This window comes from Micromonospora sp. CPM1, assembly GCF_023896895.1.
GTDB classification, from domain to species: Bacteria; Actinomycetota; Actinomycetes; order Mycobacteriales; family Micromonosporaceae; genus Micromonospora; species Micromonospora tulbaghiae.
In genome coordinates, this window is record NZ_JAMHIU010000001.1 from 1 (window position 1) to 57,548 (window position 57,548).

Annotated in this window: 49 protein-coding genes (1 of these 49 running past the window's edge); 26 read left to right on the forward strand and 23 right to left on the reverse strand. The window is 73.2% G+C overall.

The window, feature by feature from the left end; translation table 11 throughout:
* Positions 1-123 precede the first annotated feature (123 nt).
* Positions 124-918 (reverse strand): hypothetical protein, encoded by a 795-nt coding sequence (locus M8C11_RS00005; protein ID WP_013287367.1) that lies wholly within the window; start codon positions 916-918, stop codon positions 124-126.
* Between the two features lie 161 nt (positions 919-1,079).
* Here M8C11_RS00005 and M8C11_RS00010 point away from each other — a divergent pair, with 161 nt between their 5' ends.
* Positions 1,080-1,892: a DUF3097 domain-containing protein gene (locus M8C11_RS00010; protein ID WP_252447640.1), complete on the forward strand. Its 813-nt coding sequence runs from the start codon at positions 1,080-1,082 to the stop codon at positions 1,890-1,892.
* A 175-nt stretch (positions 1,893-2,067) separates the two neighbouring features.
* On the opposite strand, the gene M8C11_RS00015 is transcribed toward M8C11_RS00010, so the two are convergent.
* Complete coding sequence (locus M8C11_RS00015; RefSeq protein ID WP_252447641.1) at positions 2,068-3,378, reverse strand: serine hydrolase; 1,311 nt, start codon at positions 3,376-3,378, stop codon at positions 2,068-2,070.
* A gap of 98 nt (positions 3,379-3,476) precedes the next feature.
* Here M8C11_RS00015 and M8C11_RS00020 point away from each other — a divergent pair, with 98 nt between their 5' ends.
* The 4 genes from M8C11_RS00020 to M8C11_RS00035 all read left to right on the forward strand — a co-directional run bounded on the left by M8C11_RS00020 (position 3,477) and on the right by M8C11_RS00035 (position 8,295).
* Positions 3,477-3,950, forward strand: a complete 474-nt coding sequence (locus tag M8C11_RS00020) for an NfeD family protein (RefSeq protein ID WP_120568994.1) — start codon at positions 3,477-3,479, stop codon at positions 3,948-3,950.
* A gap of 5 nt (positions 3,951-3,955) precedes the next feature.
* Positions 3,956-5,062: an SPFH domain-containing protein gene (locus M8C11_RS00025; protein WP_135241106.1), complete on the forward strand. Its 1,107-nt coding sequence runs from the start codon at positions 3,956-3,958 to the stop codon at positions 5,060-5,062.
* A 128-nt stretch (positions 5,063-5,190) separates the two neighbouring features.
* The gene (locus M8C11_RS00030; RefSeq protein WP_043329731.1) at positions 5,191-5,994 is read left to right on the forward strand and encodes a hypothetical protein; all 804 of its coding nucleotides are present in this window, start codon (positions 5,191-5,193) and stop codon (positions 5,992-5,994) included.
* Positions 5,995-6,084: 90 nt separating this feature from the next.
* A complete protein-coding gene (locus M8C11_RS00035) occupies positions 6,085-8,295 on the forward strand; it encodes a transglycosylase domain-containing protein (protein WP_252447642.1) in 2,211 nt (736 codons plus the stop codon).
* 12 nt (positions 8,296-8,307) lie between these two features.
* Here M8C11_RS00035 and M8C11_RS00040 read toward each other — a convergent pair whose 3' ends face one another.
* The gene (locus M8C11_RS00040) at positions 8,308-8,940 is read right to left on the reverse strand and encodes a thymidylate kinase (protein ID WP_252447643.1); all 633 of its coding nucleotides are present in this window, start codon (positions 8,938-8,940) and stop codon (positions 8,308-8,310) included.
* A gap of 115 nt (positions 8,941-9,055) precedes the next feature.
* Here M8C11_RS00040 and M8C11_RS00045 point away from each other — a divergent pair, with 115 nt between their 5' ends.
* Complete coding sequence (locus tag M8C11_RS00045; protein ID WP_252447644.1) at positions 9,056-9,616, forward strand: dihydrofolate reductase family protein; 561 nt, start codon at positions 9,056-9,058, stop codon at positions 9,614-9,616.
* A gap of 4 nt (positions 9,617-9,620) precedes the next feature.
* On the opposite strand, the gene M8C11_RS00050 is transcribed toward M8C11_RS00045, so the two are convergent.
* The gene (locus tag M8C11_RS00050; protein ID WP_252447645.1) at positions 9,621-11,453 is read right to left on the reverse strand and encodes a thiamine pyrophosphate-requiring protein; all 1,833 of its coding nucleotides are present in this window, start codon (positions 11,451-11,453) and stop codon (positions 9,621-9,623) included.
* Positions 11,454-11,555: 102 nt separating this feature from the next.
* Here M8C11_RS00050 and M8C11_RS00055 point away from each other — a divergent pair, with 102 nt between their 5' ends.
* The 3 genes from M8C11_RS00055 to M8C11_RS00065 all read left to right on the forward strand — a co-directional run bounded on the left by M8C11_RS00055 (position 11,556) and on the right by M8C11_RS00065 (position 15,828).
* Positions 11,556-12,368 (forward strand): RNA methyltransferase, encoded by an 813-nt coding sequence (locus M8C11_RS00055; protein ID WP_256484906.1) that lies wholly within the window; start codon positions 11,556-11,558, stop codon positions 12,366-12,368.
* 57 nt (positions 12,369-12,425) lie between these two features.
* Complete coding sequence (gene argG / locus M8C11_RS00060) at positions 12,426-13,877, forward strand: argininosuccinate synthase (RefSeq protein ID WP_252447647.1); 1,452 nt, start codon at positions 12,426-12,428, stop codon at positions 13,875-13,877.
* A gap of 127 nt (positions 13,878-14,004) precedes the next feature.
* Positions 14,005-15,828: a PucR family transcriptional regulator gene (locus M8C11_RS00065; protein WP_252447648.1), complete on the forward strand. Its 1,824-nt coding sequence runs from the start codon at positions 14,005-14,007 to the stop codon at positions 15,826-15,828.
* A 125-nt stretch (positions 15,829-15,953) separates the two neighbouring features.
* Here the strand turns inward: M8C11_RS00065 and M8C11_RS00070 are convergent, their stop codons facing one another.
* On the reverse strand, positions 15,954-17,303 hold the full coding sequence (locus M8C11_RS00070) for a hypothetical protein (protein WP_252447649.1): 1,350 nt from the start codon (positions 17,301-17,303) through the stop codon (positions 15,954-15,956).
* Positions 17,304-17,390: 87 nt separating this feature from the next.
* On the opposite strand from M8C11_RS00070, the gene murD reads away from it, so the two are divergent.
* Complete coding sequence (gene murD, locus M8C11_RS00075; protein WP_252447650.1) at positions 17,391-18,737, forward strand: UDP-N-acetylmuramoyl-L-alanine--D-glutamate ligase; 1,347 nt, start codon at positions 17,391-17,393, stop codon at positions 18,735-18,737.
* Between the two features lie 36 nt (positions 18,738-18,773).
* On the opposite strand, the gene M8C11_RS00080 is transcribed toward murD, so the two are convergent.
* The 3 genes from M8C11_RS00080 to M8C11_RS00090 all read right to left on the reverse strand — a co-directional run bounded on the left by M8C11_RS00080 (position 18,774) and on the right by M8C11_RS00090 (position 20,890).
* A complete protein-coding gene (locus M8C11_RS00080; RefSeq protein ID WP_252447651.1) occupies positions 18,774-19,319 on the reverse strand; it encodes a DUF6114 domain-containing protein in 546 nt (181 codons plus the stop codon).
* A 1-nt stretch (position 19,320) separates the two neighbouring features.
* On the reverse strand, positions 19,321-19,950 hold the full coding sequence (locus tag M8C11_RS00085) for a DUF6230 family protein (protein WP_120569005.1): 630 nt from the start codon (positions 19,948-19,950) through the stop codon (positions 19,321-19,323).
* A gap of 184 nt (positions 19,951-20,134) precedes the next feature.
* Positions 20,135-20,890 carry a TetR/AcrR family transcriptional regulator gene (locus tag M8C11_RS00090; protein ID WP_120569006.1) on the reverse strand — a complete coding sequence of 252 codons (756 nt, stop codon included), beginning with the start codon at positions 20,888-20,890 and terminating at the stop codon, positions 20,135-20,137.
* Positions 20,891-21,236: 346 nt separating this feature from the next.
* Here M8C11_RS00090 and M8C11_RS00095 point away from each other — a divergent pair, with 346 nt between their 5' ends.
* On the forward strand, positions 21,237-21,923 hold the full coding sequence (locus tag M8C11_RS00095; RefSeq protein ID WP_252447652.1) for a Tat pathway signal sequence domain protein: 687 nt from the start codon (positions 21,237-21,239) through the stop codon (positions 21,921-21,923).
* A gap of 57 nt (positions 21,924-21,980) precedes the next feature.
* On the opposite strand, the gene M8C11_RS00100 is transcribed toward M8C11_RS00095, so the two are convergent.
* Positions 21,981-22,943, reverse strand: coding sequence for a hypothetical protein (locus M8C11_RS00100; protein WP_308212712.1), 963 nt, complete (start codon positions 22,941-22,943; stop codon positions 21,981-21,983).
* A 117-nt stretch (positions 22,944-23,060) separates the two neighbouring features.
* On the opposite strand from M8C11_RS00100, the gene M8C11_RS00105 reads away from it, so the two are divergent.
* Positions 23,061-24,356 carry an aspartate aminotransferase family protein gene (locus M8C11_RS00105; RefSeq protein ID WP_252447654.1) on the forward strand — a complete coding sequence of 432 codons (1,296 nt, stop codon included), beginning with the start codon at positions 23,061-23,063 and terminating at the stop codon, positions 24,354-24,356.
* Between the two features lie 3 nt (positions 24,357-24,359).
* Here M8C11_RS00105 and M8C11_RS00110 read toward each other — a convergent pair whose 3' ends face one another.
* Complete coding sequence (locus M8C11_RS00110; RefSeq protein WP_252447655.1) at positions 24,360-25,829, reverse strand: acyltransferase; 1,470 nt, start codon at positions 25,827-25,829, stop codon at positions 24,360-24,362.
* A 163-nt stretch (positions 25,830-25,992) separates the two neighbouring features.
* Here M8C11_RS00110 and ngcE (M8C11_RS00115) point away from each other — a divergent pair, with 163 nt between their 5' ends.
* The 4 genes from ngcE (M8C11_RS00115) (at position 25,993) to M8C11_RS00130 (ending at position 29,933) form a co-directional block, all read left to right on the forward strand.
* A complete protein-coding gene (ngcE, locus tag M8C11_RS00115) occupies positions 25,993-27,408 on the forward strand; it encodes an N-acetylglucosamine/diacetylchitobiose ABC transporter substrate-binding protein (protein ID WP_121685051.1) in 1,416 nt (471 codons plus the stop codon).
* Entirely contained in the window at positions 27,408-28,316 is a 909-nt protein-coding gene (locus M8C11_RS00120; protein ID WP_252447656.1) for a carbohydrate ABC transporter permease, read from the forward strand. The genes ngcE (M8C11_RS00115) and M8C11_RS00120 overlap by 1 nt, the downstream gene beginning before the upstream one ends.
* Positions 28,313-29,218: a carbohydrate ABC transporter permease gene (locus M8C11_RS00125; RefSeq protein WP_252447657.1), complete on the forward strand. Its 906-nt coding sequence runs from the start codon at positions 28,313-28,315 to the stop codon at positions 29,216-29,218. Before M8C11_RS00120 ends, M8C11_RS00125 begins: the two co-directional genes overlap by 4 nt.
* 85 nt (positions 29,219-29,303) lie before the next feature.
* Complete coding sequence (locus M8C11_RS00130) at positions 29,304-29,933, forward strand: hypothetical protein (protein ID WP_252447658.1); 630 nt, start codon at positions 29,304-29,306, stop codon at positions 29,931-29,933.
* A 152-nt stretch (positions 29,934-30,085) separates the two neighbouring features.
* Here the strand turns inward: M8C11_RS00130 and M8C11_RS00135 are convergent, their stop codons facing one another.
* On the reverse strand, positions 30,086-31,075 hold the full coding sequence (locus M8C11_RS00135; protein WP_252447659.1) for an N-acetylglucosamine kinase: 990 nt from the start codon (positions 31,073-31,075) through the stop codon (positions 30,086-30,088).
* Positions 31,076-31,232: 157 nt separating this feature from the next.
* Between M8C11_RS00135 and M8C11_RS00140 the strand changes: the two genes are divergently transcribed.
* The 8 genes from M8C11_RS00140 to M8C11_RS00175 all read left to right on the forward strand — a co-directional run bounded on the left by M8C11_RS00140 (position 31,233) and on the right by M8C11_RS00175 (position 39,599).
* Positions 31,233-32,180, forward strand: coding sequence for a MurR/RpiR family transcriptional regulator (locus M8C11_RS00140; RefSeq protein WP_120569014.1), 948 nt, complete (start codon positions 31,233-31,235; stop codon positions 32,178-32,180).
* Positions 32,177-32,926, forward strand: a complete 750-nt coding sequence (locus M8C11_RS00145) for an SIS domain-containing protein (RefSeq protein ID WP_120569015.1) — start codon at positions 32,177-32,179, stop codon at positions 32,924-32,926. Before M8C11_RS00140 ends, M8C11_RS00145 begins: the two co-directional genes overlap by 4 nt.
* Positions 32,927-32,949: 23 nt before the next feature.
* On the forward strand, positions 32,950-34,362 hold the full coding sequence (gene ngcE / locus M8C11_RS00150) for an N-acetylglucosamine/diacetylchitobiose ABC transporter substrate-binding protein (RefSeq protein WP_120569016.1): 1,413 nt from the start codon (positions 32,950-32,952) through the stop codon (positions 34,360-34,362).
* Between the two features lie 22 nt (positions 34,363-34,384).
* On the forward strand, positions 34,385-35,326 hold the full coding sequence (locus M8C11_RS00155; RefSeq protein WP_120569017.1) for a carbohydrate ABC transporter permease: 942 nt from the start codon (positions 34,385-34,387) through the stop codon (positions 35,324-35,326).
* A 13-nt stretch (positions 35,327-35,339) separates the two neighbouring features.
* Positions 35,340-36,296 carry a carbohydrate ABC transporter permease gene (locus M8C11_RS00160; RefSeq protein WP_013475962.1) on the forward strand — a complete coding sequence of 319 codons (957 nt, stop codon included), beginning with the start codon at positions 35,340-35,342 and terminating at the stop codon, positions 36,294-36,296.
* A 61-nt stretch (positions 36,297-36,357) separates the two neighbouring features.
* Positions 36,358-38,061, forward strand: coding sequence for a bifunctional 3'-5' exonuclease/DNA polymerase (locus M8C11_RS00165; RefSeq protein ID WP_252448154.1), 1,704 nt, complete (start codon positions 36,358-36,360; stop codon positions 38,059-38,061).
* 140 nt (positions 38,062-38,201) lie between these two features.
* On the forward strand, positions 38,202-38,795 hold the full coding sequence (locus M8C11_RS00170) for an NTP transferase domain-containing protein (RefSeq protein WP_120569019.1): 594 nt from the start codon (positions 38,202-38,204) through the stop codon (positions 38,793-38,795).
* 87 nt (positions 38,796-38,882) lie between these two features.
* A complete protein-coding gene (locus M8C11_RS00175; protein WP_252447660.1) occupies positions 38,883-39,599 on the forward strand; it encodes a VOC family protein in 717 nt (238 codons plus the stop codon).
* Positions 39,600-39,635: 36 nt separating this feature from the next.
* Here M8C11_RS00175 and M8C11_RS00180 read toward each other — a convergent pair whose 3' ends face one another.
* Genes M8C11_RS00180 through M8C11_RS00215 form a run of 8 tightly spaced genes read right to left on the reverse strand, consistent with a single transcriptional unit; the run spans position 39,636 to position 48,681 of the window.
* Positions 39,636-41,279, reverse strand: a complete 1,644-nt coding sequence (locus M8C11_RS00180) for a DUF4127 family protein (protein ID WP_252447661.1) — start codon at positions 41,277-41,279, stop codon at positions 39,636-39,638.
* The gene (locus M8C11_RS00185) at positions 41,276-41,989 is read right to left on the reverse strand and encodes an N-acetylmannosamine-6-phosphate 2-epimerase (RefSeq protein ID WP_252447662.1); all 714 of its coding nucleotides are present in this window, start codon (positions 41,987-41,989) and stop codon (positions 41,276-41,278) included. Before M8C11_RS00185 ends, M8C11_RS00180 begins: the two co-directional genes overlap by 4 nt.
* The gene (locus tag M8C11_RS00190; RefSeq protein WP_252447663.1) at positions 41,986-42,906 is read right to left on the reverse strand and encodes an ROK family protein; all 921 of its coding nucleotides are present in this window, start codon (positions 42,904-42,906) and stop codon (positions 41,986-41,988) included. Before M8C11_RS00190 ends, M8C11_RS00185 begins: the two co-directional genes overlap by 4 nt.
* Positions 42,903-43,745 (reverse strand): carbohydrate ABC transporter permease, encoded by an 843-nt coding sequence (locus M8C11_RS00195; RefSeq protein ID WP_120569024.1) that lies wholly within the window; start codon positions 43,743-43,745, stop codon positions 42,903-42,905. The genes M8C11_RS00190 and M8C11_RS00195 overlap by 4 nt, the downstream gene beginning before the upstream one ends.
* Positions 43,735-44,682 carry a carbohydrate ABC transporter permease gene (locus M8C11_RS00200; RefSeq protein ID WP_121686104.1) on the reverse strand — a complete coding sequence of 316 codons (948 nt, stop codon included), beginning with the start codon at positions 44,680-44,682 and terminating at the stop codon, positions 43,735-43,737. Before M8C11_RS00200 ends, M8C11_RS00195 begins: the two co-directional genes overlap by 11 nt.
* An 11-nt stretch (positions 44,683-44,693) precedes the next feature.
* The gene (locus M8C11_RS00205; protein WP_252447664.1) at positions 44,694-45,977 is read right to left on the reverse strand and encodes an extracellular solute-binding protein; all 1,284 of its coding nucleotides are present in this window, start codon (positions 45,975-45,977) and stop codon (positions 44,694-44,696) included.
* 21 nt (positions 45,978-45,998) lie between these two features.
* The gene (locus M8C11_RS00210; RefSeq protein ID WP_121686106.1) at positions 45,999-47,594 is read right to left on the reverse strand and encodes an FAD-dependent oxidoreductase; all 1,596 of its coding nucleotides are present in this window, start codon (positions 47,592-47,594) and stop codon (positions 45,999-46,001) included.
* 40 nt (positions 47,595-47,634) lie between these two features.
* Positions 47,635-48,681 (reverse strand): LacI family DNA-binding transcriptional regulator, encoded by a 1,047-nt coding sequence (locus tag M8C11_RS00215; RefSeq protein WP_308212706.1) that lies wholly within the window; start codon positions 48,679-48,681, stop codon positions 47,635-47,637.
* Positions 48,682-49,065: 384 nt separating this feature from the next.
* On the opposite strand from M8C11_RS00215, the gene M8C11_RS00220 reads away from it, so the two are divergent.
* A complete protein-coding gene (locus M8C11_RS00220) occupies positions 49,066-49,551 on the forward strand; it encodes a hypothetical protein (RefSeq protein WP_252447666.1) in 486 nt (161 codons plus the stop codon).
* 1 nt (position 49,552) lies between these two features.
* Here the strand turns inward: M8C11_RS00220 and M8C11_RS00225 are convergent, their stop codons facing one another.
* The 4 genes from M8C11_RS00225 to M8C11_RS00240 all read right to left on the reverse strand — a co-directional run bounded on the left by M8C11_RS00225 (position 49,553) and on the right by M8C11_RS00240 (position 56,391).
* Positions 49,553-50,362: a metal-dependent hydrolase gene (locus M8C11_RS00225; RefSeq protein WP_252447667.1), complete on the reverse strand. Its 810-nt coding sequence runs from the start codon at positions 50,360-50,362 to the stop codon at positions 49,553-49,555.
* Between the two features lie 119 nt (positions 50,363-50,481).
* A complete protein-coding gene (locus M8C11_RS30455) occupies positions 50,482-52,911 on the reverse strand; it encodes a protein kinase (protein ID WP_308212707.1) in 2,430 nt (809 codons plus the stop codon).
* A gap of 80 nt (positions 52,912-52,991) precedes the next feature.
* Positions 52,992-54,317, reverse strand: coding sequence for a glycosyltransferase family 4 protein (locus tag M8C11_RS00235; protein ID WP_252447669.1), 1,326 nt, complete (start codon positions 54,315-54,317; stop codon positions 52,992-52,994).
* Between the two features lie 130 nt (positions 54,318-54,447).
* Positions 54,448-56,391 (reverse strand): amylo-alpha-1,6-glucosidase, encoded by a 1,944-nt coding sequence (locus tag M8C11_RS00240; RefSeq protein ID WP_252447670.1) that lies wholly within the window; start codon positions 56,389-56,391, stop codon positions 54,448-54,450.
* Between the two features lie 42 nt (positions 56,392-56,433).
* Here M8C11_RS00240 and M8C11_RS00245 point away from each other — a divergent pair, with 42 nt between their 5' ends.
* Positions 56,434-57,548: the beginning of a glucosidase gene (locus M8C11_RS00245; protein WP_252447672.1), read on the forward strand. 1,606 nt of this gene lie beyond the right edge of the window; only the first 1,115 of its 2,721 coding nucleotides appear in the window; the start codon lies at positions 56,434-56,436; its stop codon lies off the right edge, out of view.

Consider the following 57,548-nt stretch of genomic DNA (forward strand, 5'->3'; position numbering starts at 1 on the left):
CCGGGCATTACGGTGGGCCATGAGACCTCCGGTTCCGTGTGGGCGTCAGCACCTCACACCTCGCCGGAGGTCTCGCCTCGTCTCAAGCCGCCACGCCGTCAACAACCCTCATGGGCATTACAGCTAGAGCCGCAGCGGCGCGTTGCAGGCGGCCACCAGGGCCTGCCGGCACGCGGTGGTCAGCGGCCGCAGCGCCGCGTCCCGCTGCTGCGCCTCGTAGGTGTTGACCGCGCCACCCGGCGCGCTCTCGCCGGCCAGCGCGAGCACCCGGTCCAGCACCGCCGCGCGGGCGAACAGGCGGCGGGCCCGCGGGTCGAAGCCGGGCGGCAGGTCGGTCGCGCCGTCCGGGCGGCGCAGCGCGGCGAGCGCCCCGGCGAGTTCGGGCCGCCACTGCGCCACGTCCAGCCGGGTCAGCGTCGCGGTGGTCTCGGCCAGCACGGCGGCCAGTTCGGCCTCCGCCTCCGCCGCACCCGGCGTGGCGAGCGACGCCTTCGGCGCGTCGGCCGGCAGCGGGTGGACCCGCCAGAGCACCGTCTCCCAGGTCATCCCCGAGCCGGAGGTGTGCGTACGGACCTCGGGCACCAGCCCCATCCCGCTCGCCACCACCGCTTCGCCCGCCACCAGCGCCGCCCCGGCGAACGCGCCCGGACCGGGCAGGCCCCGCGGGTCGCCGGGCGCGGGCAGCACCAGGCGGATGTCGTCGGGTGAGTGCTTGGCGAGGCTGGGCAGCGCCTCCCGCAGCGACACGTCGGTCCAGGTGCCGGGGGCGTCGGCGACGAGGTGCTCCTCGTCGCCGGCGACGGCGTCGGCCACCTCGTCGAACGGCACCAGGCCGGCTCGCCAGGCACGCACCCAGGCGACGAACCGGCTCGACCGGCGCGCAGCCAGTGTGGCCGCGCCCGTTGCGGGGGAGGACATGCGGAAAGGGTACGTGCTCCGCGCCGCTGCTGTCTCGGCTGCCGCTCCGGCGGCGCGACCTGGCCCCAACTACCCCCTTCGCACCGTTTCGTGCCGACGGATGGTGGCCCGGTCGGCGCGTCGCCGAGCGACACGCCGGGACGCTGGCTAGCGTCTGCGGCATGGCGGGGCGATACGACGGGGACGTGCTGGCCGGCGACTGGCGACGACGGAAGGTGACCCCCGAGGTCGACGCCGAACCCGACCTGGTGGTCGAGGACGCCGACTCCGGATTCTGCGGCGCCGTGGTCGGCTTCGACTCCGGCGCGGTGGTGCTGGAGGACCGCCACGGGCGGCGGCGCAACTTCCCGCTGCTGCCCGCCGCGTTCCTGCTCGACGGCAAGCCGGTCACGCTGCGGCGGCCCGCCCGCGCCCCGGTGCCCGCCGCACGACGGCGTACCGCGTCCGGCTCGATCGCTGTGGACGGCGTACGGGCGCAGGTCGCCAAGGCCAGCCGGATCTGGGTCGAGGGCGTGCACGACGCCGCGCTGGTCGAGCGGATCTGGGGCGACGACCTGCGCGTCGAGGGTGTGGTGGTGGAACCGCTCGACGGCATCGACGCGCTCGCCGACGAGGTGCGCGCGTTCGCGCCCGGCCCGTCCCGCCGCCTCGGCGTGCTCGTCGACCACCTCGTGCCCGGCTCGAAGGAGAGCCGCATCGTGGCCCGGGTCAACTCGCCGTACGTGCTTGTCACCGGGCACCCCTACGTCGACGTGTGGCAGGCGGTACGCCCGGCGGCGCTCGGCATCCCGGCATGGCCCGTGGTGCCTCCGGGGCAGCCCTGGAAGGAGGGCGTCTGCGCGGCGCTCGGGGTGGCCGAGCCGGCGGACATGTGGCGGCACATCCTGTCCCGGGTGGACAGCTTCGCCGACGTGGAGACGCCGCTGATCAACGCGATGGAGCGCCTGATCGACTTCGTCACCGAGCCCGGGTGAGTGGTTGCTCTCCGGACCCGCCGTGCACCAACCCCGCCCGCCCCGACCCCCGGTCCCCGGTCCCGGGCGTCCTCGCCTGGTTGATCAAGGAGTTTGTGGGCGTATCGGAGATCGACGTCCGACACAAACTCCTTGATCAACGGGGTGGGGCGGGCGCGGGTCGGCGAGAGGGCTGTCAGGGGAGTTCGTCGGGGGTGCGGGTCAGGACGAAGGTGGCTATGTCCAGGGCTACGGGGGTGCCGGAAGCGTCTCGGATGACGGTGAGGATCTCGCCGTCCTGGGAGCCGGAGCGGCCCCGCCACCGGTCCGGTCCCTCGGGAGTGAACCGGAGCAGCGGCCTGCCCACCTGACCGCCGACCAGGTCCCCGGCGGCGTCGACGCGGAACTCGTACTCGCCGCCCATCCACCACCAGCGGCCGGTCAGCGCGGCCACGTCGGCGGCGGGCGGGTCGGCCGGGCGCCACGGGGCGGGCGCGGCCGGTTCGGCGTCCAGCACCAGCGTGAGCGCCTCCCGGCCGAGCGCGCCGATGTGGTGGCCGCGCAGCCCGTACGAGTTGGCGAAGTTGACCACCGCGGTGCGGGTGGGCCGGTGCACGGCCAGGCCGGCGACGTACCCGGGCATGGAGCCGCCGTGCCCGACGTACACCCGGTCGCCGACCCGGTAGAGCTCCACGCCGAGGCCGTGCCCGCCGGTCCACGAGTCCAGGTCGTTGATCACCATGGGGGCGCACATCTCGGTGAGTGTCGCGGGGGCGAGCACCGCCGGGTCCGGGTCGGCCAGGAACGCGGCCCAGCGGCCCAGGTCCTCGACCGTCGACCAGAGCTGCCCGGCCGGGGCCATCGCCCCGGTGTCGGTACGCGGCTCCTCCCGCAGCGTCTCGTGCCAGGGGTGGACGACGTAGCCGGTGGCGTACGGCTCGGTGGGGTGGTACGTGGTGCGGCGCATGCCCAGCGGCGCCAGCAGCCGCTCGGTCAGCAACTGCGCCCACGGCGTGCCGGTGATCCGTTCCAGCACGCCGCCGAGCAGCCCGTAAGCCAGGTTCGAGTAGTGGTAGACGAAGTGCGGCGGGTGGGCGATCTTGTCCGGCGTCAGCCCGGCCAGCAGCGTGTCCAGGTCCGTGCCCCCGGCGCGCTCCCACCACTCGCCGTCCGGCTCGCGTTGCAGGCCGCTGACGTGGCCGAGCAGCCGGCGCACGGTGACCGAGCCGACCGGGGTGCCGGGCAGGTGCGCGTCGAGCGGGTCGTCCAGCGCGAGCCGGTCGGCGTCGCGCTGCTGCATCACCAGCACCGCGGTCATGGTCTTGGTGATCGAGCCGACCCGGTACTGCAGGTCGCCGTCCGGGCGGGGCGTCTCACCGGCGACCGCCAGGTGCGCCAGCCGGCCGTCGCGGACCACGCCGAGCGCGAGCGAGGGGCCTCGTCCTTCGGCCTGGGCCCGGGCGACCAGCAGGTCCACCTGACGCGCGGTCTCGGGCAGCAGGGACATGTCGTCCTCCTCGTCGGCCGGGGGTGCGGTACGCCGTGCCGAGCCTAGCGATCATGACAGTTCGATGACACGTGCGTTGACGTGTCAGGATTGTTCTCGTGGACGCCGTCTTCTGGATCGTTCTGGGTGTGGTATTAGCGGTCGCCGAGATCTTCACGACGACGCTCTTCCTGATCATGTTCGGGGTCGGGGCGTTCGCCGCTGCCGGCGCCGCGGCGCTCGGTGCGCCGGTGGCGCTCCAGGCGGTGATCTTCGCGGTGGTGTCGGCGCTGTCGGTGGCGGTGGTCCGTCCGGTGGTCCGGCGGCACGCCCGGCCGGCGCTGGAGACCGGGGAGCAGCCGTTCGGGGTCGAGGCGCTGGAGGGGGCCACCGCTGTGGTCCTGGAGCCGGTCGACGCCGACCGGGGCATGGTCAAGATCGATGGTGAGCTGTGGACGGCCCGCTCGTACGACGCGACGCGCACGTACGCCGAGGGTGAGCGGGTGCAGGTGATCAAGGTCCGGGGCGCTACCGCCCTGGTATGGCAGGACGACATTTCCACCCCGGGCGAGCTGCCCGAAGCGAAAAGGTGAACGGTATGGAGTTTCTTGCGATCCTGATGATCGCGGTGGCGTTGATCGGTGTGGTGACGCTGTTCAAGGCGGTACGGATCGTGCCGCAGCAGCGTCAGGACGTGGTGGAGCGGCTCGGCCGGTACAAGCGCACGCTGAACCCGGGCCTCAACCTGCTGGTGCCGTTCGTCGACGCGGTGCGTACCAAGGTCGACATGCGCGAGCAGGTGGTCAGCTTCCCGCCCCAGCCGGTGATCACCTCCGACAACCTGGTCGTCTCGATCGACACGGTTCTCTACTTCAAGGTGGTCGACTCGGTTCGCGCCACCTACGAGATCTCCAACTTCCTCCAGGCCATCGAGCAGCTCACCGTCACCACGCTGCGTAACGTGATCGGCTCGCTGGACCTGGAGCGCGCGCTGACCAGCCGCGAGGAGATCAACCGGCACCTGTCCGGCGTGCTGGACGAGACCACCGGCCGCTGGGGCATCAAGGTGACCCGGGTCGAGATCAAGGCGATCGAGCCGCCGCCGAGCATCCGCGACTCGATGGAGAAGCAGATGCGCGCCGAGCGGGACCGCCGCGCCGCGATCCTCAACGCCGAGGGGCACAAGCAGTCGCAGATCCTCACCGCCGAGGGTGAGAAGCAGGCCGCGGTGCTGCGCGCCGACGGTGACCGGCAGGCCCGGATCCTCCAGGCGGAGGGTCAGGCCAAGGCGATCCGTACCGTCTTCGACGCGATCCACACCGCCAACCCGAGCCAGAAGGTGCTGGCCTACCAGTACCTCCAGGCGCTGCCGCAGATCGCCAACGGCACTGCGAACAAGGTCTGGATCGTGCCGACCGAGCTGACCAAGGCCCTGGAGGGCATGGGTGGCGCGCTGGGCGGTCTGGCCAACATGGTCGGCGACCAGCCGTCGCCGGAGGCCGCCAAGAGCGCCGGCGAGGTCGAGCGGGAGGCCGCCGAGGCCGCCGAGGCCGCGGCCATCGCCGCCCAGGAGATCCACAACGAGGTACGCGTGGCCGAGGCGCAGGCCACCGGCGGCAACACCCCGCAGGGCCTGCCCGCGCCGGAGCCGGTGTCGCCGGCGAGCCTGGTGAACGACCCGGCGGACCAGCGCGAGCGGGGCTGACCGGCAAATCCGAGAATCCCTCATACGGCGCTCCGGCGGCTGCCACCATCGGTTTCAGGACGGGTGGTGAGCAGGGCCGGAGCGCCGTCGCGTGTCCCGGGCCGCCCGCGGCGCGAACGAGGTGAGGCATGAAGGACCCGGCCAACCGGCTGTTCTCCCGTACCCCGGTCCCCGGCGCGCACGACCCCGCCGGGCCGATCGGCTCCCGGCGTACCGGAGGGGGTTTCGGGGTCCTGCCGTTCGTCTCCGAGCCCGGCCCGGGGGCGCCGGCCACCGACGCGACCTGGGCCTGGTCGATCCGCCGGTTCGCCCGCGCGGCGGTCTGGCTGCTGCCGGCGTACGCGGTCCTCTACGGCCTGGTGGCGATGGCCAGCGACGGCGGGGTGGGCAACGACCCGTATCCGGCCGACGGCCGGCCGCTCTACCTGGTCGGCTGGGTCGCCTCGGTGTGGCTCGGCCTGCTCGCCCTGCTCGCGCTCACCGGGCTGCTCGCCGCCACCCGCTGCCGCCGCGTCGCCCTGGCCGGGCTGCTCGCGAGCATCGGCGGGATGGTGCTGATGCTGCCGTTCGCCGGGCTGGCCGAGCAGACACCGGTGTTCGGCGTGACCGCGCGCGGCATCGTGCTGTTCGGCGCCACCCTCTACAGCGTGGGCTGGTTCCTGACCGGCTGGTCGGTCGCCCGGTCCGGGATGTTCTCCTACGGCGACGGGACGATGCTGATGATCGCCGCCCCGCTGCTCGGGCTCGGCGGCGCGCTGATCGGCTCGCTCCAGACGTTCGGTGCGATATTCGTGCTGGTCGCCGGCATCGGCATCGGCTACCGCAGCGGCCGCCTGGTGCCCGAGACGATCGCCCGGGACGCCGCGGCGGCCAGCGTCGCCGCCGCGCCGGTGCCGCCCGCGTCACCGAAGGGCCCACTCGGGGCGGGCTGACCGTTTCTCGGCTGGGCGGTCGCCGTGAAGTAACTGACAGTTGCCTGGCGAGGTGGCCGGTAGGCGGCTTTCGTGGCAATCCTTGCGTCCATGCCGTCTCCCAGGTCGCCGCTGTCGCGGCTGTTCACCGTGCTGCTGGCCGGCCTGCTCGCCGGGCTCGTCCTCGCGGTCGCCGCGCTTCCCGGCGGCCTGCTCGGCGGGTTCGCCGCCCGGGCGGCGCTCGGCGCGTACGCGGACCTGCCCGACGCGCTGCGCACCCCGGTGCAGCCGCAGCGCTCCTACCTCTACGCCAACGACGGCAAGACGCTGATCACCACGTTCTACGACGTGAACCGCACCGACGTGTCGCTGGACGAGATCGCCCCGGTGATGCGGCAGGCGATCATCGCGGCCGAGGACCGGCGGTTCTACTCGCACGGCGGCGCGGACCTGCGCGGCATCGCCCGCGCGCTGGTGGCGAACGTCAAGGGCGGCGGCACCGAGCAGGGCGGCTCCACGCTGACCATGCAGTACGTCCGCAACGTGCTCAAGACCGACCCGAACCGCACCCCGGAGGAGCGGCAGGCCGCCACCGAGCAGACAGTCGGGCGCAAGCTCCAGGAGATCCGGTACGCCAACGCGCTGGAGCAGTCGCTGTCCAAGGACGAGATCCTCAACCGCTACCTCAACATCGCGTACTTCGGCTCCGGAGCGTACGGCGTCGCCGCCGCGAGCCAGCGCTACTTCGGCAAGGCGCCGGCCGACCTGACGCTGGGCGAGGCGTCGCTGCTCGCCGGCCTGGTCCAGTCGCCCGACGCGTACAGCCCGATCGACGGCGACAAGGACCAGGCGCTGACCCGCCGGGGGTACGTGCTCGACGCCATGGCCGAGACCGGCGCGATCACCGCGCAGCAGGCCGCCGCCGCGAAGGCCGAGCCGCTGAAGCTGCGCCCGACCGCCCAGCCCAACGGCTGCACCGCCACCGCCCAGGGCCACGACGACTGGGGCTTCTTCTGCGACTACCTGCGCCGCTGGTGGGTCACCCAGCCGGCCTTCGGCAGCACCCCCGAGGAGCGGGAGCAGGCGCTGCGCCGGGGCGGCTACCGCGTCGTCACCACGCTGGACCCGAAGATCCAGGAGACCGCGCAGGAGCAGGCCACCAAGGTCTACGGGTACGGCAACAAGCGGGCGCTGCCGATCGCGGCGGTCGAGCCCGGCACCGGCCGGGTCCTCGCGATGGCGGTGAACCGGCACTACAGCCTCGACGACAACCCGGACGGGCAGGCCAACCACCCGAACACGGTCAACCCGCTGATCTCCGGCGGCGCCAGCGTCGACGGCTACCAGGCCGGCTCGACGTTCAAGATGTTCACCATGCTGGCCGCGCTGGAGGCCGGCAAGCCGCTGTCCACCGGCTTCGACGCCCCGAGCCGGCTGCCCACCCGGTACGCCTCGGACGACGAGGGCAACTGCGACGGCACGTGGTGCCCGGCGAACGCCAACCCGCAGTGGATGGACGGATACCGGATGATGTGGGACGGCTTCGGCCGGTCCGTCAACACGTACTTCGTCTGGCTGGCCGAGCAGGTCGGCGAGGACAAGGTGGTGGAGATGGCCCAGCGCCTCGGCATCACCTTCCGCGCCGACTCCGACGCCGCGTTCGCCCGCGACAACGCCGCCAACTGGGGCGCGTTCACGCTCGGCGTGGCCGCCACGACCCCGCTGGACCTGGCGAACGCGTACGCCACGGTGGCCGCCGAGGGCACGTACTGCACGCCGCTGCCGGTGGTCTCGGTGACCGCGCCCGACGGCGACCCCGTCGATGTGGCGCAGCCGTCCTGCAAGCGGGTGCTCGAACCGGACGTGGCGCGCGCCGCCACCGACGCGGCCCGGTGCCCGGTCGGCCAGCAGTCCGCGTTCGGGCAGTGCAACGGCGGCACCGCCACCGCCGTCGACTCGATCGTCGGCCGCCCGGTGGCCGGCAAGACCGGCAGCTCGGAGCGCAACGCCACCGAGACGTTCGTCGGGTACACCCCGCAGGTCGCGGTGGCCGGCATCGCCGCCAACCCGGACGACGTCACCGACCTGGTCGGCTCCGCCGTGCAGGCGAAGGTGATCGACGCGGTGGCCCGGACCATCAGGACCGCGCTCACCGGCAAGCCGGTGGCCGGCTTCACCGCGCCGAGCCGGGCGCTGGTCGGCGACCCGCAGCGCCCGCAGCCGCCCCGCCGGACCGAGCCGGACCGACGCGAGCAGCGCGAGGACCGCGAGGACCGCGAGCTGCCCTCCGACGTGCTCCGCTGGCTGCGCGAGCGGGGCTGAGCCGGGCCCGCCTCACGCGTCCGGTGGAGGCGGGGTGGTCGCCCGGGTCGTCAGCGCGGTGTCGAGCGCGGCGTCCAGGGCGGCGGCCACCTCCGCCGGGGCGCGGTCGCCGTCGAGCACCGTGAACGTGCCGAAGTCGGGCAGCGCCCGGTAGGCGGCGTCCAGCGCGCGCAGGTGCGCCGGTTCCTCGGTGTCGATGCCCCGCGCGGCCACCCGCAGCCGCGCCACCTCGGGGGAGGTGGCGAGGAAGCACACCACCGCCGGGCGCGGGAAGACCGCGTACGCGGCGCGCACCACGCGCCGTCCCCGGTCGCCCCGGGCCGCCATGATCACGTCCTGGCACCAGGTCCACCGGTCCAGCACCGCCACCCGTCCGGTCAGGCGGGCCACCGCCACGGTCCGGGCCATCGCCGCCGCGCGCACCGTCGCCTCCAGCGCCGGATAGAGGGTACGGCCGAACAGCGCCACCCCGTCGGCGCGGCCGAACGCCCGGGCCAGCCGGTTCCACAGCGGCCGGCCACCGGCGTTCTCGAAGTACCGCGCCCGGACACCCCGCTCGCGCAGCCGCGCCGCGAGCGCCCTGGCCTGGGTCGTCTTGCCGGAACCGTCGACACCGATCAGTGCGATCATCACGGGGCGGGCCACGCCGGGAGGCTAGCCGGAAATCGACGACGCCGGGTTGTCGGATCCGCCCGGCCGGCTCCGACCCACCGGCGAGCGCGCCCGTTCCGGGGCGCCGTGCGACGCGGAGGAACACATCATGGGCACTGTCGTCTACGGGGTGCACACGTCGGTCGACGGTTTCATCGAGGGGCCGAATGGCGAGTTCGACTGGCCGGAGATGGGGGAGGAGCTGTCCGCGTACTCGATCGGGTTGTCGGAGCGGGCCGCCGCCTTCGTCTACGGGCGGCGGGTGTGGGAGATGATGTCCTCCTACTGGCCGCAGGTCGAGTCGATCTCCGACCACCCGCACGACCTGGCGTTCGCGCCGATCTGGCGGCGTACCCCGAAGATCGTGGTCTCGCGGACGCTCGCCGAGGCTTCCCACGGCGCCGTGGTGGTCGGCGGCGGCGACCTGGCGAAGGAGTTCGCCGAGGTCCGCGAGCGGTTCCCCGGCGACCTGCTGGTCACCGGCGGCACCGGCGCGGCGACGGCGCTGGCCGCGCTCGGGCTCGTCGACACCTACGAGGTGATCGTGCACCCGGTGGTGCTCGGCGGCGGGCGGCAGGTGCTGCCCGACCTGGCCCGTCAGAGCCTGCGGCTGGTCGAGACGCGCACGTTCGACGGGCGGTCGGTGCTGTTGCGCTACGCCCGGGCCTGACGCCTCAGCGGCCCCGGCGGCGGGGCCGGTACGTGGCGAGCGCGGCCGGCACGCCGCGCCGCACGATGCCGGCCCGGTCGCTGTCCCCGCGCAGCACCGCCGCGGCGGTCTTGCGGGCCTGCTCGGCGGTGAAGTGCGGCGGCAGCATCAGCTCTGCCGGGTCCACCACCGCGTTGACCACCACCGGCCGGTCCGCGTCGAGCACCCGCTGCCACAGGCCGTCCACCCGGGCGGGGGAGTCGACCAGCTCGCCGCCGAGGCCCAGCACCTCCGCCCACCTGTGGTACGCCACGTCCGGCAGGTCCTGGCTGTCCGGGAACATCGGCGTGCCCTCACCGGACCGCTGTTCCCAGCTGACGAACGCGAGGTCCCGGTTGTTGAGCACCAGCACCACGAACCGGGGGTCGGCCCACTCCCGCCAGTACTTCGCCACCGTGATCAGCTCGTTGACGCCGTTCATCTGCATCGCCCCGTCGCCGAGCAGTGCGATCACCGGGCGGTCCGGGTGGGCGAACTTCGCCGCCAGCGCGTACGGCATCCCGCCGCCCATCGAGAGCAGCGTGCCGGAGAGGCTGGCCAGCATGCCGGGGCGGACCCGCACGTGCCGGGCGTACCAGGCGGTGGCGGTGCCGCAGTCCACGGCGAGCATGGCGTCGTCTGGTAGCGCGTCGTCGAGCGTGGCGAACAGCGACTGCGGGTTGACCGGGTCGGCGGGCTGGGCGGCGACCTCGCGTTGCGAGGCCCGCCACTTGCCGGTGGCGTCGGCGAGGGTGGCCCGCCACGCGGTCGGGCCCGGCCCCGGGCCCAGCTCCTTGAGCAGGGCGCGCAGCGTCGGCCCGGCGTCGCCGGTCAGGTTCACCTCGGTCGGGTAGCGCAACCCCATCCGGGTGCCGTCGATGTCGATCTGCACCGCCCGGGCCTGGCCCTCCGGCGGGTAGAACTCCGAGTACGGCATCTGGCTGCCGACGATCAGCAGCCGGTCGCACTCGCGCATGAGCTGCCAGCTCGGGCGGCTGCCGAGCAGGCCGATCGCGCCCGTCACCCAGGGCTGCCGGTGGTCGACGGCGGTGAAGCCGAGCAGCGCGGTGGCGACACCGGCGCCGAGCCGGTCGGCGATCCGGCGTACCTCGTCCTCGGCGCCCAGCGCGCCCTGCCCGACCAGCATCGCCACCCGCTCGCCGCCGCGCAGCACCTCGGCGGCGCGGCGCACGTCGGCCTCCGGCGGCACGGTCGGCGTGCTGCTCGGCACGGCGCTGGTGTGGTAGTAGCCGTGGGCGTGCGGCGGGTGCGGCACCGCCGGCAGGTCCTGCACGTCGGAGGGCAGGACCAGGGCGGTCACGGTACGCCGGGCGAGCGCCGTGCGGCAGGCGCGGTCCACCAGGTGCCGGGCCTGCGACGGGTCGTCGAGCTGGGCCAGGAAGGCCGAGGCCACGTCCTTGTAGAGGGAGAGCAGGTCCACCTCCTGGTAGTAGCCGCCGCCCTCGGCGGGCAGCGCGGTGTGCCCGAGCAGCGCCACCACCGGCTGGTGGTCGAGCTTGGCGTCGTAGAGGCCGTTGAGGGCGTGGATCGCGCCCGGACCGCTGGTCACCACCACGCAGCCGAGCGGTCCGCCGCCGTACTTGACGTGCGCGCCGGCCGCGAAACCGGCGGTCTCCTCGTGCCGGACCTGGATGAACCGGGCGCGGCCCTCGGCGCGTTGCAGCGCCGAGGTCATGCCGTTGATCCCGTCGCCCGGGTAGCCGTAGTAGCGGTGCACGCCCCACTCGGCGAGCCGGGCCACCAGGTAGTCGGCGACTGTGGCGTCGCGGGGGAGGTTGCCGTCGTGATCCGCGCCCATCCTGGTCCCTCCGTCACCGTCGGCCTTCCGGCTCCGTTCCCCGCCCGGGACGACGGAAACCCGGCCCGCGCCGGAGCGGCCGGGCGGGCCGGGCAGAATCGCCTGGTGCCCGTCCACGAGATCACCGACCCCGACGACGACCGGATCGCCGACTACCGCGCGCTCACCGACGTGGAGCTGCGTACCCGCTGGGAACCGCCGCACGGGCTGTTCATCGCCGAGGGGGAGCTGGTGCTGCGGCGGGCGCTGCGGGCCGGGTACCCGGCCCGGTCGTACCTGGTCGACGCCAAGCGGGTCGACCAGCTCGCCGACCTGGACACCGGTGACGCGCCGGTGTACGCGGCCACGCCGGACGTGCTCCAGCGCGCCACCGGCTTCCACGTGCACCGCGGCGTGCTCGCGTCGTTCCACCGCAAGCCGCTGCGCCCGGCCGACGAGGTGCTGGCCGCCGCCCGGCGGGTGGTGATCCTGGAGGACGTCAACAACCACACGAACCTGGGTGCGATCTTCCGGGGCGCCGCCGCGCTCGGCGTCGACGCGGTGCTGCTGTCCCCGACCTGCGCCGACCCGCTCTACCGGCGCAGCGTACGGGTCAGCATGGGCGAGGTGTTCGCGGTGCCGTACGCCAAGCTCGACAGCTGGCCCGACGGGCTGGACCAGGTCCGCGCCGCCGGGTTCACGGTGCTCGCGATGACGCCCGCGCCGGATGCCGTACCGATGCAGCGGCTGACCCCGGCGCAGCGCGAGCGGGCGGCGTTGCTGCTCGGGGCCGAGGGGCCGGGCCTGACCGCGGCGGCGCAGGCGGCCAGCGACGTGCGGGTGGTGATCCCGATGCGGCGCGGCGTGGACTCGCTGAACGTGGCCGCCGCCGCTGCGGTGGCGTTCTGGGAGCTGGGGCGGGAGGACGCGCTCTGAGGACCGGCTCCCCCGACCGGCTTGCATGACCATGCGACGCCGTGCATAATCTTCCTTGTGTCCAAGGTTCTCACCTCCCTGCCCATCGGCGAACGTGTCGGCATCGCCTTCTCCGGCGGCCTCGACACCTCGGTAGCCGTCGCGTGGATGCGCGACAAGGGCGCCGTCCCCTGCGCCTACACCGCTGACATCGGCCAGTACGACGAGCCCGACATCGCCTCGGTGCCCGGCCGCGCCCACACCTACGGCGCCGAGGTCGCCCGGCTCGTCGACTGCCGCGCCGCGCTGGTCGAGGAAGGGCTGGCGGCGCTGACCTGCGGCGCCTTCCACATCCGCTCCGGCGGGCGGGCCTACTTCAACACCACGCCGCTGGGCCGCGCCGTGACCGGCACGCTGCTGGTCCGGGCGATGATCGCCGACGACGTGCAGATCTGGGGCGACGGCTCGACGTTCAAGGGCAACGACATCGAGCGGTTCTACCGGTACGGCCTGCTGGCGAACCCGCAGCTGCGGATCTACAAGCCGTGGCTGGACACCGACTTCGTCACCGAGCTGGGCGGCCGCACCGAGATGTCGGAGTGGCTGCTGGAGCGCGGCCTGCCCTACCGGGACAGCACCGAGAAGGCGTACTCCACCGACGCCAACATCTGGGGCGCCACCCACGAGGCCAAGACGCTCGAACACCTGGACACCGGCATCGAGACGGTCGAGCCGATCATGGGGGTCAAGTTCTGGGACCCGTCCGTCGAGATCCCCACCGAGGACGTCACCATCGGCTTCGACCAGGGCCGCCCGGTGACGATCAACGGCAAGGAGTTCGGCAGCGCCGTCGACCTGGTGCTGGAGGCCAACGCCATCGGAGGCCGGCACGGCCTGGGCATGTCCGACCAGATCGAGAACCGGATCATCGAGGCCAAGAGCCGGGGCATCTACGAGGCCCCCGGCATGGCGCTGCTGCACGCCGCCTACGAGCGGCTCGTCAACGCCATCCACAACGAGGACACGCTCGCCAACTACCACAACGAGGGCCGCCGCCTCGGCCGCCTCATGTACGAGGGCCGCTGGCTGGACCCGCAGGCGCTGATGCTGCGCGAGTCGCTGCAGCGCTGGGTCGGCACGGCGGTCACCGGCGAGGTCACGCTGCGGCTGCGCCGGGGCGAGGACTACTCGATCCTGGACACCACCGGCCCGGCGTTCAGCTACCACCCGGACAAGCTGTCGATGGAGCGCACCCAGGACTCGGCGTTCGGCCCGGCCGACCGGATCGGCCAGCTCACCATGCGCAACCTCGACATCGCCGACTCCCGGGCCAAGCTGGAGCAGTACGCCTCCGTCGGCATGGTCGGCGGCGGCACCCCGCAGCGCGTCGTCGGCGCCGCCCAGGCGGCTTCGACCGGGCTGATCGGCGCCATGCCGCAGGGCGGCGCGGAGGCCATCGCGTCCCGGGGTGTGCCCACCGCCGAGGACGAGGCGCTCGACCGGGCCGCGATGGAGTTCGGCGTTGACTGAGCGCCGTCTCCCGCGGACCGTCGCCCCGCCGGTCCGCGGCTCGTTTCACTGACCGCCCGCCGGTCCCGCCTCCCCGGCGGGCCGGCGGGCGGTGTGGCTTTCGGCAACGGTGGTGACGCAGGGTAGCGTGTCGCCCGTGTTCCCTACCGTGCGTGAGGTGCTGGATCTGGTGCCCGTGCGCAACGGCGCGCCGCGCCTGGTCGCCGGGACCGCCGGGCTGGACCGGTCGGTGCGCTGGGTGCACATCGCCGAGGTGCCGGACATCGCCACCCTGCTCGGCGGCGGGGAACTGGTCCTGACCACCGGGATCGGCCTGCCGGGCGACGACGCCGGGCTGCGCGAGTTCATCGGCGCCCTGGCCGACGTCGGCGTCTCCGGGCTGGTGGTCGAGCTGGGCCGCCGCTACGTCAGCGGAGTGCCCCGGGTGATGGCCGCCGCCGCCGAACGCCGCGGCTTGCCCCTGATCGAGCTGCGCCGGGGCACCCCGTTCGTCCGGATCACCGAGGCGGTGCACGCGCTGATCGTGGACGCCCAGCTCACCGAGCTGCGCGCCACCGAGGAGATCCACCAGCGGTTCACCGAACTGTCGGTGGAGGGCGCCGAACCGGCCGAGGTGCTGCGGCAGGCCGCCGAACTGGCCGGCTGCCCGATGGTGCTGGAGAACCTGTCCCGGCAGGTGCTCGCGTACGACCCGGCGGGGGAGAACGCCGAACTGCTGCTGGACGGCTGGGAACGGCACTCGCGGCAGATCCGCCCGCCCGGGCGCACCGCGTACGACCCGGACAGCGGCTGGCTCGTCACCACTGTCGGCGCGCGCGGACAGGACTGGGGACGGCTGCTGCTGCGCTGGCCGGCGACCGAGTCCACCCCGCCGACCCGGCTCACCATCCTGATCGAACGGGCCGCCTCCACGCTGGCCCTGGGCCGGCTGATCCGGCGCGACGCCGAGGGCCTGGAACGGCAGATCCATCGCACGCTGCTCACCGCCCTGATCGACCACACCCGCCCGGTGGACGAGGTGGCGCTGCGCGCCAAGGCGCTCGGCGTCGTCCTGGACCGCCGGCACCTGGTGGGAGTCGTGGTCCGGCACCGCGCCGACGAGCCCGCCGGCGACGCGGGCACCCCCGACGACGAGCCCGCCCCGGCCCGGCGCGGCGGGCGCCGCGACACCGACGCCGAGGGTCCGGAAGCCGGCCCGGCCCGGCTGCGCGACCTCGCCGAGGCGGTCAGCCAGGCCGTCCGGGACGCCAAGCTCACCGCGCTGACCAGCCCGCTCGACGACCAGGCCGTGGGCGCGCTGCTGGCGCTCCCCGACCCGGCCGCCGAGGAGAAGGCACTGTCCGCGTTCGCCGCCGCGTTGCGCCGGGTACGCCTCGACGCCGCCCCCGCCGCGCCCGCCGCCCCAGCCGCCCGCCCGGCCCGCCCGCTGGACGCTCCGGACCGTCCCGCCGGACGGACCGTGGCGTCGGCGAGTGCGCGGCCGGTCGACGCGCCGCCCCGGGCCGCGATCGTGGTGGCGGCCGGGTCCGGCGTGGGCAGCCTGCGCGAGGCACGCCGGTCACTGATCGAGGCGCGGCAGGTCGCCGAGGCGGCCCGGCGGGATCCCCGCGATCTGCCCTGCTACCGCCTGCCGCACGTCGGGCTGGCCGGGCTGCTGCACCTGTTACGCGACGAGCCCCGGTTGCAGACATTCGTCGAGCGTGAACTCGGGCCACTGCTCGCCTACGACGCCCAGCATCCACGGGAGCAGTTGCTGGGCACGCTGCGGGCGTACCTGGAGCAGGGGCGGAACAAGTCGGCCGGTGCGGCCGCCGCGCACCTGTCCCGGCCGGCGTTCTACGAGCGGCTGGCCCGTATCGGCCGCATCCTCGACGCCGACCTCGACTCGGTCGACAGGTGCCTGTCCCTGCACGTGGCCCTGCTGGCCCTGGACGCCGTCCGCACCCCATGACCCCGCCCCGTCACGCCGGTCCCGACCGTCGATCATGAGGTTGAGCCGGTGTTTCGCCCGAATTCGCCCCGCCAACTTCATGATCGACGGGGCGAGGCGGGGCGGGGTGAGGCGGGCGGGGAGGGTCAGGTCAGGGCGGTCAGGGTTTTGGCGTAGGGGGCGGGGACGAAGTTGTCGCCGCCGGGGGTGAACACGTCGGAGGTCGCCGCCGCCTGCCAGGCGGTGTCGGGCAGCGCCGCCACCAGGGCGCGGACCACCGGGGCGTCGCGCCACTGCTCCTGCTGGGCGAGCAGGCTCAGCGCGACCACCGACTCCTCCACCTCACCCACGCACTCGAACGGCTTGTGCCCGTCGATGCCGAGCAGCTCCCGGTAGCCGGGGATCTGCGTCTCGTCGGCCAGCAGGTCGCCGCCGAAGATGCCGGTCAGCCGCTCCCGGGGCATGAACGGCGCCATGGCCAGGAACACGAACCGGCACTTCGGGCAGTCGCGGCACCAGCGCTCGCTCGCGTCCCGCAGCTTGAACGCCGCGTTGCAGCTGGTCACCACCGCGTCGTACCGGTCGATCTCGGCGAACAGCCGGGCGATGTGCAGCTCGGACAGGGAACGCAGCAACGAGAAGTACGGCTCGGTGAGCCCCGCGTGCTCGGCCAGCGCCGCCCGCAGCAGCCCTTCCGCCTCGACGCCCTTGGACCACTGGTGGTTGATCTCGTGGCCGTTCCAGATCAGGTTCGGGTCGGACGCGGAACGCTCGTTCGACATCACCACCGGGCCGAGCCCGTGCAGGACGGCGGTCGCCACGGCGATCAGCGAGTTGATCGCGGTGACCGGGATGTGCCCGTTGCGCGCGCCGGCGGCGTTCAGCTCGAACAGCACCGGGTCCAGCCGCCGCCGGGCGGCCAGCGGCACCAGGTCCGACGCCTCGTTCACCGACACGATCACGTGGTTCGGGTTGACCGAGAACGGCACCGGGTCGAGGCCGGCGCGGCGCAGCGCCTCCAGCGTGACGATGGAGTCCTTGCCGCCGCCCACCGCCGACAACGGACGGCGGTCGGAGTTGTCCACCGGCACGGCCGGGTCCACCGTGCCGGACGGCACCTCGGGACGCAGTTCCAGCACGTGCGGCAGCTCGTTGCGGTACGCGTACTCGGCGAGGCCCTTGGTGTAGACGGCGGTGACCAGCTCGACGGCGGCGGCGCCCAGCGGCGCGGGCAGCACCAGCCGGGGCGGCGCGGCGGCCTTGTAGTAGCTGACGCCGGCGACCACGTGCAGCAGCTCCAGCACCCGGGCCAGGGTGGCCGCTGTGGCGTCGGAGACGGGCTCGGCCGGCAGCGGAAGCGTGATCACCTCGGTGAACCGCTGCTCGCCGTCGGGACCGGTCAGGGCGTAGTCGAACAGGACCTCGCCGGTGGCGAAGTCGATCGAGTAGGACGGGAAGGTGAAGGCGTCCATCCGCCGCAGCTGCTCGTTGGGCACACGCCATACTAGGCCCTGGTTCGTCCGTCCGTGTCCGGCTGGGCCGGACCCTGCCCGCCGTGCGTCGACCGAGTCCGAGGAGAGCCCGTGCGCCTGTCTGATCTGCGCGGACGTCATGTCGCCGTCTGGGGCGCCGGCCGCGAGGGCCGGGCCGCGGTGACCGCGATCGCCGCGCACGGGCCGGCCGGCCTGGTCGTCGTCGACGACAGCGCCAACTTTCTCACGCTGCCCTGGGACGGTCCGCTGGCCGCCGCCGCGCCGCTCGTCACCGGCGAGGAGGGCTTCGAGCGCCTGGCCGCCGCCGACGTGGTGGTCCGCTCGCCGGGCGTGCCGAACACCCACCCGTGGATGGTGGAGCTGCGCCGCCGGTCCGTGCCCGTCACGCAGGGCAGCGCGCTGTGGATGGCCGACCACGCGGACCGGACCGTCGGGGTGACCGGCAGCAAGGGCAAGAGCACCACGTCCAGCCTGATCAGCCACCTGCTCACCGCGATGGACCGGCCGAACGTGTTCGGCGGCAACATCGGGGTGCCGCTGCTGGACCTGCCCGAGGCGGAGCTGTACGTGCTGGAGCTGTCCAGCTACCAGTGCTCCGACCTGACCGACTCGCCGCGGGTGGCGGTGGTGACCGCGCTGTTCCCCGAGCACCTGGACGCGCACGGCGGCGAGCGCGAGTACTACCGGGACAAGCTGAACCTGATCGCGCACGGTCCGCACGCCGTCGTGGTCAACGGCGCCGACCCGCGCCTGGCGGCCGAGCTGGGTGACCGGGCGGCGGTACGCGCCGGCTCGCCGGACACCACGCACGTGGCCACCGGACCGGACGGCGCACAGTGGTTCCACCTGCGGGACACGCCGCTGTTCCCGCGCGCGGTGCTGCCGCTGGTCGGCCGGCACAACGAGGGCAACCTCTGCGTCGCGCTGGCCGTGCTGGACGCGGTCGGCGTCGACGTGGTGGCGCGCAAGGACAGCCTCGCCGTGGCGGTCGCCGAGTTCCAGGGCCTGGCGCACCGGCTCACCGAGATCGCCGACCCGTCCGGGCTCACGTTCGTCGACGACACGCTCGCCACCAGCCCGTACGCGGCCATGCACGCGATCGACGCGTACGAGGGACGGCCGCTGACCGTGATCGTCGGCGGCGCCGACCGGGGGCTGGACTACAGCCCGCTGCGCGCGCACCTGGCCGGCCGGGAGATCACCGTGATCGGCGTGCCGGACAGCGGCCCCCGCATCGTGGACGCGCTGTCCGGGCTGCCGTCGGTGCGTACCGAGCTGGCCGACGACCTGGTCGCCGCCGTCGGGCTGTCCCGCAAGCTGACCCCGGCCGGGGGTGTGGTGCTGCTGTCCCCGGCGGCGCCGAGCTACGGCCGGTTCCGCAACTTCGAGCACCGCTCCGAGGTGTTCGCGCAGGCGGTGGCCGACACCGCCCGCTGAGCGGCGCCGGCCGCCCGCGCGGCGCTGCCCGTTCGGTCAGCCGCGTTCCGCCCGGGCGTCCCGGTGCGGCGACGGCTCGGCCGACAGGATCGCGTCGAGGGACTCCGTGGGCGCGGACCGGTCGACCGGCTCCCGTTGCGCGGGCGCGACCTCCGTGGGCCCGGTCTCGGCGGGCCCCGCCTCTAGGGCGGTGCGGGCCGCCCGCGTCTTGACCGGCGTCCAGGCGAACGCGAGCGCGCCGCCGACGAGCGCCAGCAGCATGCCGATCAGGAACCCGCCCAGGTTCGAGGTGAGCCAGGAGACCAGCCCGAGCACGAGGGAGAGCACCGCGTAGAAGACGCGTTGCTGCGGCGTGGTGATCAGCAGCACGCCACAGATGACCAGGATGGCCGGGACCAGGTACGCGGCCAGCCCTTGCGGCCCGACGTGCAGCAGCACCCCGAGCGGTGCGCGCAGCGTCACGAGCATCTCCGCGCCGCCGAGCGCGATGAGCAGCCCGGCGGTGAACGGTCGCGCCCGGCGCCAGCGCCGCCAGCGTGTACGAACGCCGGCGGCGGGCGCCGCGTGCTGTCCTGCGGTCACGTCAGCACCCTTCGGAGCTGAAGCCCATGCGCAGGTTGGGCAGCGTGAAGACGGCGGCGGTGGTGGCGTAGTTGTTCTGCCGCAGGTTGGTGATGGTCACGGTGTCGGCCTGCTGGGCGAACACGCCCGGGTTGCCCTTGACCCCGGGGACCTTGTCGACGGTGCTGGCGTCCTGCCCGACGTCGATGTTCTTGAAGGACGCGTTACCGGCGATCTCGTCGCCGTCGACCACGAGCGTGCGGGCGGTCACCGGCTTGCCGGAATTGCCGGCGGTGATCCGCAGGTTGGTCCCGCCCAGGTTGATGCTCTGGCAGAGATTGGTCAGCTCGGCCTTGTCGATGGCCGAGACGATCACGAGCACCTGCCCGCCGGTGTCGCCCTGGTTGGGGCTGTCCGGGATCATCTGGTCGAGCGTGGCGAACTGCTCGAACCCGGTGCCCTCCAGCTTGTCGGCGGTGACCGTGAACGGCATGCCCGAGATGGCGAACTGCGCGCCGAGCACACCCTGCGCGGTCAGCACCACCATGCCGGCCGCGCCGGCCGCCACGGCGCCGAACGTGACGGCGAACCGGCGCCAGCGCACGCCGCTTCTCGGTTGATCGGTCTCGATCTGCTCGATCTGCTCCGGCATGCCGGGCCCCTTTCGAGATCAATTCACCTGCGACGATGTGAATTGGCTTCGCAGGATGTACGCGCCGAGGGGCGCAGGCCGAAGTTACCGCTGAGTAAAGGGGCGGTCAACTGCCTGTAGCAGATCGTTGAGCGGCATTTGCCAAAAGCGGCCAAAGTGAAAAACTGCTGCGGTTTTCCATCGCTCAGGGCTGGCCGGGCGCGCAGGGCGCGGTGGTGGCCGGGCCGTCGTCCGCCCGGTCCGCCCGGGCGACGCGGCCCGCCTCCCGCGGGCCGAGGAACGGCGCGGTGGCCGCGTACGTGAGTGCCGGCAGCAGCAGCGGCAGCTCCTCGGCCCGCCCCTGCGCCACCCGCTCACGGATGGTGGCGTGGATGCCCCCGACCACAGTGGACAACAGTGCGTCCCGGTCCACGTCGGCCGGATCCGGCCCGGCGCCGGCGAAGAACCGGCGGAAGCTGCGCAGCAGCGCGTCGCGCTCCCGGCGGGCGTCCGGGCCCGCCGCGTCCACCTCGACCAGTGCCATCCGGGCGAAGGCGGGCACGCTCGCCAGCACGTCGAGCAGAGTGCGCAGCGCCGCCCGGGCGGCCTCCGGCCACGCCGGGCCGGCGTCGCGGTACGCGTCCTCCATCAGGTGCGACACCACGGCGATGCCGTGCCGGTACGCGGCCAGGAACGCGTCCTGCTTGCCGCTGAACAGCGCGTAGAACGCGGGCCGGGTGACCCCGGCGGCGTGGCAGATGTCGCTGACCCGGGCGTTGTCGTACCCCCGGGTGGCGACCTCCCGGACCAGCCCGTCGAAGAGGCGGTCGCGCTGGGTCGCCGCCACCTCCTCGGCCGGCACGCGCCGCGGGCCGCGCTTGATGGCGCGGTCCGGGTCGCGGCCGTGGCGGGCGCCCGGCAGGGGCACGGGTGCCGGCGACGGCGGGCTCGGAACTGTCACTCATCGACCTTTCTTGATGCGTTGACTTTACGACCCTCCGGGGTTTATAACTTTCGACACGCTCAGTTCACGCCTCGTCACCGCTGGTGATCTCTCCTGATCGGTCACCCGAAACGCGTCGAAGGAGGGCCGGATGGCTGCCATTATCGCCGCGCGGACCCGTCCCCCCAAGACCGGAGAGAGCCAGGTGACGCGGCGACGCCGCACTGCGCCACGCCGCCCGGCCCGCTGAGGCCGCAACGGCGCACCACCACCGGCGGCCCATCCCGGCCGCCGCACCCACCGGCTCCGTCCGCTCCGGACGCCGCCGGCACCGTTTCCTGTCCCACCGCCGGAAGGAACAACCATGCCCAGGTACGGACGTATCGGCGCGGGCCTCGCCGCCCTGACGCTGCTGACCGGTCTGGTCGGCGCCGCCCCCGCCACCGCCGCACCCACCACCTCGCTCGCCAGCGCCGTGCTGACCTACCCGACCGTCGCCGGCACCGCCGTGTCGGTGGGCGACGTCATCCAGGCCAGCCTGCGCAGCGGCACCAACGCCACGTTCTACTCCTCGACCAGCGGCACCACCGGCATCAAGTGCGCCGCGTCCAGCTTCAGCGCCAAGGTGCTGACCAATCCGACCGCTCCCGGCACCGCGACCGAGAGCCTGACCGCACAGTCGTTCTCCAGCTGCACGACGAACGTCTTCGGCACCACCGGCGTGCAGAGCGTGACAGTGAACAACCTGCCCTACACCACCTCGGTGACCAGCGCCGGCGTGGTCACGATCTCCGGGACGGCGGCGGCGCCGATCCAGAGCACCGTCGTGCTCAACTCGCTGCTCGGCGCCATCACCTGCGTCTACCGGACCAGCACGAACTCGCTGACCGGAACGGCGTCCAACGCCACCAACTCGATCAGCTTCACCAACCAGCCGCTCACCAAGTTCTCCGGCCCGTCGCTCTGCTTCGGCACCGCGTACTTCACCGCGACGTACTCGCCGGTGCGGGACACCAGCAAGACCGGTAGCCCGGCGGTCTACGTCAACTGACACCCGGCTCTCGGGCCGGTGCGCGGCGATTCGCCGGGCACCGGCCCGCGCGCCGGTTCAGGCCGCCGTCAGCGTCGTGTGCAGCGCGCGCATCGACCGCAGCGCCGACCGGATCTCCTGCAGGTAGCGGCCCGGCGTCAGCGTCGGCTCCGGTACGTCGACCGCGGCGCGCGCGGCCGGGTCCACCCCGACCGTCTCGATGCCGCACCCGTACGGCACGGCGAGTGTCCGCAGCGCGTCGCAGTGCTGGAACGGCACGTAGATCGGGGCGGTCACCATCAGCACCGGGTCGTCCGCGCGCAGCCGCACGTGCTCGGCCCAGAACCGCTGCGTGTCGGCGGTGTGCGCGCGGCGGCGCTCCGGTTCGCCGGACGGCGCGGCGAGCACCCGTACCGGGGGCAGCCCGGCCGGTCGGTAGGTGCGCGAGGACCAGGCCCGGTGCGGATGACCGGCCGGCTCGCCGCGCTCGTCGTCCGGCGCGTCCACCCCGAACGCCAGCCGCACCCCGGCGTCGAGGACGTCCACCTCGGTGACGCAGCCGGACAGGCCCGCGGCGTCGAGCGTGCGGGACTCGGCCGGGGACAGCGACCGGAAGCTGCCGAGCACCGCCACCTCGCCGGTCACCTCGGCCGCGCTCCGGGCCAGCACCGCCGCGTACGCGGTGCGCCGCAGGCAGGCGTGCGCCAGCCCGCCGAGCACCAGCAGGTGCGCGTACCCGGATCGGGCCGGCGCGACCGCGCGGACCAGGCCCAGCTCGGCGGCGGCGCTCAGCACCAGTCCGGCGGTGGCCGGATCGAACGCCGGCTCGCGGGCGTCCGGGCGTTCCCGTCCCTGCCGGAAGTCCCAGCGGCGGGCGGAGAACGCGTCCAGCCCGGCCAGCACCGCCGTCAGGTCGCCGTCGGGCCAGTCACCGCCGAAGTGCGTCACGAGACGCCGCACCGGCGCCGACTCGACCCAGGCCCGCACCCCGGCCAGGAGCTGCGCCCGCGTCGCCCCCGCCGCGCCGCCCGGCAGCGTCACCCGATCCGTCCGCACCCGGCGGATGCTACCGCCGGGCCGACTCGCACAGTGCCGGTTGTCCCGGCCCCGGTCGTGGTGGGAACGTGCGGGGATCCACCTCCGCTGAAGGGTGCGCCGATGACCTCCGACGACCTGCTGGCCCGGCACCGGGCCGTGCTCCCGTCCTGGATGCCGCTCTACTACGCCGAACCGCTGGAACTGGTGACCGGTTCCGGCCGCCGGGTCACCGACGCGGCCGGCCGGACCTATCTGGACTTCTTCGGCGGGGTGCTGACCACGATGGTCGGTCACGACATCCCGGAGATCCGCGAGGCGGTCGAACGGCAGCTGCGTACCGGCCTCGTGCACACCTCCACGCTCTACCTGATCCGTCAGCAGGTCGAGCTGGCCGAGAAGATCGCCCGGCTCTCCGGCATCCCGGACGCCCGCGTCTTCTTCACCAACTCCGGCACCGAGGCGAACGAGGCCGCGCTGCTGGTCGCCACGAATCACCGGCGCTCGCACCAGATCCTCGCGGTGCGCAACAGCTACCACGGCCGGTCGTACGCGACGATGGGCGTCACCGGCAACCGCGGCTGGTCGGCCAGCGCGCTGAACCCGTTGCAGGTGGCCTGGCTGCACTCCGGTGAACGGCTGCGCGGGCTGCTGGCCCGGCTCGACGCGGCCGACCGGGTCGACGCGGCGGTCGAGGACCTGCGCGAGGTGCTCGCCACCCAGACCGCGGGCGACGTGGCCTGCCTGATCGCCGAGCCGGTCCAGGGCGTGGGCGGCTTCGTGCACGGCCCGGACGGGCTCTTCGCCGGCTGGAAGAAGGTGCTCGACGAGCACGGCATCCTGCTGATCAGCGACGAGGTGCAGACCGGGTGGGGTCGTACCGGTGAGCACTTCTGGGGCTACCAGGCGCACGGCGTGACACCGGATCTGCTCACGTTCGCCAAGGGCATCGGCAACGGCTTCGCGCTCGCCGGGGTGGTCGGCCGGGCCGAGGTGCTGGAGTCGGTGCCGGCGATCAGCTTCTCCACGTTCGGCGGCAACCCGGTCTCCACCGCCGCCGGCAACGCGGTGCTCGACTACCTGCTCGACCACGACCTCCAGGCCAACGCCGCCCGCGTCGGCGCGATCCTGGGCGACGGCCTGCGCGCCGCCACCGCCGGGCTGGACCAGGTCGCCGAGGTGCGCGGCAAGGGCCTGATGCTCGCCGTCGAGTTCGTCCACCCGGGAACCGTCGAGCCGGACGCGGCGCTGACCACCCGCGTGTTCGAGGCGTGCCGGGCCGGCGGCCTGCTGGTGGGCAAGGGCGGCCTGTACGGCAACGTGATCCGGATGGGCCCGCCGCTGACGCTCACCGAGGACGAGGCCCGGGAGGGTCTGGCGATCGTGGTCGACGCGATCCGCGCCTCGATCGAGGCGTGACCGTCAACCCGGCCGGCGTCGTCCCACCCGTCCGGACCTGAGCAGCCGCAGCAGACCCGCCCCGGCCAGGTACGCCACCAGCGCCGGGGCGGGCAGGCCCAGCGGCTCCGGCGCGGTCTTGGGCGCCAGGCTGTTCAGCAGCAGGCCGACGAGCACGCCCGCGTACCCGGCCACGGCCAGACCGGCGCGTAGCCGCCGTCGGCCCGTCCCGGCCGGCCCGGTCGCGGGCGGGCGGCGGGTGCGGGCCTCGACCGGCCCGAAGACGGCGACCAGCACGGCCAGCACCGCGGCCAGCGCGAGCAGCCACGGTACGCGCCACGCCCACCAGGCCGCCGAGCCGGCCGGGGGAGTGGGCAGCACGCCGAGCGCGTCCAGCAGGCCGACGAGCAGCACCGCGGCGGTCAGGTGCCAGAGGAAGAGCGTGAGCACCACCGCGTTGACCGCGAGCACCGCCTGCCAGGGGCCGGACCGGCGCAGCCGGCGCCCGGCCGGGTGCCGCAGCAGCAGGATCAGTCCGAGCTGGGTGGCGGCCGCGGCCATCAGCGCCAGGCTCGGCGGCGCCGCGTTGTCCAGCCGCTCGCCCGGTATGTGGAGCATCGCCACCGGGTACGGCCCGACCGCCGTGAGCAGCACCAGCGCGACCAGCCCACCGCCGAGCAGGAGCGCGCCGGCCCGGCCGGACAGCGGCAGCCCGCGGCGGAACAGGCCGCGCGGTCCGGCGCCCGCCGTAGTGGAGGCGGTTGCTCCGGCCCGGGCCGCGTCGGGGGTCGCCCCGGCCTCGGCCGCCTCGGCCGCGTCGGCGCCGGTGCGGCGGGTGGCCGCCCGGGCGGCGTCGTACCAGGCGAAACCGAGCTGGTGTACGGCCAGCCAGCCGAACAGGTAGTTGCCGTCGGCGAGTGCGGCCGGGCCGAGGAGCCGGCCGAGGTCGCCGAGCGCCACCAGGACCACGAGCGCCACCGGCACGGCGAGCCCGAACCGGCGGTGCAGCGCGTACATCGGCGGGGTCAGCGCCACCACGGCGACGTAGGCGACCAGGAACCACAGCGGGATGGTGGCGAACCAGACCACCGTGCGCACCTGCGCCGGGTCGGCGCCGCGCAGCGTGGCGATCCCCGCGCCCGCGGCCAGGACCAGCAGCAACACGGTGGTGGGCCGGACCAGCCGGGCGCTGCGGTCCACCAGCCATCCGGCCGCCGACCCGCCCCGGCGCCTGCGGGCGGCCAGCGAGGCGGCGTTGGCGTAGCCGCCGACCAGGAAGAACACCGGCATCACCTGGGCCACCCAGGTCAGCGGCCAGGCCCAGCGCAGATCCGCCAGCGCGGAGTGGCCGGCGGGGCGGCCGTCGTCGTACCCGACGGCGGTGACGCCCCAGTGGCCGAGCACGACCATGGTGATGGCCAGGGCCCGGAGCAGGTCGACGTAGCGCTCCCGCCCCGGCGGCGTGCGTTGCGCGAGCTGCCGCAGGCGGCGCATGAGGTCAGGCTAGGCCAGCGGGCTCCGACCGGTACGGATAACGGATCGGTCGAGAGGTCTTGTGGTCCCCGTCGCACTGTCGTAGAAATTCTTCATTAGAAGTGCGTCTTGTGAAGACAAGCGACAGGGTGCTCACCGCGTGTACCCGGACCGAGGAGATGCGATGAACAGGCGTGAGATCCTACGGCGCAGCGCCGCCGCCGGTCTGCTGGCCACCCCCGCCGCGGGGCTGCTCGCCGGCTGCGCCACCTCCGGTGGCGGCGACGAGGGCGACAAGGACGCGTACAAGGGCACCAAGAGCGAGCAGAACCCGCTCGGGGTCGCCGAGGACGCCCCGCTGGAGGTGGTGATCTTCAACGGCGGCTTCGGGGAGGACTACGCCAAGGCCCACGAGGCCATGTACAAGGAGCGGTACCCGAAGGCGGAGATCAAGCACTCGGCCACCGCGGAGATCAGCAAGACGCTCCAGCCCCGCTTCGTCGACGGCAGCCCGCCGGACGTGGTGAACAACTCCGGCGCCGGCCAGATCGACTTCAACGGCCTCGTCTCCCAGAACGCGCTCGCCGACCTGGGTGAGCTGCTCGCCGCGCCGAGCCTCGACACGCCCGGCAAGACGGTCAAGGACACGCTGCTGCCCGGCACCGTCGAGGTCGGCTCCTACGACGGCCGGTTCCTGGTGCTCAACTACACCTACACGGTGTACGGCATCTGGCACTCCACCAAGCTGTTCGCCGACCGCGGCTGGGAGGACGCCAAGACCTGGGACGACCACATCGCGCTCTGCCGCCGGATCAAGGCCGCGGGCATCGCCCCATGGACGTACGCCGGTGTGCACCCCCGCTACATGAGCTGGCCGGTGATCTCCACCGCGATCAAGCTCGGCGGCCCGTCGGTGGCGCTGGCGATCGACAACCTGGAGCCCAACGCCTGGAAGTCGGACGCCATGAAGACCGCCGCCGACGCCTGGCACCAGATCGTCAAGGACAAGTTCATCCTCGACGGCTCCCCGGGCCTGGACCACAAGCAGTCGCAGACCGCGTGGTGCCAGGGCAAGGCCGCGTTCATCTCCTGCGGCTCCTGGCTGGAGAGCGAGCAGAAGGACGTCACCCCGCCCGGCTTCAACATGACAGTCGCGCCGACGCCGAGCCTGGGCAGCGGCGACAAGCTGCCGTACGAGGCGATCCGCGGCACCGCGGGCGAGCCGTTCATGGTGCCGGCGAAGGCGCGCAACGTCGCCGGTGGCCTGGAGTACTTCCGGACCATGCTGTCCCGCAAGGGCGCCCAGGACTTCACCCGGAAGGTCGCCAGCCTGCCCGTGGTCGCCGGCGCCACCGAGGGCATCGAGCTGCCGTACGGGCTCAGCACCGTGGTCAAGGCGCTCGACGCGTCCGGGTCCAACGGCTTCAACTGGGTCTACAACAACTACTACCGCAAGCTGGAGCGCAACCTGGTCGACGCGGCCTGCGGCGAGTTCTTCAGCGGCCGGACCTCCCCGGCCGAGTTCCTCGACCAGTGCCAGAAGGGCGCCGACTCGATCGCCCAGGACAGCTCGGTCAAGAAGTACAAGCGGTCGGCGTGATGCGACAGGGCCGCCTCCCCCTGATCCTCACGTTCCTGCTACCCCCACTGGCGCTGTACGGCATCTTCGTGCTCTCGCCGTACCTCCAGGCCTTTCAGATCTCCACCACCGACTGGATGGGCTACTCCGCGCAGGCCGACCCGGTCGGGATGGCGAACTTCCGCACGCTGCTGCACGACGGGTACGTGTGGAACGCGTTGAAGAACAACGCGATCCTGCTCGCGGTCTTGCCGGTGGTGACGATCGGGCTGGGGCTGTTCTTCGCCAGCATGCTCACCATGGGCGGTCGCAAGGGCCGGGCCGGTGTGACCGGGGTGCGCGGCACCTCGGTCTACCGGCTCGTCTACTTCTTCCCGCAGGTGCTCTCGGTGGTGATCATCGCGCTGCTCTGGAAGGAGATCTACAGCCCGACCAGTGGCCTGCTCAACGGCGCCCTGCACGCCGTCGGGCTGGCCACCCCGGCCTGGCTCGGCGACCCGCGCTTCGCGTTCTGGTGCGTGCTGGCGGTGATGGTGTGGAGCAACGTCGGCTTCTACGTGGTGCTCTTCGGCGCCGCAATGCAGGCGATCCCACGCGACATCTACGAGGCGGTGCTGCTCGACGGCGCGTCCCGCACCACGATGCTGCGGAAGATCACCATTCCGCTGCTCTGGGACACCATCCAGGTCGCGTGGATCTACCTCGCCATCGCGGCGCTGGACGGCTTCATCCTGGTCCAGCTCATGACCAACGGCGGGCCGAACTTCTCCTCCGACGTGATCGGGCTGCGGATGTACGACACGTCGTTCGGCAGCGAGAACAAGTTCGGGTACGCCTCGGCGATCGGTGTGGCGATGTTCTTCCTGACCCTCTCGGTGGCGGTGCTGGCGCTGCGCACCGCCCGGCGTGATCGGATCGAGTACTCGTGACCACGGTGGACACCGGCGCCCCGGCCGCCGAGACGACCCGCGCGACCGCCCCCGCCGACCGGCCGCCGCGCCGCGAGCTGGGCGTGGCGAACGTCTTCTCGCACGGCTTCCTGCTGCTCTGGGCGGCCATGACGGTCCTGCCGCTGGCCTGGATGGTGCTCAGCTCCCTCAAGACCAACGGCGAGATCATCGCCGAGCCGTGGGGACTGCCCGAGGCGCTGCGGTTCGACAACTGGTCACGCGCCTGGACCGGTGCCCACATCGGCCGGTTCTTCTTCAACAGCCTGGTCGTGGTGGCCGGCTCGCTGAGCCTGACCATGCTGTTCGGCGCCACCGCCGCGTACGTCTTCGCGCGCTACGAGTTCCGCGGTCGGCAGGTGGTCTACTACCTGTTCGTCGGCGGCATGATGTTCCCGGTCTTCCTGGCGCTGGTGCCGCTGTTCTTCGTGGTCCGCAGCGTCGGCCTGCTCGGCACCTGGCCGGGCCTGATCCTGGTCTACACGGCCTACTCGCTGCCGTTCACCGTGTTCTTCCTGAGCGCGTTCTTCCGGACGCTGCCCACGTCGGTGGCGGAGGCCGCGCTGATCGACGGCTGCGGGCACTTCCGGCTGTTCTTCCGGGTGATGCTGCCGATGGCGAGACCGGGACTGATCAGTGTCGGCATCTTCAACTTCCTGAGCCACTGGAACCAGTTCCTGCTGCCGCAGGTGCTGCTGCCCGGCGACGGGCAGGACCGGATGCTCGCCCAGGGGCTGAGTTCGCTCGCGGTGAGCCAGGGCTACGCCGGTGACTACGCCCAGTTGTTCGCCGGCCTGACCATCGCGGTGCTGCCGGTGCTCGTGGTGTACGTGGCGTTCCAGCGCCAGGTCCAGTCCGGACTGACCGCCGGGCAGCTCAAGTGAGGTCGTTGCCACAGGCAACGGGGCAGTGGGGAGGAACGAGCTGACCTAGGGTGAGCCGGCACGCTCATCTATCGACAGGAATCTCATGTTCTTCCTCCTCTACACGCTGTTGCTGCTGCTCGGCGGCATCGCGATGATCGCGGTGGGCATAGCCGTCAAGGAACAGGGCAAGGGCTCCCGGATCCTCAACGTGGTCATCGGCCTGGCCTTCTTCGGGTACGGCTTCTACCTGCTGTTCCTCTTCGACGGCGACAGCTACCGGATCTTCTTCTACGTCTTCGTGCTGCCGATCCTGCTGATCGTGCGCGCCGTGAAGGCACGCAAGGAGGCCCGCGAGCAGGCCGCCGCGCCGCAGTTCGCGGGTGGGCAGCAGTACCCGGGCGGCCAGCAGCAGTACCCGGGCGGCCAGCAGTACCCGGGCGGACAGCAGCAGGGCATGTACCCGGGTGCGGGGCACGGTCAGCCCGGTCCGGCGTACCCGCCCGCCCAGGGCCAGCCCGCCCCGGGTCAGCCCGCACCGTACGGCGCCGCGCCGCAGGGGTACCCGGCTCAGCCCGCTCCGCAGGGCTGGCACCCGACTCGGCCGGCTCAGGGCAGCGCGCCCCAGGGTCACCCGGGTCAGCCCGCACCGTACGGCCCCGCGCCGCAGGCCCACCCGGGCCAGCCCGCTCCGCAGGGCTGGCACCCGAATCAGCCGAACCCTCAAGACCGATAATGATCAGCCCGGAAACCCCGCGCACGCGAACGTCTGCCGGAAACGGCGGGTGGAACGTCACGGGTGTCAAACCGGCGTTTTGACACCCATGGCGTTCCACCCGAACGGCCGAGCACAGCACAGCACAGCGCAGGGCGACGCGGCGGGGCGGGTCAGGTGGGTGAGGGGACCAGGCGGGTGTGCAGTGCCGCCGGGTCGGTCACCTCGGGCAGGTCGCGGGCGGCGAGCCAGGCCGCGGCGGCCGCCCCGTCCCCGGCGCTGTGCAGCGGTGCGCCCGGCCACCGTCCGGCCAGTTCGGCGCGGACCGCACCGGCCAGCGGGGTGTCGCCGGTGAGCAGCCCGCCGCCGAGCACCACCGGATCGGTCGCGCCGGAGGGGCGGATGCGGGAGACGCTCTCCGCCAGCAGCGCCGCTGCCTCGGCGATCAGCGCGACTGCCGTCGGTTCCCCGTCGCGGGCCGACGAGACCACGAGCGGCGCGAGCCGGGCCAGTTCCACAGGTGGCCGCCGGGTCACCGCCTGCACCACGGCGCCGGCGGTGACGCGCGGCTGGTCGTCCACCTCGGTCGTGCCGGTCAGCTCGGCCAGCACCTGCCGGGCCAGGTCGCCGGGGGCGTCGGCGCGGTCCAGGTCGGTCAGCAGCCGGCGGACCGCCTCGCGGCCGAGCCAGAACCCCGAGCCGGCGTCGCCGAGCAGCCAGCCGTGGCCGTCGGCGGTGCGGTCCAGCCGCAGGTCGCGTACCTGGGCGGCGATGGCGCCGGTGCCGGCGACGAGCACGGTGCCGTCCGGGGCGGCGGTGCCGGAGGCGTAGGCGACCAGGGCGTCGCCGTGCACGGCGTACGGGCAACGCAGCCCCGCCTCGGCCCACGCGTGGTCGAACGCGTCGCGGCCGTGCGGGTCGGCCAGGAGGCGGCCGGCGCCCGCGAGGCCGATGACGCCGGCGCGTACCCGGACCGGGTCGATGTCGGCGAGCGCCGCGCGCAGGGCGGCGAGCAGCTCGGCGGCGGCCCGCTCGGCGCCGTGGCTGGTGGGGTTGCCGCCGCCGGCGCGGCCGGCGCCCAGGCGGGTGCCGTCGAGGCTCAGCGCTGTCGCGCGGGTGGATGTGCCCCCGACGTCGAGGCCGACCACGACGGTGTCCGACATGGTCCTCATGCTGGTCGGCCGCGTCGCCGGGCGCAAGATCGCGGCGGTGCGCCAGGTAACAGTTTGAAAACTTCGCCCACGCCCTTGACACGGAGGGCCCTTCAGTAAGAACTTTTACCACTAACAGTTAACACTCTTTTCCGAAAGGCTTCCGCCGATGGCCGAGCACGAGGTGGAGACTTCCGCGGCGACCGCGGTGGTCGATGCCGGTCCGGCCGACCGGCTGGGCGCCGACGGGGTGCTGGCCAGGGTCCGGGCCGGTACGGGGGAGCTGACCGGTGCGCTGCGCCGGGTCGCCGAGCACGTGCTCAGCGACCCGGAGGCGGCGGCCCGGGCGACAATCGTCGAGCTGGCCGAGCGCAGCGGCACGTCACCGGCGACCATCACCCGGTTCTGCCGGGCGATGGGCTTCGAGGGCTACGCCGACCTGCGGCTCGGCATCGCCGCCGAGACCGGTCGGGCACGATCGGCGGGCTGGACCGTCGACATCGGACGGGAGATCCAGCCCGGAGACCCGCTGTCCCGGGTGCTCGACCAGATCATGGCCGCCGACACGCGGGCCATGCACGACACCGCCGCGCTGCTCGACCTGGCCGAGGTGGAACGCGCGGCGGTCGCCATCGCCGGGGCCAGCCGGGTGAACATCTTCGGCGCCAGCGGCAGCGCGCTCGTCGGCGAGGAGATGCAGTTCAGCCTGCACCGCATCGGCGTCGCCGCGTGGGCCTGGAGCGACGTGCACGAAGGGCTCGCCAGCGCCGCGCTGCTGGGCGCCGGGGACGTCGCGCTCGGCATCTCGCACACCGGGCAGACCCGGGAGACGATCGAGCTGCTCGCCGAGGCCGGCAGCCGCGGCGCCACCACCGTCGCGCTCACCGGCTTCCCCCGCTCGCCGCTGGCCGAGCTGGCCGACATCGTGCTGGTCACCGCCAGCCAGGCCACCACGTTCCGGCCGGACGCGCTCTCCGCCCGGCACCCCCAGCTCGTCGTGCTCGACCTGCTCTACATCGCGGTGGCGCAGCGCACCCACGACCGCGCCCACGCGGCCTTCCGGCGTACCGCCCAGGCTGTCGACGGGCACAAGGCCGCGAAGGGGGCCCTCTCATGATCAGTGCCCAGCGGTACGCCGACGCGGTCCGCCCGGTGCTCGACCGGCTGGTGGACAGCCAGGCCGTGGCGGTGGACCGGGCGGCCGACCTGATCGCCTCCGGGCTGCGCGCGGGCGGCGTCCTCCAGGCGTTCGGCGCCGGCCACTCGGAGGCGTTCGCCGCCGAGCTGGTCGCCCGCGCCGGCGGCCTGGTCCCCGCCAACCGGCTGTCCCTGCACGACCTCGTGCTGCACGGCGACGCGCCCCGCGACGTGCTCGCCGACCCGAAGCTGGAACGCGACCCGGCCGTGGCGCACCAGCTCTACGCCCTGGCGGCGCCGCAGCCGGGGGACGTGTTCGTGGTCGCCTCGCAGTCCGGCATCAACGGCTCGGTGGTCGAGCTGGCGACGCTGGTCAAGCGCGGCGGCCATCCGTTGATCGCTGTCACCTCGGTCGAGCACACCGCCCGGGTAGCTCCTCGGCACCCCTCCGGGCACCGGCTCGCCGACCTCGCCGACGTCGTGCTGGACAACGGCGCGCCGTACGGCGACGCACTGCTGCCGCTCGAGGGCGGCGGCGCGGTCTGTGCGGTCTCCTCGGTCACCGCGGCGCTGCTGGCGCAGCTGCTGACCGCCGAGGTCGTACGACGGTTCCACCAGGCCGGAGAGGTACCCCCTGTCTACCTCTCCGCCAACGTCCCCGGTGGGGACGAGCACAACCTCGCCCTCGAGTCGCGGTACGCCGGGCGTCTCCGGCGGACCGCCTGACCCGACCCACAAGGAGAGACAAGATGTCGGTTTCCCCCGAGAAGTTCGGCGACGTCAGCCGTCGGACCCTGCTGCGGCGCGCCGCGGCGGCCGGTCTGCTGGCCGTACCGGCGGCGGGTCTGCTGAGCGCGTGCGCCGGCAGCGAGCCGAGCAAGTCCGACGGCGGCGGCGCGGCCAAGAGCAAGGACAACCCGTTCGGCGTCAAGGACGGCAGCGCGGTCAAGGTGGTCGTCTTCAACGGTGGCCTGGGCGACCAGTGGGCCAAGGAAGACAAGGTCATCTTCAACGCCAAGCACGCGAACGTCACGGTCAACATGTCTTCGACCCAGAAGATCAAGACCGAAGAGCAGCCCAAGATGGCGACCCAGCCGAGCGACCTGGTGATGAACTCGGGCGCCGACATGATGGACCGCAGCACGCTGATCAACGAGGGCGCGATCGAGCCGCTGGACGACCTGCTCACCGCGCCGGCCTGGGACAGCGAGGGGACTGTGGCCGACAGCCTGCTGCCGGGCACCGTCGCCGACGGCACGCAGAACGGCAAGTTCTACGTGGTCAACGTCGCGTACACGGTCTGGGGCAACTGGTACAACGCCGCCCTGTTCAAGAAGGAGGGGTGGACGGCGCCGACCACCTGGGACGAGTTCTTCGCGCTCGCGCCGAAGATCAAGGCCAAGGGCATGGCGCCGTACGTGCACGACGCGGTGCACGGCTACTACCCGCGCTGGGCGCTGTTCGCCAGCATCTGGAAGGCGGTCGGCAAGCAGGCCGTCGTCGACATCGACAACCTGAAGGACGGCGCCTGGAAGGCCGACGGCATCGTCGCGGCGCTGGAGCCGTGGGAGAAGCTGGTCAAGGACAGGCTGCTGCTGCCGGGCAAGCTCGACCACACCCAGTCGCAGCAGGCGTTCCTGGACGGCAAGGCGGCTTTCATCCAGGTCGGCACCTGGCTGAAGAACGAGATGGCCGCGACCATCCCGCCGGGCTTCGAGATGACCATCTCCGACTACTGGAGCAAGAGCGGCGACAAGGCCGCCAAGGACGTCTTCGCCTCCTCCGGCGAGGGCTTCGTGGTGCCGAGCAAGGCGCCGAACAAGGAGGCCGCGAAGGAGTTCCTGCGGGCCATCCTCTCCAAGGCCGGCTCGGCGAAGTTCGCCGAGCTGACCAAGTCGCTGGCCTCCACCAAGGGCTCCGGCGACAACGTCCAGGACACCGCGCTGGCCTCGGCGAACTCGCTGATGAAGAACGGCAGCTCGGACCTGATCTCGGTGAAGTTCCCGGACTTCTACGCCGACCTGGACAAGGAGAGCCAGAACCTCTCCGAGGAGCTGATGGCCGGACGCCTGACCGCGCAGCAGTTCGTCGACAAGATGCAGGCGGCCGCCGACAAGGTCGCCAAGGACTCGTCGATCAAGAAGCAGACCCGCACCGCCTGATCACCGCGAGGAAGTGAGTCCAATGCGGCACGGAGTCGCGCGTTTCGTCACGGGTTTCCTGGCCCTGCCCGTCGCGCTGTACCTGTTCTACGTGGTGTGGCCGTTCGCCCAGGCGGCGGGGTACTCGCTCACCGACTGGGGTGGGTACTCCGATTCTCAGCGCTTCGTCGGGCTGGACAACTACGTCCGGCTGTTCTCCGACGAGCTGATCCGGAAGGCGTTCTGGCACAACGTGTTCTTCCTGGTCACCGTGCCGCTGTTCACGATCGCGCTGGCCCTGTTCCTCGCGTTCCTGCTCAACGTGGGCGGACGCGAGGACAGGGCCGGCATCCGCGGGGTGTTCGGCTCCGGGATCTACAAGGTCATCTTCTTCTTCCCGCAGGTGCTGTCGCTGGTGGTCATCGCCGTCATGTGGCAGCAGATCTACCGCACCGACGGGCAGGGCCTGATCAACGGCCTGCTCATCAAGATCGGGCTGGTCGACGCGGACAACCCGATCGCCTTCACCGCCGACCCGGAGCCGTTCCTCGGCGTGCCGGCGGTGCTCTGGTGGCTGCTGTTCATCGCGGTGTGGAGCGGCGCCGGCTTCTACATGGTGCTGTTCTCCGCCGCGATGCAGTCGATCCCGAAGGACATCTACGAGGCCGCGATCCTCGACGGCGCGGGCCGGTTCCACACGTTCTTCAAGGTGACGCTGCCGCTGCTGCGGGACAGCATCTCGGTCGCCTGGGTCTATCTGGGCTTCATCGCGCTGGACATGTACGCGCTGGTCTTCGTCATGACGCCGAGCCAGGGCGGGCCGAACCACGCCAGCGAGATCTTCGCCTCGGTGATCCAGTTCAACGCGTTCCAGAAGGGCCAGTTCGGTTACGCCTGCGCGATCGCCGTCGCGCTGGCCATCTTCACCATCCTGCTGGCCGCGCTCCAGCTGAGGATCACCCGCCGTGAGCGGATCGAGTACTGAGGAGGTCTGGACGATGAGCACTGTGACCCACACCTCCGGCCCGGCCCGGTCCGACACGGCGCCGCCGGACCGGCCGCCGGCGGACCGGCGCGCGAAGGACGTCGGCAACGGCTTCGGCGGCCGGATCTTCAACGGCTTCTCCCACCTGTTCCTCGCGGTCTGGGCGATCATGGTGGTCTACCCGCTGCTGTGGGTGGTGATGTCGGCGCTCAAGACCGACTCGGAGGTGATCCGCGAACCGCTGTCGCTGATCCCCGACGCGCTGCAGTGGGACAACTTCGCCCGCGCCTGGACCGCCGGGATCGACAGCTTCTTCCTCAACACGCTGCTCGTGCTGGTGTTCAGCGTGACGCTGACGATGCTGCTGGGCTCGATGGCCGCGTACGCGCTGGCGCGCTACGAGTTCCGCGGCAACCGGCTGATCTACTGGATGTTCCTGTCCGGGCTGACGCTGCCGATCTACCTGGCCGCGGTGCCGCTGTTCAAGGGCGTCTACAACACCGGGGTCAGCCTCCCGCTGCTCGGCCCGAACAAGCACCTCATGCTGATCCTGGTCTACGTGGCCTGGTCGCTGTCGTTCACGATCTTCTTCATGCACTCGTTCTTCCGGACGCTGCCCGACTCGATCGCCGAGGCGGCCCAGGTCGACGGGGCCTCGCACACCCGTACGTTCTTCAGCGTGATGCTGCCGATGGCCAAGCCGGGCCTGATCAGCATCGGCATCTTCAACGTGCTCGGCCAGTGGAACCAGTGGTATCTGCCGACGCTGCTCATGCAGTCGGTCTCCGGCGAGCCGAAGAACCAGGTGATCGCCCAGGGGCTGATCGAGCTGTCGGTCAACCAGGGCTACAAGTCGGACTGGTCCGGACTGTTCGCCGGCGTCACCATGGCGATGCTTCCGGTGCTGATCGTGTACATCGTCTTCCAGCGCCAGGTGCAGTCCGGCCTCACCGCAGGCGTCGGCAAGTAACGCGCGGGAGGCGTCGGCAGGTGACGCGCGGGGCCCCGGCTCGACGAGCCGGGGCCCCGGTCTGTCGGTGGCACCGGGCAGAATCGCGTCCGTGCTGGTGGCGGTGGTGGCGGACGAGCGGGGCGGCGGCGTGCTGCAACCGCTGCACGCCGACGGCACCCCGGCCGGTCCGGCCGAGGAGGTGGCCGACCTGGCCGCCGCCGTGGCCGTCCGGGAGGCCGCCGGGCGTCCCCGCTGGCTCTGGGCCGCCTGGGCGGGCGTCTATCCGGCGCTGCTGCGCGCCGGGGTGCGGCTCGACCGCTGCCACGACGTCGAGCTGACCGAGGCGCTGCTGCTCGGGCACGCCGGCCGGTGGGGCGAGCCCCGCGCGCTGCCCGCCGCCTGGGCCCGGGTCACCGGCGCGCCGGTCCCGCCGGACCCGGCGCCCCGCCCGCCCGAGCCGCCCGGCCACGCCCAGGCCGCGCTGTTCGAGCCGCCGTCCGGCCCGCCCGGTCCGGGCATCACGGCGTTGACCCGGGTGTACGCCGACCAGCTCGCCCGGATCGCCGCGACCACCCATCCCGGCCGGTTCCGTCTCCTGGTGGCCGCCGAGTCGGCGGGCGCGCTGGTGGCCGCCGAGATGGGCGCGGCCGGCCTGCCCTGGCGCGCCGACGTGCACGACGCGATCCTGGCCGACCTGCTCGGCGAGGCGTCACCGGTCGGCGGGCCGCCGCGCCGGCTGGCCGAGTTGCAGACGCGGATCGCTGACGCGTTCGGCGTACGCCAGGTGCACGCCGACTCGCCCGCGGAGCTGTTGCGGGCGTTCGCCCGAGCGGGCGTGGACCTGCCGAACACGCGCGCCTGGGTGCTGCGCGGGGTGGAGCACCCGGCGGCGCCGCTGGTCCTGGAATACAAGGAGCTGTACCGGATCTGGACGGCGCACGGCTGGGCCTGGCGCGACGCCTGGGTCTCCGGCGGCCGGTTCCACCCGGAGTACGTGCCCGGCGGCGTCGTCTCCGGCCGGTGGGCGACCCGGGGCGGCGGGGCGTTGCAGATCCCGAAGGTGATCCGGCAGGCAGTGGTGGCGGACCCGGGCTGGACGTTCGTGGTGGCCGACGCGGGTCAGCTCGAACCGCGCGTGCTCGCGGCGGTCTCCGGCGACGAGCGGCTGGCCGCGGCGGGCGGCGCCGGTGACCTGTACGCCGCGCTGGCCCGGGACGCGTTCGCCGGTGACCGGGCGAAGGCCAAGGTGGCCCTGCTCGGGGCGATGTACGGGCAGACCGGCGGGGCGGCGGTGCCGGCCCTGGCGGTGCTGCGGAAGAACTATCCGACCGCGTTCGGCTACGTCGAGGCGGCGGCGCGCACCGGTGAGGCGGGCGGGCTGGTCCGGTCCTGGCTGGGGCGTACCTGCCCGCCCGGGTCGGCGGGGTTCGCCGAGGGGGAGGAGCCGCTGCCGGAGGGCGGGGCCGATCCGCGCAGCCCGTCGGCCCGGGCGGCCCGTTCGCGGGGGCGCTTCACCCGCAACTTCGTCATCCAGGCCACCGCCGCCGAGTGGGCCTCCACGCTGCTGGCCACGTTGCGCACCGAGCTGGCCGGGACGGAGGCGGAGCTGGTCTTCTTCCAGCACGACGAGGTGGTGGTGCACTGCCCGGCCGGGCAGGCGGCGGTCGTCGCCGAGGCGGTCACCGCCGCCGGCGCGCGGGCCACCCGGCTGCTGTTCGGCGACACCCCGGTCCGGTTTCCGCTCGACCTGTCCACTGTCGACTGCTACGCGGACGCGGCATAGTCACGCAATTTTCCGTTTTGCCCCGCTACTTGCCCCCGGCCGCGCTCGTTGGGTCCGGTGTGCGTACGACGGGACGGACCGGGCGGCTGTGCCCGGTCCGTCCCCAGATCGAGGGGGCACCGCTGAACCGGATCGCTGCAATGATCATCGCCGCCGGTGGCGGCCGCCGCATCGGCGGACCCGAAGCGCTGCTGCACCAGGGCGAGAAGCCGCTGGTCAGCCAGATGATCGACACGATGGCCGAGGCGGGCTGCGCGCAGGTCGTGGTCGTCCTGGGCGCGGCGGCCGAGCAGGTGCGGCAGACCACCGACCTGAGCGGCGCCACTGTCGTGGTCAACCGCGCCTGGGGCACCGGCGTGGGCTCCTCGATCCGGGCCGGGCTCGCCGCGCTCACCGACGACGACATCGAGGCGGTGGTCGTGGTGCCGGTGGACATGCCCGGGCTCACCGCGGCGGCGGTCCGCCGGGTCACCGCGCTGCCGTACCCGGACGTGCTGGTCTGCGCCACCTACGACGGGCTGCGCGGCTACCCGATGCTGTTCGGCCGCCGGCACTGGTCCGGCATCGCCACGCTCGCCAGCGCCGACGTGGGGGCGCGGCCGTACCTGCTGGCGCACAAGGACCAGATCGTCGACATCGCCTGCGACTCGGTGGCCGACGGCAGCCGGATCGACAGCCCGGAACTGATGGCGCTCTACGGCCTGTCCATCCCCGAACAGCGCGTCGGCGCCTGACGGCCCGAAATCCGGCTGCGCGCCCGGACCGCCCGGCCTACGCTCCTGACCTGCCGCCGACGACGGCGGCGGATCGGAGACGGGCGGATGGCGGTACACCTCTACGCGGTCAGCCTCGACGCGGGCGACCCACGACGACTCGCGCGGTTCTGGTCCGGGGTGCTGGGCCGGGAGATCATCGACGACCCGCGCGAGGGCGTGGCGCTGGGCCCGGACGCCCACAGCGACTTCCGTATCCGCTTCCTGCCCAGCGATGCGCCGAAGACCGTGCAGAACCGCGTGCACTTCGACGTGACCAGCGCGTCGCCGCAGGCCCAGCAGGAGACGGTCGACCGCGCGCTGGTGCTGGGCGGGCGGCACATCGACATCGGCCAGGGCCCGGACGACGACCAGGTGGTGCTCGCCGACCCCGAGGGCAACGAGTTCTGCGTCATCGGGGCGGGCAACACCTTCCTCGCCGGCTGCGGCCCGGTCGGCGCGGTCAACTGCGACGGCACCCGGGCCGCCGGCCTCTTCTGGAGCGAGGCGCTGGGCTGGCCGCTGGTCTGGGACCAGGACGAGGAGACAGCGATCCAGTCGCCGCGCGGAGGCGCGAAGGTCACCTGGAGCGGCCCGCCGCTGATGGACCGCGGCGACGGGGACCGCGTACACCTGGATCTGGCCGCGGACGGTGACCGGGACGCGGAGATCGACCGGCTGCTCGCGCTCGGCGCGACCCGGGCCGGTACGGGAAGACACACCGCCGACGACGTGGTGCTGGCCGACCCGGACGGCACCGAGTTCTGCCTGCTGACACCCCGCTGAGGCGGGTGCGGCCCCGGGGGACCGCACCCGCACCGGTCAGCGCAGCCGCAGGCTCGGCTCCAGCGTGACCTCGAACAGCCGGTCCCACGGCAGCTCGACCCGTACCGCCGTGACCCGGTCCAGCGTCGCGGTGAACGTCTTGCGTCCGCGTGTCCCGAGCACCAGCTCGTGCCCGGCGAAGTGGTCGGCGAAGTACCGCTCGGTCAGCGGCACCAGCCGGTCGCGTACCCAGCCGTCGAAGTAGCGCTTCTGCTCGGCGGTGAGCGCCAGCGGATCCCAGCCCTGCGCCCGGGCGTGCGCGTACGCGTCGACCTGCACCACGTTCTTCCACGGGTCGTCCTTGACGAACCGGTAGAGCAGGTACTCGGCGTGCGCCTGGGCCGGCCCGCGCAGCTCCGGCACGCCGAAGCCGCTGCCGGAGGAGCGCAGGTACGCCCACCGCGCGGTGCCGTGCGCGAGCGCCAGCCCGAGCGCGTTGCCGCCGGTGTTCCACCCCGAGTACGACAGCAGCGCCGGCAGGTCCAGCCGGGTCTCCATCCGGGACACCAGGTCGTGGTCGCCCTTGTTGACGATCAGCGGGTCCACCACGATCACCTGGGTGCCGGCGGCCAGCAGCTCGCCGATGCGGCCGACGAACGCGTCCAGGTCCGCGCCCCGCTGCCCGGTCGTGGCCGACGGGGTGTTCACCGCGAGGACGATGTCCGCGTCGCCGCTTACCACCCGGCCGCCCACCGAGGTGACGTGCCGGCGGATGTTCTCCGCGAACGGGATGCCCTCCAGCGCGGCGGTCCAGCCCTCGCCGGACACCCCGGCGTACTCCACCCGGTAGGTGGGCGCGGCGCCGGCGGCGACGACGCGCGCGACGAGCAGCGCGTTCACCTCGTCGGCGCCGGGGAAGATCTCCACCCGGTCGCCGACGCCGAGCCGCGCCACCAGCGCCTCCAGCTCGACCCGCTCGGCACGGGCCAGGCCGACCGGCGCGGTGTCGTCCTCCGAGAGCACCAGGTGGCTGATCGTCCCGTCCGCCACCCACTCCACCATCAGCCGGTTGACCTGGTGGTTGCGTGCCCGGGCGGCCAGGTAGTCCTCGACCACGGCGTCCGGGATGCGCGCCCGCACGTCGTCGAGCTGGGCCCGCAGCGCCTCCTGGCCCAGGTTGACCACCTGGTCGTACAGCTTGGCCCACTGGACCAGCAGGTCACGGTAGTTGTCCAGGTCGGTGCCGGTGCTGGTGATGGCGAGCCGCTGGATCGTGTCGTGTACCTCGATCACCGTGTCCGACCCGCGTGTGCGCAGCCGCCGGATCGCCTCCAGGTTGCGCAACGCGTCGGCCAGCGCCGGTGCGGCGGTACGCGAGGCGATGAGGCCCCCGTACGCCAGCATGCTCACCGAGATCACGTACCCGTCGACGCCGTCGGTGCCGTCGAGCCAGCGGGCGATGCCGGCGCCGTCGCCGGGGGTGAAGAAACGGCCCAGCATGTCCCGCGGCGGCAGCAGCACCTCGGCGCCGGCGCTCGCGGCGGTCATCTCGGCGCAGTACGTGTTGACCGGCCGGTCGTCCAGCGGCACCAGCGCCACGCTCGGTCCCCGGCCGGCGGGCCGGGCGACGGCGGGGCCGCCGAGGGCCACGGTTGCCAGGCCGGCCGCGCCGGTGGCCGCAAGAAGCGTTCTTCTCTTCATCGATGCTCCCTCTTCTCCGGTGCGCTCGCCGCCCGGGGGGTGGCCGGAACCAGCCGGCGGGTGATCCACAGCGGTGAGGTGACGGCGTTGCCCGTCACCACCGCGTGGGCCCCCGCCTCGAAGGCCCGGCTGATCTGCTCCGTGGTGCGGTAGCGCCCCTCGGCGATCACCGGCACGGGCAGCAGCGCGGCGAGTCGCGCCACGAGCCCGAGGTCGGGCCCGTCGATCGTTGGGCCGGCCGGCGTGTAGCCGGACAGCGTGGTGGCGACCGCGTCCGCGCCGGCCTCGACGGCGGCGACGCCCTCGGCCACGGTGGAGACGTCGGCCAGGACCAGCGCTTCGGTCTGCTCGTGCACCGCGCGGACGGTGTCGGCGAAGGTCCGGCCGTCGGGCCGGGGACGGTCGGTGGCGTCCACCGCGACGACGTGCGACCCGGCCCGCGCCGCTTCGAGGGCGTGCCCGGCGGTCGGGGTGATGAACACGCCCTGCGTGCCGTGCTTGTACAGCCCGATCACCGGCACGTCGACGGCGGCGCGTACCGCCCGCACGTCGTCGGGGCCGTTGACCCGGACCGCCACCGCGCCGCCACGGACCACGGCAGCGGCCACGCGGGCCTGGACGTACGGGTCGCGCATCGGGTCGTCCGGGTCGTCGGGCAGGGGCTGGCAGGACACGACCAGCCCGCCGGCCAGTTCGTCCAGGACACTCACGTGCTGGTCCCTCCGTCGTGGTGGTTCGGTGCGGTGGCGAGCCGGGCGGCGCCGACCACCACCGCGTCGGCGCCCAGCGCCGCGGGAAGCAGTGGCACGTGCGCCCAGCCGCCTGGTAGCTCCGCCCGGTAGGCGGCAGTCGCGGCGGGCAGCAGGGTGCCGGCGGCGCCACCGGCGACCAGGACGGCCTCGGGGTCGAGCAGCGCGACCAGCCCGGCCAGTGCCGCGCCGAGCGCAGTACCGGCCCGCTCGACGGCCCGGCGGGCGGTCGCGTCACCGGCCGCCGCGCGCCGCGCCACCTCCCGCCCGGTGACCGGGTCACCGCCGGCCAGCGCGTACGCGGCGGACAGGCCGGTGCCGGAGGCGATCGCCTCCAGGTGCCCGTACCGGCCGCAGCCGCAGCGCAGCCGGTGCGCGTCCGGGACCGGCAGGTGCCCGAGCTGGCCGGCCGCGCCCCGGGCGCCGCCCTCGACCCGCCCGTCGCGGACGATCGCGCCGCCCAGCCCGGTGCCGACGGCGGCCAGCAGCACGTGCCCCCGGCCCCGTCCGGCGCCGGCCCAGCACTCGCCGAGCGCCGCCGCGCTCACGTCGTTGGTGACGCGCACCGGCCGGCCAAGCCGTGCGGCCAGCTCGTCGGCCACCGGGGTGCCGGCCCACCCGGGCAGGCTGCCGGTCGCGTACCTGATGACGCCGGTCGTCGGGTCGACGGTGCCCGCGGTGCCCACTCCGACCGGCCCGGGGCCGGCGGCGGCTAGCAGGTCCGCGGCCAGGCCGGCGGCGGTGTCCAGCACCGCGGCCGGCCCGCCGCGGGCGGGGGTCGGCGCCTCGCGGCGGTCGAGCACCCGCGCACCGGGACCGACGAGGGCGGCGGCGGTCTTGGTGCCGCCGATGTCGATCCCGACGACCGGCCCGGTCATCCCTTCAGGCCGGTGTGCGCGAGGCCCTCGACGAACTGCTTCTGCGCGATGACGAACACCGCCAGCACCGGCAGGGCGGTCATCGACGCCGCGGCGAGCTGGACGTCCCACATCGGGCCGCCGTACGCGTCGACGAACTGGGTGAGCGCCTGCGGCAGGGTGAACTTGTCCGGCGAGGACAGGAACACGATCGGTTCCAGGTACAGGTTCCAGCTGTGCAGGAACGTGAAGATGGCCACCGCGCCGAGCGCGGGCCGGGACAGCGGCAGCGCGATCTTCCAGAACGTGGCGAAGCGTCCCAGCCCGTCGACCCGGGCCGCCTCCTCCAGCTCACCGGGGAGGCTGATGAAGAACTGCCGCATGATGAACGTCGCCAGCACGCTCGGCGCCCCGAAGATCGGCACCAGGATCAGCGGCCAGTGGGTGTCGATCAGGTCGAGCTTGAAGAACATCTGGAACAGCGGCACGATCGTCACCTCGCTCGGGATGAGCAGGCCCGCGAGGACGACCAGGAACAGCACGTTCTGTCCCCGGAACCGGATCCGCGCGAACGCGTACCCGGCCAGCGACGCCACCGCCAGCGTGCCGACGGTGACCAGCAGCGCGATGTAGAGGCTGTTCAGGTACTGCTGCCCGAACGGCTGCAGCTCGAACACCCGCCGGTACGCGTCCACCCGCGGATCGGTCGGCAGCAGTTGCGGCGGGAAGGAGAAGATGTCCGCCACCGGCTTCAGCGACGAGGTGACCATCCACCAGGTGGGGAACACGAACGGAACGGCCAGGACCATCAGTACGCCGTAGAGCACCAGCTTGGTCCGCCGGGACAGCTCACGATTCATGGAAGACCCACCTCTTGCGCATCTGCCACTGCAGCACCGTCAGCGCGAGCACGATGACGAACAGCAGGATCGACAGCGTCGCGCCGTAGCCGAAGTGATGGAACTGGAAGGCCTGCTGGTAGAGGTAGTAGACGAGCACCGTGGTCGAGGTGCCGGGCCCACCCTGGGTGAGCACCGCGATCTGCGCGAACACCTGCAACGAGCCGACCACCGTGATGATCGACGTCAGCATGATCGTCGGGCTGATCAGCGGCACGGTGATCCGCCAGAACTGGCGCATCCGGCTCGCGCCGTCGACCTCGGCGGCCTCGTACAGCTCGGCCGGCACGCCCTGGAGCGCGGCCAGGAACAGCACCATGTTCAGGCCGACGTTCTTGAACACCTGCACGACGATCACGGACAGCATCGCCGTGCCCTCGCCGCGCAGCCAGTTGGGACCGTCGACGCCGATGGTGTCGAGCAGGCCGTTGACGCCGCCGTTGTCCTGGAGCAGGAAGCCCCAGACGATGGTCCACGCGACCAGCGAGACCACCACGGGGGAGAAGAACAGCGTGCGGAACACGATCGTGCCGCGCAGCTTCTGGTTGAGCAGGACGGCCAGCAGCAGCGCCAGGCCGAGGTTGAACACGACCAGACCGACCGAGAACAGGCCGGTCGACCGCAGCACCGGGCCCAGGTTGGGGTCGTCGGCCAGCGCGGCGTAGTTGTCGGTGCCGATGTAGTCGAAGCTGCCGGCCAGCACGTTCCACTCGTGCAGGCTGTACCAGAACACGAGGACCAGCGGCAGGATCACGAAGACCACGCTGCCGAGCAACTGCGGGGTGATGAACAGGTATCCGGTGAGCTGGTCCCGGCGGCGGGTGGTCCAGAACGGCCGGGCCCGGCCCGGGGTGGGCCCGGCAGCAGCCGGGCCCACCCTGGTGTCCGTCTGGGTCATGATCCTCGGCCCTACTTCGCCAGCAGCGGCTGGATCTTGGTGCAGACGCCGTCGAGTACGCCCTTGACGTCCGCGTCCGCCTGCCACAGCGGATCGAGCGCGGCACGCACCTGCTGGCTCAGCTCGGCCTGCCCGGCGTGGCTGGGCTTGACCACGCCGTTGGTGATGCCGTCGATGACGACCTTCTGGAGCTGCTCCGGCTTGAGCTTCGGGTTCGTCTTGGCCAGCGTCTCGGCGGTGAGCTGGGACTGCCGCGGCGGCGGGAAGAACTGGGCCAGCTTCGCCGAGTTCGCGGGGTTGGTGAAGAAGGCCAGGAAGTCGGCGGCCTGCTCGGCGTGCGGACTCTTCTTCAGCACGCCGATGCCGGCCTGGCCGGACACCGCGTACGGGCCCTTCGGGCCGGCCGGCAGCGGGACCAGGTCCCACTCGAAGCCGTCGTCCTTCAGCAGCGAGGCGCGGGAGATCTGGGTGACGGTCATGGCCGCGTCACCGGCGAAGAAGTCGGCAGTCGTGCCCGGTCCGGGCAGCGCCTTGCCGGTGAAGATCGCCTTGTGCAGCGTGGTCATCGCCTCGACCATCTCCGGGCTGTTGAAGCCGCAGCTCCGGCCGTCCTCGCTCCACGCCTGGGCGCCCCAGCCGGTCCAGAACGTGGCCAGGTTGTCCCAGCCCTTGTAGTCGAAGTCGCGGAACACGAGCCCGGCCTTGCCGGACTTCGCCGCGGTGGCGCCGGCCGCGGCCAGCGCGGTGTCCCAGTTCCACTGACCGGCCGCGATCAGCTCGGCCGGCGTCTTCTGCCCGGCCTTCTTGAGCATGTCGTTGTTGACGAACACGCCGAACGGCGAGGTCGAGAACGGGTACGCGAAGAGCTTCCCGTCGTCCTGCCAGAGCTTCAGCGTGGCGGGGGACAGGTCGTCGTACTGGTAGCCCTCGGCCTTCTTCAGGGTGTCGTCGAGCGGGCGCAGCGCGCCGGAGGCGACGAAGTCCGGAGCCGAGTTCTCGAAGATCCACGCCAGGTCCGGCGCGTTGCCACCGGCGATCTGCGTGGTCAGCGTCGTGGTGTAGTTCTCGAACGGCAGCGGGTCGAACTTGATCTCCGCGACGTCCGGGTTGTTCTTCCGGTACTCGTCGGCGATCTCGTTGAACAGCTTCATGTGCGCCTCGTTGGCGGACCAGACGGCCATCCGCAGGCTGACCGGACCGTCGTCCTTGGCCCCGTCGCCACCGCCACAGGCAGTAAGCGCGAGCACACCGGCCATGGTCGCCGCGACCAGACCGGACAATCTTCCGTATCTCACTTTCATCTCCTCACCGGGGGTTCAGTAACCCGCGACCTGCGGCCAGCGGCATTCCACGCCGGCGGCCGAGATGCGGTCCGTGAATTCGGCCAGCAGGCGGGGGGTGCCGCGGACCGCGCGCGGGGACTCGCCCCGCGCAAGGCAGAAGTCGGCGAGCAGGCCGGCGACCTCACCGACGTTCCACTCGACCGGGTGCAGCCGGTAGCTGCCGTTGGTGATGTGCGTGGTGCCGATGTTCTTGCCGGCCGGCAGCAGGTTCTCCATCCGCTGCGGGATGAGCGCGCCGAGCGGGATCTCGAACGGGCAGGAGCCGACGTCGATGTAGTTGTCGCCGCCGGTCGACGGGTGCAGGTCGATGCGGTACATGCCGACGCCGACGGAGTCGGGGTAGCTCACCGCGCCGTGCTCGCCGCGTACCGCGAGGGAGAGGTCCTGCTCGGCCACCGTGTACTCGGCGCGGATGCGGCGCGACTCCCGGATGTAGGGGGCCTGCGCCAGCCCGTCGGCGCTGCCGGTCACGTCGCCGCGCAGCCGCAGCCCGGGGAAGCCGGTGCCGCCGTCGGGGCGGGGCGCCTCGGTCTGCAGCCAGTACAGGACGGAGTACGACAGCTCGCGCGCCTGGGACAGGTGCCAGGACGCGTTCGGCACGTCGATGACCGGTCCCTCGAAGTAGTCGATCATCGGCCAGTTGACGAGTGTGATGTCGCTGCCGTACGCGCCGTCGACGAAGTTGCGCCGCGCCGCGATGCGCCGGAACGTCCACAGGTTGCCGTCGCCCGGGTTGAGCCGCTGGTCGGCGTTGACGCCCAGCGGGTCGTCGTCCGGGTTCGGGGTGAAGCTGCGCTCGACGATCTCCAGCGTGCGCGGGTGCGGCGACCGCCAGGACAGCAGCCGGTCGCCCCAGAAGTCGGGCTTGTAGTCGCGCCAGAAGTCGTAGCCGGCGGGACGGTCGATGGTGTGGTCGCCGTCGACGTGGTCCAGCGCGAAGCAGACGGACACCGCCTGCATGTTCAGCGGCTGCGCCTCGGCGGGCGCGCTCGGCTCACCGGTCTGCGCCTGCGACTCGAACCCGGTCACGTACTCGGTGCCGGTCAGCGGCAGCAGCTCACCGGTCTCGGTGGCGTCCAGGACGTACGGCGCCTCCACCTCGATCCGCTCGTCGCGGTCCCGGTGGGCGAGCGTGACGCCGGTGACCCGGTCGCCGTCGGTCTCGGCCGCGACCGGCCGGTACGGCTGGAGCACCGTCAGCCGCCCGGACCCGCGGTACGGCGCGAGCATCTGCTCCAGCACGGCGACCGCCACCCGGGGCTCGTGACAGAGCCGGCTCACCCAGCCGGCACCCGGGTTCAGGTCGGTCCACGCCCGGGACCGCTCGGTCAGCGGGTAGTGGCGGCGGTAGTAGTCGCGGATGCCGTCGCGCAACTCCCGGTAGCTCGCGGTGGCGCCGAACTGCTCGATCCAGGAGTGCTCGTCCGGCGGGACCGCCTGGCTGGTGAGCTGCCCGCCGAGCCAGTCGAACTCCTCGGTCAGGATGACGGACCGCCCGGCACGGGCCGCGGCCAGCGCCGCGGCGACACCGCCCAGTCCGCCCCCGACGACGAGGACGTCCGCACGCATTAGTACCACTTGCTTCCTTCCAGTTGCGCGGCCGGGCGTGTCAGCGCCGGTCGGCCGCCGTTCCAGGGACGCCGAGGGTGTCGCCCTCGACGAGTTCGCAGGGCAGGAGCCGTTGCTGGAGGCCGCCGGCGCTGCCGTCGATGACGCCGGTGAGCACCTCGACGGCCTGGCGGCCCATCTCCTCGCGCGGGATGCGGAACCCGGTGAACGTGATGTCGGTGGGCACCGGGACGGTCGGGTCGCCGAGGGTCACGACGGACAGGCCACCGGGCACCGTCAGCCCCTTGCGGCGGGCGGCCGCCTCCAGCGCCACGGCGGTGGCGAAGTCCTCCACGAAGGCGACGGTGCTGCCGTCGGCCCGCAGGTCGTCCACTGTGGCGTCGGCGGTCTCCGCCGTCGCGGTGATCTGGCGGGCGCTCTCCGCGCCGGCCGCGCCGGCGTGGAAACCACTGCGCCGGTCGTGCGAGGACTCGGCCGCGGTGCCCATGCCCACGTACGTCAGGCGCCGGTGCCCCAGGTCCAGCGCCCGATCCGCCAGCCGGTGGACCGCGCTGGCGTAGTCGGCGCCGACGTAGGGCACCGGTCCGCCGGCGTCGTCGCGGCGCCCGACGGCGACGTAGGGGAACCCGTCGCGGTTGAGCCGGAGCAGCTCCGCGCCGTCGATCTCCCGGCCGAGCAGGATGCATCCGTCGGCCAGGCGCAGCCGGTTGTCCTGGTGGAAGATGCGCCGCCGGCCGTCCACCACCGGCGCGCTGGTGAACAGCAGCAGGTCGCAGCCGACGCGTTCGGCGTACTCCTCGATGCCGAGCAGGAACGGGTGGAAGAAGTCCCGGCTGCCGCTGGGGAAGGCCGGCTCGTAGGTGAAGACGCCGATGATCCGGTTGAACCCGGAGGCGAGGCGGCGGGCGGCCGGGTCGGCGGCGTACCCCGTCTCGGCGATGACCTGCAACACCCGGTCCCGTGTCTCCGGCGCGATCCGGACGTCGGCGTCGGTGCGGTTGTTGAGCACCAGCGACACGGTCGCCTGGCTGACGCCGGCCATTCGCGCGATGTCACGCTGGGTGACACGCCTGGGGGGAGGAGTCACGTCGGTCCTTCCACTGCCGCTAATGCGTATTAGCGATCGGGTCGGGATGGAGCCTCGCTGCTCTCCCGGCGTCCTGTCAAGGGGTGGCCGGAAGATTTCCGTTCGATGAACTCCCTGATCTAATGCGGATTAGCAGTCGCGACCGCCGCCGCCCGGCGGCTGTTCGGGCGGGGGATCTTGACAAGGACGGACCGAGCGCGCGACAGTAGGCGGACCTCGGCGCTAATGCGCATTAGCGTGTCGTCGGTCGTCCGCGCGGATGATCGACGACTACTGCTTCCCTACCCAGAGTGATGTCGGGTGCGGCCTCTGCCCGCCGCAACCCCGGGCACTACCGTTCTCATCGGACGGTCGTGGCGCCGTCCGTACGGGGGAGGGGACAACGTGGGCACCACTGTCGCTCGTCATCTCGCGGGAGCCGCGGCGGCGTGGCTCGTCGTCGTCGCGGAGGCGGTCGTCGGCTACCTCGGGCTGCTGGCGTACGCGCTCGTCACCGGCGCCGACCCGGGCGGCCCGCTGGCCGGACCGCTGCTGGTGCTGATCGCGGCGTTGCTCGGCGTGGCCGCGCTGCCGCTGCTGTTCGCGCCGGCGGTCGCGCTCGGTGAGGCCGCGGGCCGGCGGCGGACCGGTCCGGCGCTCGCATTCGCCGGGCTCGTCGCGGTCGTGCTGGCCGCCGGGTACGCCGCCGCGGCGGCGGTCGTCACGGACGTGCCCGGCGCCAGGGTGCCGCCGGTGGCCGGGATCGCCGCGCTGCTGGTCCTCCCGCCGACGGCGGCGTACGTGCTCATCGCCGGCGGTGTGGGATGGACGGCCCGGATGATCCGGCACCGGGCGGCCACGGCTCGTGCGGTGCGCGCCGAAGCGGGCTGACCTACATCTGGATGTCGAAGCGCTGCAGCACCGAGGGGGCGACCAGCCCCACCGCGGCCAGCACGGACAGGATCGTCATCGCGGTGCGCAGCACCACCGTCTCGGCCTTGCTGCCGGTACGCAGGGCGATCTTGTTGGGCAGGCCGACCATCGTCCACATGCGGCGTCTGATCGGGATGGGCCAGAGGATCGGCACGCCGGCCCGGGTGATCATGTCGCCGAGGATGTGCACGAAACAGCCCACGCCGACCGCGAGCCCGATCATCGGATAGCCCCGGTCGCCGGGCAGGTTGGCGAACGTGAACCAGGCCGCGGCGGCGGACACCAGCGTCACCACCACCCAGCCGGCGCGCTCGGCCCACTTGTCGAAGAGCCCGCGCAGCGCCAGGCCGATCATGAAGAAGAGGATGCCGACCACCGCCCACTTGCCGTAGTGGGCGCACAGCGCGGTGGTGCCCCAGCCGACGAGCACCGTGAACGGGATGGTGTGGGTCAGCGTGCGGTGCCCGTTGTTGCGGCGCGGATCCTTGCTGAGCTTGGTGGCGTAGTAGACGCCGAGCGAGATCTTCTCCATCACCTCGGCGACGAAGAGGCTGACCACACCGAACGTGCGGGCCACGGTGGCGCCGCCCTGGTTACGGGTGACCTTCCCGGACAGGTCGAGGTCGGGGAAGAGGGCTCCACCGGCGCAGACCGCGGTGCCCACCGCCAGGGCCAGCGGTGTCTGGTGGTAGTCCGCGAACTGGGCCATCGCCCAGGAGCCGGTCAGCCACACCGCCGCGCCCGAGAGCGCGTGGGACGGTCCCATCATCTCGGCTCGCCCTTCCCGAAGATCTTGATCCACAAAAACTACGCCACTGTAGTCAGCCCGTGCGACAGCGGGGCATCAGCCGGACGGTCCACTGGGGAAGGGGTGCCGCGGACGCCGCCTCAGCCTGCCGTACGGGTGGGCTTGACGGTGCCGAGGCTCGCGCGGATGACGGCGAACTGCTTCGAGGCGGCGGTCCAGTCGGCGTCGGACGTGGTCCAGCCGAGCGTCCAGCCGGCCCGTTCGCCGGGCAGGACGCGCATCGCGTGCATCCGCTCCCCGTAGGGCGCGGTCCAGAGGCACTCCCACGCCGCGCCCGGGCCGTCGGACTCAAGCCGGACCCGCAGGTAGTCCGGCAACCGGCCGGCCGAGGTCAGATCCCGCTCGGACGACTTCAGCCGGCCCACCGGATCACCACCCGGGTACGGCTCGACGCCCAGGATGCGCCGCGTCGCCGGGTCCTGGAAGCAGGTGGTGTCGCCGGAACGCAGTTGCAGCCAGCCGGCGGGCAGGGCGATGCGGAAGCCGCCGGTGTCGGCGGGCCAGACCCAACCGGCCGGTACGGTCACCCGCGGGTCGTCCGGGGGCGGACCCTTGCGGACCGGCGTGCCGGCCACGTCGGGCCGGACGCAGGGGAACGGCGGAGGCGGCGCGCCCGGCCCGGGCGGGCGGTCCCAGGGGCGGGCGACGGCCTCGGTCGAACTGCCCGCCTGCGGCGTCTCGTCCCGGCCGCCGGTGATCGCCAGCGCGGTGCCCACACCGGTCGCCACGGCCAGCAGCACGGCTCCCAGCACGAGTCCCCAGCGGTGCAGCGGGTTCCCGTCACCCGAGGTCAGCGGGGGATCGGCGGGGCGGGGGACCCCGGCGGGCCGGGGTGGGGCGGGATGCACCGCGCCGCTGTCGACCGGCCCGCTGTGGGCGACCGGGGGAGGCTTGGCGACCGGCGCGGCGCCGGGGCCGACGATGTGCACCGGGCTGAGGGCGTCGGCGCGGGGCGCCGACTCCGGGCCGGCCGGGCTGCCCGGGTCGACGAAGCTGGTGAGGACCGTCGGGCCGAGGCTGATCGGACCCGGGCGGGCCGGCCCCCTCCGGGGCGGCTCCGGGGTCGCGTCCGGGGCGGCCTGCTCCGGCTCACCGGTGCGGCTCCGCTCCGGGTCACCGGCCCGGGCGCGATCCGGTGGCGCCGCCCGGCCCACCGCGGCCGACCGGCCGACCACACCCGAGCCGCCGATCGCGGCCGAACCACCGGCCGCGGCCCGGCCGCCGCCCTCAGTGGGACCGCCGACCGCACCCGAGCCTGCGACCGCACCCGAGCCGCCGTTCACCTCGGCGCGACGGTCCGCATCCGGCGGGCCGCCCGGGGACGAGGGACCGCCTGCGTCCGCGCGCCCGGCCGCCCCCGAACGGCCGGCCGGGGACGACGGGCTCCCCGCGTCCGCGCGGGCCGCCGGGACAGCGCGGCCGGCCGGGTCAGCGGCGCCGGCCGTGTCCCCCGACGGTGGCGCGCGGTCGCCCTCGGCGGGCGGGGCCCATTCGCTGCGCTTGGCCGCCCGGCTCCACGCGCGGGCGGCGGCGGCCGGCGGCATCAGGTCCGGGTAGATGCCGCCCGGAGCCGCCGGGTTCCCCGGTGACCCCGGCTCGTCACCCGCCGGACCGTCGGCATCTCGTCCGGAGGCCGGCCGGTCGGACGATCCGGCTGGGGCGCGTACCGCGGAGCCGGCGGCCTCCGCGTCGGCCTCCGACACCGCGGCGACGCCGAGCAGGCGCGCCGTCTCGCGGTGCCCGAGGCGGGTACGCGGATCGCGCCGCAGCAGCCCGGCCAGCACCGGCATCAGCGGGCCGGCGTGCGGGGCCGGGTCGGGCGGCCGGGTGGCGAGCGCGGCGAGCGTGGCCATCGCGGTGCTGCGGGCGTACGGCGAGCGGCCCTCCACCGCGGCGTGCAGCGTGGCGCCGAGCGACCACATGTCCGCCTCGACGCTCGACACGCCCTCGGCGGCCCGCTCCGGTGCCACGTACTGGGGGGAGCCGAGGACCAGACCGGGCCGGGTCATCGCGCCGTCGCCGCCCTCGAACACCGCCAGCCCGAAGTCGGTGAGCAGCACCCGCCCGTCCCGGGCCAGCAGCACGTTCGCGGGCTTCACGTCGCGGTGCAGCACCCCGGCGTCGTGCGCGGCGCGCAGCGCGGCGAGCACCGACAGGCCGATCTCTGCGGCCCGTCCGGGCGGCAGCGGCCCGTCGCTCTCGATGATCTCCTGGAGCGAGCGGGACGGGACGTACTCCATGATCAGCCAGGGCTCGCCCTGGACCCGGACCACGTCGTAGACCCGCACCACGTTGGGGTGGTTGAGGCGCGCGGACGTGCGCGCCTCGCGCAGCGTACGGGCGCGCAGTTCGTCCCGCTCGTTCTCGGCGAGCCAGTTCGGCGGCACGACCTGCTTCACCGCGACCTCGCGTTGCAGCTCCTCGTCGCGCGCCCGCCAGACCTGGCCCATCCCGCCGCGGCCGACCAGTTCGAGCAGGCGGTACCGCCCCGCGATCAATACCTCCCGCACCGCACTCCTCACCGCTGGTCAGTGGTCCACAATAGCCAACGGATCGGACGGTACCTATCGCCTGTCAGTGCGTCATGCCCCTAACCTGCCGCGCCGGCGAGCAGGTTGCCCTCCGGGACGGCGATCGGGGACCGGTCGCCGGCCAGCAGGGCGGTGGCCCGGCGGGCCTGGAACGCGTCGTGGTCGCGGCGGGCGGCGGCGTAGCTTCCGGCGGTCCGGGCGGCGATCGCGGACCAGGTGTACCGCCGGCTGACCATGGTCCGGGCCTTGCGCGCCACCCGCCGGGCGAAGACCTCGTCGCCGAGCAGCCGGTCGACGGCGCCGGCCAGCGCGTCCGGGTCGCCGTGCGGGAACGTCACGCCGGTCACGCCGGGCTCGACGATCTCGGCCAGCCCGCCGGTGCGTGCCACCGCGAGCGGTGCTCCGGCGGCCGCCGCCTCCAGCGCGATCATGCCGAACGGCTCGTAGAGGCTGGGGATCACAGTGGCGTCGGTGGCGGCGAGCACCGCGGGCAGCTGGGTGGCGTCCATGAAACCGGCGAACCGGACCGTGTCCCCCAGGTGCAGCCGCCGCGCCTGGTCGACCAGCTCGTCCTTGTACGGCCCGTCCCCGGCGATCACCACCCGCAGGCGGGGGTGCCGCTTCGCCAGGTGCGGCACGGCGTGCACCAGGTGCTGCACGCCCTTCTCGTAGACCAGCCGGCCGGCGTACCCGACGAGCGGCCCGCCCGCGGCGAAGCGCGCCCGGGCGGAGGCGACCGCGTGCGGCCGCGCCCGCCAGGCCCGGTCGTCGACGCCGTTGGCGACCACGTCGATGCGCCCGGCCGGTACGCCGAACAGCCGGGCCACCTGGTCGCGCATGTAACCGGAGCAGGCGATCACCCGGCCGGAGGCGTTGCTCAGCCAGTGTTCGACGCCGTGGATGGTGCGGTTCATCTCCTCGGGCAGCCAGCCCTGGTGCCGGCCCGCCTCGGTGGCGTGGATGGTGGTCACCAGCGGCACGTCGAGGTGCTCGGCCAGCGTGACGGCGGTGTGCGCGACGAGCCAGTCGTGGGCGTGGATGACGTCGTAGGAGGCGGCGGAGGCGGCGCGCAGCGCGGCCCGGGTCAGGGTGTGGTTGAACGCCATGGTCCAGGCCAGCAGTGATCCGGTGGCCAGCGGGAACCGGACCGGGTCCTCGGCGGCGCGGACGATGCGGACGCCGTCGGCGTACTCCTCCAGGGGAGCGCCCTCGGCGTGGCGGGTGACGACTGTGACCTCGTGCCCGGCGGCGGCCAGCGCCACGGAGAGCGCGTGGACGTGGCGGCCGAGGCCACCGACGAGCACCGGCGGGTACTCCCAGGAGAGCAGCAGCACCCGCAGGCGCCGGGCGGGCTGGATGTCGATCACTTCGGCGTCAGCTGACACGCGGCCCCCTTTGAGTTGTGGCGTCCCCACCCCGGCGGCGGCGTCGCCGCGGTGTCCGGTGGGGTCGCCGCCCATCCTGCCCAGGGGTCGATAACCGGCGGCGACGCGCCGGTTGCCGGTCTGTAACGCGTTACCGGCGCATCCGCCGCGCGCGCAGCAGCTCGGCCACCGACCACGCCTGGAACGGGCATCCGGTGGCCGCGTGCGGTGCCGCGCCGTCGGCGGTCTCGCTCACCGAGCCCAGGCCGTCCTCGGCGAGGTGGCCCACGAGCCCCACCAGCAGTTCGTCGGTCGGCAGCCCGGCCCGGCGGTACGCGTCGAGCAGCGGCCCGGTCAGCCACGGCCAGACGGTGCCCTGGTGGTACGCGGAGTCCCGCTCGGCGGGCCCGCCCCGGTGCCGCCCGGTGAAGCCGGGGGAGTCCGGGGCGAGGCTGCGCGGGCCGAGCGGGGTGAACAGCGCCTCGGTGATCCGGCGCAGCGTGGCCTCGTCCGGCTCCAGCGGCGCGTGCGGCAGGGACCAGGCGAGCAGCTGGTTGGGGCGCAGCAGGTCGTCGTCGTGGTGCGCGGCCCCGCCCAGCGGGTACGCGGGCGCCGGCGCGTCGACCACGTCGTGGAGCCAGCCGGCCGGGGCGGGGAACCGCTCCCGGAACGCGGTGACGGCCCGGCGGTGCAGGTCGTGCAGCGCGGTGGCGTCGCGCCCGGCCAGCTCGGTCAGCTCGGCGAGCCCGGCCAGCCCGTTGATCCACAGCGCGTTGACCTCGACCGGCTTGCCGGTACGCGGGGTCACCGGAACCCCGTACACCCGGGCGTCCATCCAGGTGAGCGCCACGTCCGGCGGGCCGCCCTGGGCCAGCAGCCCGTCGGCCGGGTCGACGCCGATGCCGTACCGGGTGCCCGCCACGTGCGCCTCGACCACGCCGTGCAGCGCGGGCAGCAGCTCGTCGCCCAGGTCGGTGTCGCCGGTGACTGTGACGTGCCGGTGGACCGCGTGCAGGAACCACAGCGTGGCGTCGACGGTGTTGTACTCGACCCGGCCGGTGTCGGCCGTGTTCGCCAGCATGCCCCCGTTCAGCGTGGCCGCGTACGCCCGCAGCAGGTCCCGGCCCTCGTCGGCCCGGTTCGTGCACAGGAACAGGCCCTCGTAGGAGATCATCGTGTCCCGCGACCAGGCCCCGAACCAGGGGTAGCCGGCGACCACGTCCGGGCCGGTGGCGGTGCGTACCACGAACGCGTCGGCGGCCAGCGCGAGCGTCGCCTCGACCGCGTCGCCGGGTTTCGCCGCGGCCACCACGGCCCGGCTGCGCCGCCGGGCCGCCTCGACCACGGCGGTCGCCGGCGGCGGCTCCTCGGCCAGGTCGTCCGCCCAGGCCAGCACCGACACGGTCGCGCCCGGCTCGTCGAGCGCGCCGGTGAACCGGCCCGCGTACCAGAGGTCCTCGTCCGGGTGCAGGCCGCGCTCGGCCTCCGTGCGGTGGCGGACCCCGTGCCACCACTGCCCCTCCGGGGTCCAGTCCGGCCCGGCCAGGCGGTACGCGCCGTCGACCACCGCGCCGCCGGCCGCCGGTTCCAGCCGGGGCGCCGGACCGTCGGCGCGCCGCTCGCCGTGCGCGTCGCGCCAGGTGCACGCCGCGGCCAGGTCCAGCCGCACCGGGCCGCCGGAGATCAGCCGGTGCACCACCGCCACGCAGGAGCGGCCGTACGTCATGGCGATCTCGCGTTCGATCACCACGTCGCCGATGCGCCACCGCCAGCGCGGCACCCCGTCGGCCAGGTCGAAGTGCTCCAGCAGCTCGAAGCCGCGCGGGTCGACCACGCCGGAGGACCACTCGTGCGCGCCCAGGCGGACCTGCCGCCCCGACGGCAGCGTCACCGCCGGGTCGAGGCTCACCAGTCCCACCTTGCGGGACGCCGGCGTGTCAGCGGCCACCACGAGCAGCCCGTGGTACCGGCGGGTGCGCAGCCCGGCGACGGTGCCCATGGCGTACCCGCCGCGCCCGTCCGTGACCAGCCATTCCCGCGCGGCGGCGGCGGACAGCTCGCCGCAGACCCGCGGCCCGAAACGGATGTCGATCAACTTTCCTCCACCGGCAGCGAGGTGTGACATGCCACGACGACAATGGCCGCTGTGGAGAAGTACCCCGGCGGCGTCGAAGATGTGCCAGTGATCACCGACCGGTCGACCTCCGCGTCCCCCGACCCCGAGCGGCACCGGCTCGCCCAGGCCGACGCCGGGGAGCAGGACTGGCGCGCATGGGGCCCCTATCTGTCCGAGCGGGCGTGGGGGACGGTACGGGAGGACTACAGCGAACACGGCACGGCGTGGGACTACTTCCCCCACGACCACGCGCGGTCCCGAGCGTACCGGTGGAACGAGGACGGCATGGCGGGCGTCTGCGACGACCGGCAGACGTTCTGCTTCGCGCTCGCGCTGTGGAACGGGCGCGACCCGATCCTCAAGGAGCGGATGTTCGGCCTCGGCGGCGACGGCGGCAACCACGGGGAGGACGTCAAGGAGTACTGGTGGTACCTCGACAGCACCCCGACGCACTCCTTCATGCGCTGGCGCTACCACTACCCGCAGGCCGCGTTCCCGTACGACGAGCTGGTCGCGGTGAACGCGCTGCGCGGCCGCGACGACACCGAGTACGAGCTGGTCGACACCGGCATCTTCGACGACGACAGGTACTGGGCGGTCACCGTCGACTACGCCAAGGCGTCCCCGACGGACATGTGCGTGCTGGTCACCGTGGCGAACCGGGGCGACGAGGACGCGACGCTGCACGTGCTGCCCACGCTGTGGTTCCGTAACACCTGGGCGTGGGGGCTGCCCGGCACCGACCGGATGCCGAAGCTGACCGGCGAGGCGGCCGGGGAGCGGGCGGGCGCCCGGCTCGTCGGTGGGCACTGGGTGCTCGGCCAGCTCCTGCTGGAGGGCGACGGCGACCCGGTGCCGCTGCTGTGCGACAACGAGACCAACGCCGAGCGGCTGTGGGGGCTGCCGGGGCGGTCCGCGTACCCGAAGGACGGCATCAACGACCACGTGGTGACCGGCGCGGCCACCGTCAACCCGGACCGCACCGGCACGAAGGGCGCGCTGCACTACGTGCTGGACGTGCCGGCCGGTGAGCAGCGGCAGATCCGGCTGCGGCTGACCCGTACCGCGCCGCCGCCGGCCGCCGCGCCACCGGCCCCGGCCGACCTGGGTGACGGGTTCGACACCGTGCTGTGGGC

Coding starts and splice junctions, on each gene's coding strand:
- M8C11_RS00005 (WP_013287367.1), bottom strand. CDS start 918: ATGTCCTCCCCCGCAACGGGCGCGGCCACACTGGCTGCGCGCCGGTCG.
- M8C11_RS00010 (WP_252447640.1), top strand. CDS start 1,080: ATGGCGGGGCGATACGACGGGGACGTGCTGGCCGGCGACTGGCGACGA.
- M8C11_RS00015 (WP_252447641.1), bottom strand. CDS start 3,378: ATGTCCCTGCTGCCCGAGACCGCGCGTCAGGTGGACCTGCTGGTCGCC.
- M8C11_RS00025 (WP_135241106.1), top strand. CDS start 3,956: ATGGAGTTTCTTGCGATCCTGATGATCGCGGTGGCGTTGATCGGTGTG.
- M8C11_RS00030 (WP_043329731.1), top strand. CDS start 5,191: ATGAAGGACCCGGCCAACCGGCTGTTCTCCCGTACCCCGGTCCCCGGC.
- M8C11_RS00035 (WP_252447642.1), top strand. CDS start 6,085: ATGCCGTCTCCCAGGTCGCCGCTGTCGCGGCTGTTCACCGTGCTGCTG.
- M8C11_RS00045 (WP_252447644.1), top strand. CDS start 9,056: ATGGGCACTGTCGTCTACGGGGTGCACACGTCGGTCGACGGTTTCATC.
- M8C11_RS00050 (WP_252447645.1), bottom strand. CDS start 11,453: ATGGGCGCGGATCACGACGGCAACCTCCCCCGCGACGCCACAGTCGCC.
- M8C11_RS00085 (WP_120569005.1), bottom strand. CDS start 19,950: ATGCCGGAGCAGATCGAGCAGATCGAGACCGATCAACCGAGAAGCGGC.
- M8C11_RS00095 (WP_252447652.1), top strand. CDS start 21,237: ATGCCCAGGTACGGACGTATCGGCGCGGGCCTCGCCGCCCTGACGCTG.
- M8C11_RS00105 (WP_252447654.1), top strand. CDS start 23,061: ATGACCTCCGACGACCTGCTGGCCCGGCACCGGGCCGTGCTCCCGTCC.
- M8C11_RS00110 (WP_252447655.1), bottom strand. CDS start 25,829: ATGCGCCGCCTGCGGCAGCTCGCGCAACGCACGCCGCCGGGGCGGGAG.
- ngcE (WP_121685051.1), top strand. CDS start 25,993: ATGAACAGGCGTGAGATCCTACGGCGCAGCGCCGCCGCCGGTCTGCTG.
- M8C11_RS00120 (WP_252447656.1), top strand. CDS start 27,408: ATGCGACAGGGCCGCCTCCCCCTGATCCTCACGTTCCTGCTACCCCCA.
- M8C11_RS00130 (WP_252447658.1), top strand. CDS start 29,304: ATGTTCTTCCTCCTCTACACGCTGTTGCTGCTGCTCGGCGGCATCGCG.
- M8C11_RS00135 (WP_252447659.1), bottom strand. CDS start 31,075: ATGTCGGACACCGTCGTGGTCGGCCTCGACGTCGGGGGCACATCCACC.
- M8C11_RS00140 (WP_120569014.1), top strand. CDS start 31,233: ATGGCCGAGCACGAGGTGGAGACTTCCGCGGCGACCGCGGTGGTCGAT.
- M8C11_RS00145 (WP_120569015.1), top strand. CDS start 32,177: ATGATCAGTGCCCAGCGGTACGCCGACGCGGTCCGCCCGGTGCTCGAC.
- ngcE (WP_120569016.1), top strand. CDS start 32,950: ATGTCGGTTTCCCCCGAGAAGTTCGGCGACGTCAGCCGTCGGACCCTG.
- M8C11_RS00155 (WP_120569017.1), top strand. CDS start 34,385: ATGCGGCACGGAGTCGCGCGTTTCGTCACGGGTTTCCTGGCCCTGCCC.
- M8C11_RS00160 (WP_013475962.1), top strand. CDS start 35,340: ATGAGCACTGTGACCCACACCTCCGGCCCGGCCCGGTCCGACACGGCG.
- M8C11_RS00170 (WP_120569019.1), top strand. CDS start 38,202: ATGATCATCGCCGCCGGTGGCGGCCGCCGCATCGGCGGACCCGAAGCG.
- M8C11_RS00175 (WP_252447660.1), top strand. CDS start 38,883: ATGGCGGTACACCTCTACGCGGTCAGCCTCGACGCGGGCGACCCACGA.
- M8C11_RS00180 (WP_252447661.1), bottom strand. CDS start 41,279: ATGAAGAGAAGAACGCTTCTTGCGGCCACCGGCGCGGCCGGCCTGGCA.
- M8C11_RS00190 (WP_252447663.1), bottom strand. CDS start 42,906: ATGACCGGGCCGGTCGTCGGGATCGACATCGGCGGCACCAAGACCGCC.
- M8C11_RS00195 (WP_120569024.1), bottom strand. CDS start 43,745: ATGAATCGTGAGCTGTCCCGGCGGACCAAGCTGGTGCTCTACGGCGTA.
- M8C11_RS00200 (WP_121686104.1), bottom strand. CDS start 44,682: ATGACCCAGACGGACACCAGGGTGGGCCCGGCTGCTGCCGGGCCCACC.
- M8C11_RS00210 (WP_121686106.1), bottom strand. CDS start 47,594: ATGCGTGCGGACGTCCTCGTCGTCGGGGGCGGACTGGGCGGTGTCGCC.
- M8C11_RS00225 (WP_252447667.1), bottom strand. CDS start 50,362: ATGATGGGACCGTCCCACGCGCTCTCGGGCGCGGCGGTGTGGCTGACC.